The organism is Bacillus sp. FJAT-50079 (assembly GCF_018343515.1).
GTDB lineage: Bacteria > Bacillota > Bacilli > Bacillales > Bacillaceae_C > Lederbergia.
Genome location: NZ_JAGYPD010000004.1, coordinates 346,029 through 403,699, shown reverse-complemented (window position 1 = coordinate 403,699; position 57,671 = coordinate 346,029). Strand labels below are relative to the sequence as shown.

Annotated in this window: 54 protein-coding genes, 1 tRNA gene and 1 riboswitch (2 of these 56 cut by a window edge); of the genes, 6 read left to right on the top strand and 49 right to left on the bottom strand. The window is 39.2% G+C overall.

The window, feature by feature from the left end; translation table 11 throughout:
* The 6 genes in view from hemL to hemA are tightly spaced (at most 24 nt apart) and all read right to left on the bottom strand, a layout consistent with a single transcriptional unit that may run on beyond the window.
* Positions 1–693 carry the 5' portion of a glutamate-1-semialdehyde 2,1-aminomutase gene (gene hemL / locus KHA95_RS12820; RefSeq protein WP_213137897.1) on the bottom strand. 597 nt of this gene lie to the left of the window's left edge, so only the first 693 of its 1,290 coding nucleotides appear in the window; it begins with the start codon at positions 691–693; the stop codon falls past the left edge of the window.
* A gap of 19 nt (positions 694–712) precedes the next feature.
* The gene (gene hemB, locus KHA95_RS12815; protein ID WP_481748445.1) at positions 713–1,690 is read right to left on the bottom strand and encodes a porphobilinogen synthase; all 978 of its coding nucleotides are present in this window, start codon (positions 1,688–1,690) and stop codon (positions 713–715) included.
* Between the two features lie 8 nt (positions 1,691–1,698).
* Positions 1,699–2,496, bottom strand: coding sequence for a uroporphyrinogen-III synthase (locus KHA95_RS12810; protein ID WP_213137895.1), 798 nt, complete (start codon positions 2,494–2,496; stop codon positions 1,699–1,701).
* A complete protein-coding gene (hemC, locus tag KHA95_RS12805; protein ID WP_213137894.1) occupies positions 2,489–3,424 on the bottom strand; it encodes a hydroxymethylbilane synthase in 936 nt (311 codons plus the stop codon). Before hemC ends, KHA95_RS12810 begins: the two co-directional genes overlap by 8 nt.
* A gap of 24 nt (positions 3,425–3,448) precedes the next feature.
* The gene (locus KHA95_RS12800) at positions 3,449–4,279 is read right to left on the bottom strand and encodes a cytochrome c biogenesis protein (protein ID WP_213137893.1); all 831 of its coding nucleotides are present in this window, start codon (positions 4,277–4,279) and stop codon (positions 3,449–3,451) included.
* Between the two features lie 12 nt (positions 4,280–4,291).
* Entirely contained in the window at positions 4,292–5,632 is a 1,341-nt protein-coding gene (gene hemA, locus KHA95_RS12795) for a glutamyl-tRNA reductase (RefSeq protein ID WP_213137892.1), read from the bottom strand.
* A gap of 163 nt (positions 5,633–5,795) precedes the next feature.
* Here hemA and KHA95_RS12790 point away from each other — a divergent pair, with 163 nt between their 5' ends.
* Positions 5,796–6,284 carry a LiaI-LiaF-like domain-containing protein gene (locus tag KHA95_RS12790; protein WP_213137891.1) on the top strand — a complete coding sequence of 163 codons (489 nt, stop codon included), beginning with the start codon at positions 5,796–5,798 and terminating at the stop codon, positions 6,282–6,284.
* A 35-nt stretch (positions 6,285–6,319) separates the two neighbouring features.
* On the opposite strand, the gene yihA is transcribed toward KHA95_RS12790, so the two are convergent.
* The 14 genes from yihA to KHA95_RS12720 all read right to left on the bottom strand — a co-directional run bounded on the left by yihA (position 6,320) and on the right by KHA95_RS12720 (position 21,728).
* Positions 6,320–6,907, bottom strand: a complete 588-nt coding sequence (gene yihA, locus KHA95_RS12785) for a ribosome biogenesis GTP-binding protein YihA/YsxC (RefSeq protein ID WP_213137890.1) — start codon at positions 6,905–6,907, stop codon at positions 6,320–6,322.
* Positions 6,894–9,227 carry an endopeptidase La gene (gene lon / locus KHA95_RS12780; protein ID WP_213137889.1) on the bottom strand — a complete coding sequence of 778 codons (2,334 nt, stop codon included), beginning with the start codon at positions 9,225–9,227 and terminating at the stop codon, positions 6,894–6,896. The genes yihA and lon overlap by 14 nt, the downstream gene beginning before the upstream one ends.
* 135 nt (positions 9,228–9,362) lie before the next feature.
* A complete protein-coding gene (gene lonB / locus KHA95_RS12775; protein WP_213137888.1) occupies positions 9,363–11,030 on the bottom strand; it encodes an ATP-dependent protease LonB in 1,668 nt (555 codons plus the stop codon).
* Positions 11,031–11,131: 101 nt separating this feature from the next.
* Positions 11,132–11,938 (bottom strand): hypothetical protein, encoded by an 807-nt coding sequence (locus tag KHA95_RS12770; RefSeq protein WP_213137887.1) that lies wholly within the window; start codon positions 11,936–11,938, stop codon positions 11,132–11,134.
* A 440-nt stretch (positions 11,939–12,378) separates the two neighbouring features.
* Positions 12,379–13,644 carry an ATP-dependent protease ATP-binding subunit ClpX gene (gene clpX / locus KHA95_RS12765; RefSeq protein WP_213137886.1) on the bottom strand — a complete coding sequence of 422 codons (1,266 nt, stop codon included), beginning with the start codon at positions 13,642–13,644 and terminating at the stop codon, positions 12,379–12,381.
* A gap of 212 nt (positions 13,645–13,856) precedes the next feature.
* The gene (tig, locus tag KHA95_RS12760; protein WP_213137885.1) at positions 13,857–15,146 is read right to left on the bottom strand and encodes a trigger factor; all 1,290 of its coding nucleotides are present in this window, start codon (positions 15,144–15,146) and stop codon (positions 13,857–13,859) included.
* Positions 15,147–15,296: 150 nt separating this feature from the next.
* Positions 15,297–16,307 carry a tetratricopeptide repeat protein gene (locus KHA95_RS12755; protein ID WP_213137884.1) on the bottom strand — a complete coding sequence of 337 codons (1,011 nt, stop codon included), beginning with the start codon at positions 16,305–16,307 and terminating at the stop codon, positions 15,297–15,299.
* 167 nt (positions 16,308–16,474) lie between these two features.
* Positions 16,475–16,551: transfer RNA gene (locus tag KHA95_RS12750), tRNA-Arg, on the bottom strand.
* Between the two features lie 569 nt (positions 16,552–17,120).
* The gene (locus KHA95_RS12745) at positions 17,121–17,624 is read right to left on the bottom strand and encodes a metallophosphoesterase (protein WP_213137883.1); all 504 of its coding nucleotides are present in this window, start codon (positions 17,622–17,624) and stop codon (positions 17,121–17,123) included.
* A 6-nt stretch (positions 17,625–17,630) separates the two neighbouring features.
* The gene (locus tag KHA95_RS12740) at positions 17,631–18,236 is read right to left on the bottom strand and encodes an XTP/dITP diphosphatase (protein WP_213137882.1); all 606 of its coding nucleotides are present in this window, start codon (positions 18,234–18,236) and stop codon (positions 17,631–17,633) included.
* Positions 18,233–18,982: a ribonuclease PH gene (rph, locus tag KHA95_RS12735; RefSeq protein ID WP_213137881.1), complete on the bottom strand. Its 750-nt coding sequence runs from the start codon at positions 18,980–18,982 to the stop codon at positions 18,233–18,235. Before rph ends, KHA95_RS12740 begins: the two co-directional genes overlap by 4 nt.
* 83 nt (positions 18,983–19,065) lie before the next feature.
* Positions 19,066–20,133 carry a GerMN domain-containing protein gene (locus KHA95_RS12730; RefSeq protein ID WP_213137880.1) on the bottom strand — a complete coding sequence of 356 codons (1,068 nt, stop codon included), beginning with the start codon at positions 20,131–20,133 and terminating at the stop codon, positions 19,066–19,068.
* A gap of 307 nt (positions 20,134–20,440) precedes the next feature.
* Positions 20,441–21,262 carry a glutamate racemase gene (gene racE, locus KHA95_RS12725; RefSeq protein ID WP_213137879.1) on the bottom strand — a complete coding sequence of 274 codons (822 nt, stop codon included), beginning with the start codon at positions 21,260–21,262 and terminating at the stop codon, positions 20,441–20,443.
* 10 nt (positions 21,263–21,272) lie between these two features.
* A complete protein-coding gene (locus KHA95_RS12720; RefSeq protein ID WP_249316857.1) occupies positions 21,273–21,728 on the bottom strand; it encodes a MarR family winged helix-turn-helix transcriptional regulator in 456 nt (151 codons plus the stop codon).
* A gap of 170 nt (positions 21,729–21,898) precedes the next feature.
* Here KHA95_RS12720 and KHA95_RS12715 point away from each other — a divergent pair, with 170 nt between their 5' ends.
* Positions 21,899–22,372: a DUF6147 family protein gene (locus tag KHA95_RS12715; protein ID WP_213137878.1), complete on the top strand. Its 474-nt coding sequence runs from the start codon at positions 21,899–21,901 to the stop codon at positions 22,370–22,372.
* Positions 22,373–22,552: 180 nt separating this feature from the next.
* Here the strand turns inward: KHA95_RS12715 and KHA95_RS12710 are convergent, their stop codons facing one another.
* From KHA95_RS12710 to KHA95_RS12695, 4 genes are all read right to left on the bottom strand, one after another.
* Complete coding sequence (locus KHA95_RS12710) at positions 22,553–23,311, bottom strand: DUF4367 domain-containing protein (protein ID WP_213137877.1); 759 nt, start codon at positions 23,309–23,311, stop codon at positions 22,553–22,555.
* The gene (locus tag KHA95_RS12705) at positions 23,295–23,879 is read right to left on the bottom strand and encodes an RNA polymerase sigma factor (RefSeq protein WP_249316855.1); all 585 of its coding nucleotides are present in this window, start codon (positions 23,877–23,879) and stop codon (positions 23,295–23,297) included. The genes KHA95_RS12710 and KHA95_RS12705 overlap by 17 nt, the downstream gene beginning before the upstream one ends.
* A 200-nt stretch (positions 23,880–24,079) precedes the next feature.
* Positions 24,080–24,745: an HAD hydrolase-like protein gene (locus tag KHA95_RS12700; RefSeq protein ID WP_213137876.1), complete on the bottom strand. Its 666-nt coding sequence runs from the start codon at positions 24,743–24,745 to the stop codon at positions 24,080–24,082.
* A 68-nt stretch (positions 24,746–24,813) separates the two neighbouring features.
* Positions 24,814–25,407: a class D sortase gene (locus tag KHA95_RS12695; RefSeq protein ID WP_213137875.1), complete on the bottom strand. Its 594-nt coding sequence runs from the start codon at positions 25,405–25,407 to the stop codon at positions 24,814–24,816.
* Positions 25,408–25,548: 141 nt separating this feature from the next.
* Here KHA95_RS12695 and sda point away from each other — a divergent pair, with 141 nt between their 5' ends.
* Entirely contained in the window at positions 25,549–25,686 is a 138-nt protein-coding gene (sda, locus tag KHA95_RS12690; protein WP_213137874.1) for a sporulation histidine kinase inhibitor Sda, read from the top strand.
* A gap of 22 nt (positions 25,687–25,708) precedes the next feature.
* Here the strand turns inward: sda and KHA95_RS12685 are convergent, their stop codons facing one another.
* A complete protein-coding gene (locus KHA95_RS12685) occupies positions 25,709–25,864 on the bottom strand; it encodes a hypothetical protein (RefSeq protein ID WP_213137873.1) in 156 nt (51 codons plus the stop codon).
* A 157-nt stretch (positions 25,865–26,021) separates the two neighbouring features.
* On the opposite strand from KHA95_RS12685, the gene KHA95_RS12680 reads away from it, so the two are divergent.
* Positions 26,022–27,596, top strand: coding sequence for an FMN-binding glutamate synthase family protein (locus tag KHA95_RS12680; protein ID WP_213137872.1), 1,575 nt, complete (start codon positions 26,022–26,024; stop codon positions 27,594–27,596).
* Between the two features lie 113 nt (positions 27,597–27,709).
* Here the strand turns inward: KHA95_RS12680 and KHA95_RS12675 are convergent, their stop codons facing one another.
* The 11 genes from KHA95_RS12675 to KHA95_RS12625 all read right to left on the bottom strand — a co-directional run bounded on the left by KHA95_RS12675 (position 27,710) and on the right by KHA95_RS12625 (position 41,355).
* Complete coding sequence (locus KHA95_RS12675) at positions 27,710–29,089, bottom strand: LLM class flavin-dependent oxidoreductase (RefSeq protein WP_213137871.1); 1,380 nt, start codon at positions 29,087–29,089, stop codon at positions 27,710–27,712.
* A 17-nt stretch (positions 29,090–29,106) separates the two neighbouring features.
* A complete protein-coding gene (ssuE, locus tag KHA95_RS12670; protein WP_213137870.1) occupies positions 29,107–29,664 on the bottom strand; it encodes an NADPH-dependent FMN reductase in 558 nt (185 codons plus the stop codon).
* A 150-nt stretch (positions 29,665–29,814) separates the two neighbouring features.
* Positions 29,815–29,921, bottom strand: a riboswitch (SAM riboswitch).
* A 579-nt stretch (positions 29,922–30,500) separates the two neighbouring features.
* Positions 30,501–31,454: a nucleoside hydrolase gene (locus KHA95_RS12665; RefSeq protein ID WP_213137869.1), complete on the bottom strand. Its 954-nt coding sequence runs from the start codon at positions 31,452–31,454 to the stop codon at positions 30,501–30,503.
* A gap of 2 nt (positions 31,455–31,456) precedes the next feature.
* Complete coding sequence (locus KHA95_RS12660) at positions 31,457–32,362, bottom strand: carbohydrate kinase family protein (RefSeq protein WP_213137868.1); 906 nt, start codon at positions 32,360–32,362, stop codon at positions 31,457–31,459.
* 18 nt (positions 32,363–32,380) lie between these two features.
* Positions 32,381–34,477 carry an ADP-ribosylglycohydrolase family protein gene (locus KHA95_RS12655; protein WP_213137867.1) on the bottom strand — a complete coding sequence of 699 codons (2,097 nt, stop codon included), beginning with the start codon at positions 34,475–34,477 and terminating at the stop codon, positions 32,381–32,383.
* Between the two features lie 21 nt (positions 34,478–34,498).
* Positions 34,499–36,619 carry an ADP-ribosylglycohydrolase family protein gene (locus KHA95_RS12650; protein ID WP_213137866.1) on the bottom strand — a complete coding sequence of 707 codons (2,121 nt, stop codon included), beginning with the start codon at positions 36,617–36,619 and terminating at the stop codon, positions 34,499–34,501.
* 15 nt (positions 36,620–36,634) lie between these two features.
* On the bottom strand, positions 36,635–37,477 hold the full coding sequence (locus KHA95_RS12645; protein WP_213137865.1) for a carbohydrate ABC transporter permease: 843 nt from the start codon (positions 37,475–37,477) through the stop codon (positions 36,635–36,637).
* Between the two features lie 12 nt (positions 37,478–37,489).
* The gene (locus KHA95_RS12640) at positions 37,490–38,353 is read right to left on the bottom strand and encodes a carbohydrate ABC transporter permease (protein ID WP_213137864.1); all 864 of its coding nucleotides are present in this window, start codon (positions 38,351–38,353) and stop codon (positions 37,490–37,492) included.
* 78 nt (positions 38,354–38,431) lie between these two features.
* Entirely contained in the window at positions 38,432–39,775 is a 1,344-nt protein-coding gene (locus KHA95_RS12635) for an ABC transporter substrate-binding protein (protein WP_213137863.1), read from the bottom strand.
* Positions 39,776–39,793: 18 nt separating this feature from the next.
* Complete coding sequence (locus tag KHA95_RS12630; protein ID WP_213137862.1) at positions 39,794–40,204, bottom strand: secondary thiamine-phosphate synthase enzyme YjbQ; 411 nt, start codon at positions 40,202–40,204, stop codon at positions 39,794–39,796.
* Positions 40,205–40,218: 14 nt separating this feature from the next.
* Positions 40,219–41,355: an SIS domain-containing protein gene (locus KHA95_RS12625; RefSeq protein WP_349305480.1), complete on the bottom strand. Its 1,137-nt coding sequence runs from the start codon at positions 41,353–41,355 to the stop codon at positions 40,219–40,221.
* Between the two features lie 197 nt (positions 41,356–41,552).
* Between KHA95_RS12625 and KHA95_RS12620 the strand changes: the two genes are divergently transcribed.
* Both KHA95_RS12620 and rbsK read left to right on the top strand, forming a co-directional pair.
* Positions 41,553–42,317, top strand: coding sequence for a GntR family transcriptional regulator (locus tag KHA95_RS12620; protein WP_213137860.1), 765 nt, complete (start codon positions 41,553–41,555; stop codon positions 42,315–42,317).
* Between the two features lie 18 nt (positions 42,318–42,335).
* Positions 42,336–43,220 carry a ribokinase gene (gene rbsK, locus KHA95_RS12615; protein ID WP_213137859.1) on the top strand — a complete coding sequence of 295 codons (885 nt, stop codon included), beginning with the start codon at positions 42,336–42,338 and terminating at the stop codon, positions 43,218–43,220.
* A gap of 141 nt (positions 43,221–43,361) precedes the next feature.
* Here the strand turns inward: rbsK and KHA95_RS12610 are convergent, their stop codons facing one another.
* The 13 genes from KHA95_RS12610 to KHA95_RS12550 all read right to left on the bottom strand — a co-directional run.
* Positions 43,362–44,645, bottom strand: coding sequence for a DUF5068 domain-containing protein (locus KHA95_RS12610; protein ID WP_213137858.1), 1,284 nt, complete (start codon positions 44,643–44,645; stop codon positions 43,362–43,364).
* Positions 44,646–45,258: 613 nt separating this feature from the next.
* Positions 45,259–46,719, bottom strand: coding sequence for a CoA-acylating methylmalonate-semialdehyde dehydrogenase (locus KHA95_RS12605; protein WP_213137857.1), 1,461 nt, complete (start codon positions 46,717–46,719; stop codon positions 45,259–45,261).
* A 65-nt stretch (positions 46,720–46,784) separates the two neighbouring features.
* Positions 46,785–47,780, bottom strand: coding sequence for a 5-dehydro-2-deoxygluconokinase (iolC, locus tag KHA95_RS12600; RefSeq protein ID WP_213137856.1), 996 nt, complete (start codon positions 47,778–47,780; stop codon positions 46,785–46,787).
* A 51-nt stretch (positions 47,781–47,831) separates the two neighbouring features.
* Entirely contained in the window at positions 47,832–48,635 is an 804-nt protein-coding gene (gene iolB, locus KHA95_RS12595) for a 5-deoxy-glucuronate isomerase (protein ID WP_213137855.1), read from the bottom strand.
* A gap of 285 nt (positions 48,636–48,920) precedes the next feature.
* The gene (locus tag KHA95_RS12590; RefSeq protein WP_213137854.1) at positions 48,921–49,934 is read right to left on the bottom strand and encodes a Gfo/Idh/MocA family protein; all 1,014 of its coding nucleotides are present in this window, start codon (positions 49,932–49,934) and stop codon (positions 48,921–48,923) included.
* Positions 49,935–49,965: 31 nt separating this feature from the next.
* Complete coding sequence (locus KHA95_RS12585) at positions 49,966–50,937, bottom strand: sugar phosphate isomerase/epimerase family protein (RefSeq protein WP_213137853.1); 972 nt, start codon at positions 50,935–50,937, stop codon at positions 49,966–49,968.
* 31 nt (positions 50,938–50,968) lie between these two features.
* A complete protein-coding gene (locus KHA95_RS12580; RefSeq protein ID WP_213138085.1) occupies positions 50,969–52,012 on the bottom strand; it encodes a Gfo/Idh/MocA family oxidoreductase in 1,044 nt (347 codons plus the stop codon).
* Positions 52,013–52,140: 128 nt separating this feature from the next.
* A complete protein-coding gene (locus KHA95_RS12575) occupies positions 52,141–53,070 on the bottom strand; it encodes an AraC family transcriptional regulator (protein ID WP_213137852.1) in 930 nt (309 codons plus the stop codon).
* A gap of 14 nt (positions 53,071–53,084) precedes the next feature.
* Complete coding sequence (locus KHA95_RS12570) at positions 53,085–54,347, bottom strand: MFS transporter (protein WP_213137851.1); 1,263 nt, start codon at positions 54,345–54,347, stop codon at positions 53,085–53,087.
* A gap of 330 nt (positions 54,348–54,677) precedes the next feature.
* A complete protein-coding gene (locus KHA95_RS12565) occupies positions 54,678–55,760 on the bottom strand; it encodes a tartrate dehydrogenase (protein ID WP_349305475.1) in 1,083 nt (360 codons plus the stop codon).
* A gap of 169 nt (positions 55,761–55,929) precedes the next feature.
* Positions 55,930–56,073, bottom strand: coding sequence for a GapA-binding peptide SR1P (locus KHA95_RS12560; protein ID WP_213137849.1), 144 nt, complete (start codon positions 56,071–56,073; stop codon positions 55,930–55,932).
* A gap of 24 nt (positions 56,074–56,097) precedes the next feature.
* Entirely contained in the window at positions 56,098–57,525 is a 1,428-nt protein-coding gene (locus KHA95_RS12555) for an aldehyde dehydrogenase family protein (protein ID WP_213137848.1), read from the bottom strand.
* A 74-nt stretch (positions 57,526–57,599) separates the two neighbouring features.
* Positions 57,600–57,671, bottom strand: partial view of a transketolase family protein gene (locus KHA95_RS12550; protein ID WP_213137847.1) — the 3' end only. 885 nt of this gene lie beyond the right edge of the window; only the last 72 of its 957 coding nucleotides appear in the window; its start codon lies beyond the right edge, outside the window; its stop codon occupies positions 57,600–57,602.

Sequence of the window (57,671 nt, the reverse complement as noted above, 5' to 3'; positions counted from 1 at the left end):
ACTTGTTATTTCACGCAAACCTTCCAAGAATCCTGGTTGTGGTGGAACGACCCCCATATTGCCTGCAACTGGCTCAACAATGACACCGGCAATATCTTCACCGAACTCTTTAAACGCATAGCGCACGCTTTCTAAATCATTGTACGGCACTGTAATTGTATTTTTAGCGACTCCTTCTGGAACACCAGGGCTATCGGGTAAACCAAGTGTTGCTACGCCTGAGCCAGCTTTAATTAATAGGGAATCGCCATGTCCGTGATAGCATCCTTCAAATTTCAAAATTTTATTTCGACCAGTGTAGCCGCGAGCAAGTCGCAATGCACTCATCGTTGCTTCTGTTCCAGATGACACCATTCGAACGATGTCGATAGATGGAACCCGTTCGACAACGAGCTTCGCTAGTTTATTTTCAATTTCTGTTGGTGCGCCAAAGCTAGTTCCTTGTTCGGCTACTTTTTTAATCCCCTCAACAACTTGATCATTCGCATGGCCTAAAATAAGTGGTCCCCATGATAAAACATAGTCGATATACTCATTGCCATCAATATCAAAAATTCGAGCACCTTTTCCTTTTTCCATAAAAATCGGATCCATGTCAACCGACTTAAATGCACGAACTGGACTGTTTACGCCTCCAGGGAGCAATGTAACAGCTTCTTTAAAAGCTGCTTTTGATTTTTCATACGAACGCATAATAACACTCCTCCATCCCTTAGTTCGATTCTTTCAGCCATCTTGCGGCATCTTTAGCAAAATACGTAATAATTAAATCAGCACCTGCTCTTTTAATGCTCGTAAGTTTTTCCAGTGCGATTGCCTTTTCATCGATCCAGCCATTTAAAGCAGCGGCTTTAATCAACGAATACTCTCCACTCACATTGTAAGCTACAATCGGAGCATTGTAGTGATTTTTCACATCACGAATAATATCAAGATACGAGAGGGCTGGCTTTACGATTAGAAAATCCGCGCCTTCTTCCATATCTGACTCCGCTTCCCTGAGCGCCTCCATCCGATTCGCCGGATCCATTTGATATGTTTTTCGATCGCCGAATTGCGGTGCACTATTAGCCGCATCACGGAATGGTCCATAAAAAGCGGACGAATATTTGACCGCATACGACATAATTGGAATATGCTCGAACCCTGCTTCATCCAACCCTTTTCTAATCGCCGCAACAAAGCCATCCATCATATTCGATGGGGCAATAATATCTGCTCCAGCTTCCGCTTGACTAATCGCTGTTTTCACAAGCAATTCAAGACTCGGATCATTCAGCACTTCCCCATTTTCAATGATACCGCAATGGCCATGATCGGTATACTCGCATAGGCATGTATCTGCAACAACAAGCAATTCAGGCTGATGCTTTTTAATTTCTCTTGTTGCCTCTTGAACGATGCCGTGATGATCGTACGCTCCAGTGCCACACTCATCCTTTTCATTTGGAACACCGAATAAAATGACCGCTTTAATCCCAAGGGCAACAATTTCCTCGATTTCTTCTTTTAATAAATCAAGTGAAAGTTGAAAAACACCAGGCATGGAAGCCACTTCATTTTTTTGATTTTCCCCTTCGACAATAAATAGTGGGTAAATAAAGTCTTCTGGACGCAAATGCGTTTCACGGACGATCGCTCTCATTCCCGCCGATTGGCGCAAACGGCGATGACGTTTAAATTGACCCATATCCAATATTATTCATTCCTCTCCAATTCAGTAAAATACTGACAAATTTCCGTAAACATCGAATCAATTGTAAATTTATTAGGACAAATATGTACCTCATATCCTTCTTGCTCGACCGTTCGCTTTGTCACCGTTCCAATCGTGGCAATCAGAAGCTTTTTCGCATGTTCCTGTAAGCGATGCTTTTTGACAATTTCCATAAAATGATTGAACGTCGATGGGCTTGTAAATGCGGCGACATGAAGCCGATCATCCTTTAATAAGTCAACAAGCTTGCTCGTTTCTTTCTTTGGATAGTAGGTGTCATAAACAATCCATTCATGAGCGACGATGCCATGAGCACGAAAGCTTTCCGCAATCGTTTTGCTCGCCAAGTTTCCTTTTGGTATCAGTACTTTTTTCGCCTGTACATCTTGCGTAAAATATTCACGTGCAAAATCTTCAGCTGTATACACACTCGGCATAAAGCGCGAATCAAGATTGTAACGATCGAGCGCTTCCTTCGTTTTCTCACCAACAACCGCAAATCGAACCGCACTGTTTTTTAAATGTGCAATGTCAACCACATGACGGATATGAGTAAAGAAATAATCAACCCCATTTTTGCTCGTAAAAATAATCCAATCATATTCAGGGAGTTGATGAATAAAGGCAGCAGCATTTATATCATCATGCGGACGAAAATCAATGAGTGGAACCATGTACGGGATTCCGCCGGCGGTTGCGATGTCCACGCAAAACTTCTCGCCTCGATCACCGCCTCTCGTAATGAGCACATGCTTGCCTTGTAAGGGCAAATTACTCATTGTCCATCTCTTCTTTCACTTGATCAATTAATGCTTTTGCCCCTTGCGCCGATAAAATTTCCGCCGCTTTTTTTCCGACTGCTTCTGGATTTTTTCCGACGATTTTTTCCTTATACTTTGTTTTTCCGTCCGGTGAGGCAATCAGCGCTGTTAATTCGATTTGATCATTTGCATTGATGCTTGCATAGCCAGCGATGGGCACTTGGCAGCTCCCATCCATTTGATCTAAAAAGACACGCTCTGCTTCAACAGCAAGTGCTGTTTGTTTTGACATTAATTTATTTAGCTCCTGAAGAAGCTCATAATCATCTTCCCGGCATTCAATTGCAAGCGCGCCTTGTCCGATCGCAGGAATGTACGTAAGCGGATCGAGATATTCAGTGATAATATCCTTTTCCCAACCGATTCGTTTAATTCCAGCGGCTGCTAAGATGATCGCATCATAGTCTTCATTTTCAAGCTTGCTTAATCGCGTATTAATATTGCCACGAATCCATTTAATTTCAAGATCAGGACGCTCTGCTAATAGTTGAGCACTTCTTCTTAAACTGCTCGTTCCGATGATTGCCCCAGTAGGTAAATCCTCTAATTTTCTATTTCCTTTAGAAATAAGTACGTCCCTGACATCTTCACGCTCAGGAATGCAACCGATGGTCAAACCTTCAGGAAGTTGAGCAGGCATATCTTTCATGCTATGAACCGCCATATCAATTTCTCCATCAAGCATTGCTTGTTCAATTTCTTTCACAAACAAGCCTTTACCACCAACTTTTGATAGCATGACGTCAAGGATGCGATCTCCTTTTGTTACGATTTCTTTCACTTCAAACTCAAATGGAACGCCAAGTTTCTCAAGTTGTTCTTTTACCCAATATGTTTGTGTCAAAGCCAATTCACTTCTACGTGAACCGATCACGATTTTTCTCAATTTATATGCCTCCCGAACATGGTTTTAATGCCATCCATGGAATGAAGATAGTCGACTAACTAAAAAGAAATTAATCAAAATAATTAAAAAGGCTGCTGTATTCCATGTAGCAAGTCTTCTGCCAAACAATTCTTTTTTTCGATGCAAGTATAAGATCAAACTGTATACAATAAATAAAAGAAACGAACTAATAATTTTTGGATCATACCATGGCAAAATCGAAAGTTTAATAATCGCCCATTGAAGCCCAAGAATTAAACTTAATAACAGCATTGGTAGCCCAATAATATTTAATACATAGGACATCTTCTCCAGTTTCGCCAAATCACTCAAACGCCAAAGCTTTTTCTTCCATTTTTTCTCCTTTAATAATTTGTATTGCAATAAGTAAAGGATGGAGAATACAAACGATAACGTAAATGCCCCATACGATAAAATAGCCATCGTAATATGAATGAATAAAAGTTCAGATACGAGTTGTTCCGCCAATGTTTCTGATGGTCGTTGGATCGGCGCAAAGGCATGAATCGCCATCACAGTAAATCCGACTACATTTGTAAAAAACACAGTAAAATCAACACGGTAAATTTTATGAATGGCGAGTGAGAACGTAATCAGTACCCACGTATAAAAATAAAGCCCTTCAAAAAGGGTGAGCACTGGAAATCTGCCCGTTTGAATCATGTAAAGAAACAAAAAAATTGTTTGAAGAATCCAAACAATTGAAAGTAACCGGAAGGCAAGTTGATTCGCCTTCCGATTTTGATCAATAAAGTCAATAAAGTAAAGCATGATCGAAACAGCATATATGAGAATGACGAGCTCCGGTAATTTCGCTACAATAAACTCAACCATCGTTCATTTCCTCTATGCTTGAATAGATGGCATTGATGCCCCTATTTTCATTGTTTTTGGACTTGCATCCTTTTCCGGCGAGTCAACCTTCTCTTCCAATTCGAAAATCTGCTTAAAGAGGGCTATTTTCTCTGCTGCTTGCGGCTCACCAGCAAGTTCCTTCACTTGTAAAATTGGATCTTTTAATAATTGATTAATAATACTTTTCGTATGTTTATTTAACACTTTTTTATCTCGTTCTGATAAATGGGGAAGTTTGTTTTCAATGCTTTTCATTGTTTCCGCTTGAATCGATAATGCTTTTTCACGTAAAGCAGAAATAACTGGAACAACACCGAGCATATTCACCCAATCATTGAATTCCGCTAATTCTATTTCGATCATCTGCATGATTTTTTCCGCAGCAATTTGGCGCTCTTCAAGATTTGCCTGAACAATGTCTTCCAAGTCGTCAATATCATATAGGAAGGCACTTTCTAATTCTGAAATGGCCGGATCCAAATCTCTCGGGACAGCGATATCTACTAAGAAAAGCGGACGACCTTTGCGCATTTTCTCCATCATGGCCAGCATATCCTTTTCGACAACATAGCCACGTGCTCCCGTAGAGCTGATAACAATATCAGCATCCATAATCGCACATTGTAATTCTTGGAGAGATTTCGCATGTCCTTCGAACCGCTCGGCAAGGGATTGAGCTTTTTCAAATGTACGATTAATGACCGAAACTTTCGTCGCCCCATTCGAATATAAATTTTGAATGGCAAGCTCCCCCATTTTCCCCGCACCAATGACAAGTACATGTTTGTTTTTCAAATCGCCAAAAACTTTTTTCGCCAATTCCACTGCTGCATAACTAACAGAAACCGCATTTGCACCAATATCCGTCTCAGAATGTGCTCGTTTAGCTAATGTTAATGCCTGGCGAACTAATTGATTAAAGACCGTTCCAATCGTTCCATTATCCTGTGCTTGCACAAAGCTTGTCCGTACTTGTCCCAGAATTTGCGTTTCTCCAAGTACCATGGAATTTAGCCCGCACGTCACTTTGAATAAATGCTTGATGGCCGCTTCATGTTCATAGATAAATAAATGGTCAACAAATTCCGCTGGATCAATTTGAAACCATTCTGATAAAAACTCTTTAATATAATATCGGCCTGTATGGAGCTGATCAACAACTGCATACACTTCTGTTCGATTACAAGTAGAAACAATAAAATTTTCAAGAATGCTTTTTTTATTTTTTAATGATGACATGGCTTCCGGCAAAATCGCCTCCGTAAACGCAAGACGTTCTCTTATTTCAACCGGAGCTGTTTTATAATTTAACCCGACAACGATGATGTGCATAAATAATTAGGCACCTCCAAAATGATTCCTCATGTAGCTATTATAACATGCCAGATTAGAAGAATTCTAATAAAGATGTGAACAGATCATGAAAGATATATGTTATCATCAACATATCAAATTCATTATTGGAATTCAAGGAACGAGATAGGCGGGAGAAACAGTGAAAAAACAAACACTTCTATCTGGATGTATTTTTATTGGTTTTGGTATTTATTTTTTATTGCAGCATTATCATGTGATGTTCTTATCTGAATTATACACATGGCCGTCGCTATTACTCATCGTCGGCATTGGTTTTTTATTACAAGCATATGTCGGAAAAGATTATGATGCCATTTTACCTGGAGTGGTAATTACAGGAATTGGTGTCCACTTCCATCTCATTCATCATCTCGACATTTGGCCCGATCATACAGGGATCTTTTTATTAGTACTCGCCTTAGGATTATTGCTATCCTATGTAAAAACAGGCAAGGGACTCATTCAAGGCGGATTATTTCTCATTGCCGCCGTCTTTATCCTCTTTTTTGACAGCTTAACAAACTGGGCAGCGGAAAGAGGACACAATCTCTCATTTATTACAAGCATATGGCCTTATCTCTTTATTGTAATTGGCGCTTATTTTATCTTTTTTCATCGGAAACGATAAAATGAAAAGCAGGTTAGTTTCACCTGCTTTTCATTTTATTTCATCCACTTTTTCAGTGCGTTCCACGCCTTATCTTTTCCTTCTGCTGTTTCGGAAGAGAATACGATGATCTCATCTTCCTTGACGAGGTCAAGATTTTTCTTTAGCACCTTTACGTGCTGATCCCATTTTCCACGCGGAATTTTATCTGCTTTCGTTGCGATGACAATGCACGGAATATCATAATGCTTTAAAAAATCATACATCATAATATCGTCTTTCGTCGGAGGATGACGTAAATCTACAATTTGCAAGACCGCACAAAGTTCCTCACGGGTTGTAAAATACGTCTCAATCATCGCTCCCCACGCTTCTCTTTCTCGCTTCGATACTTTAGCAAATCCATATCCAGGAACATCGACAAAATATAATGCCTCTTCAATTTTGTAAAAGTTCAATGTTTGTGTTTTTCCCGGCTTGGAAGATGTTCGTGCCAAGCTTTTACGGTTAATCATTTTATTTATAAAAGATGATTTCCCAACGTTTGAGCGCCCTGCTAGCGCAAACTCTGCCAGTCCCTCTTCATTTGGATATTGCTCCGGTTTTACTGCACTAATAACAAGTTCAGCATTATGCACCTTCATGTTTTTCACCTACCAATGCTGTTGCCAAGACTTCATCCATATGTGAGACTGGAACGAATGTTAAATCATCCCTTACACTATCAGGAATATCGTCAATGTCTTTTTCATTTTCTTTCGGCATAATAATGATCTTTAACCCGGCACGATGAGCGCTAAGCGACTTTTCCTTTAAGCCGCCAATCGGCAGCACTCGCCCACGTAACGTAATTTCTCCGGTCATACCAACCTCTTTGCGTATCGCTCTGCCCGTTAAAGCGGAAACAAGAGCGGTTGCGATTGTAATCCCGGCAGATGGTCCATCTTTTGGCACTGCGCCTTCTGGAACGTGGATATGCACGTCACATGTTTCATGAAAATCCGAATCTAATTTTAGTTCCTCCGCTTTCGACTGTACAAAACTAAAGGCCGCCTGTGCAGATTCCTTCATTACATCTCCAAGTTTCCCGGTTAGGACAAGCTTCCCTTTTCCAGGGGAGAGTGAGACTTCAATTTGCAATGTGTCGCCGCCAACGGCCGTATAAGCGAGTCCTGTTGCGACGCCAACTTGATCTTCCACTTCAGCTTGCCCGTAGCTATATTTCGGCTTGCCAAGCAATTCCTCTAATAATTTCTCTGTCACGATGACGCGTTTTTTCTCATTGGAAACAATCAATTTGGCTGCTTTACGACAAATGGCAGCAAGCTGACGGTCCAATTCACGAACACCTGCTTCACGTGTATAATAGCGGACTAATTTCTTTAATGCTTCTTCCTTTATTTGCAATTGACTGCGCGTTAAGCCATGCTCAGTAATTTGCCGCGGGAGCATATGATCTTTACCAATATGAATTTTTTCAAGCTCTGTATATCCAGCAATGGTAATGACTTCCATTCGATCTCGTAACGGACCTGGGATCGATGCTAAATCATTCGCAGTTGCGATAAACATCACTTTCGATAAATCGAATGTTTCCTCAATATAATGGTCGCTAAATGTACTATTTTGCGCTGGATCAAGTACTTCAAGCATCGCTGACGAAGGATCGCCCCGAAAATCATTCGACATTTTATCGATCTCATCCAATAAAAATACAGGGTTGATCGTTCCAGCTTTTTTCATTCCTTGGATAATCCGACCAGGCATGGCTCCTACATACGTTCTGCGATGACCGCGAATTTCTGATTCATCTCGAACACCGCCTAAGGAAATACGTACAAAGTTCCGCCCCATCGATTCGGCGATTGAACGAGCTAAGCTTGTTTTCCCAACTCCTGGTGGTCCAACAAGACAAAGGATCGGACTTCTTAGCGATTTCGTTAACTGCTGCACCGCTAAATATTCGAGCACACGCTCCTTCACTTTCTCTAGTCCATAATGATCACGCTCAAGTATTTTTTCGGCCTTATGAATATTTAAATCGTCCTTTGTTGATTTTTTCCAAGGCAAAGAAACGAGCCAATCAATATAAGTGCGAATGACGGAACTTTCCGCCGATGTTGCGGGGATTTTTTCATAACGATCAAGCTCTTTTAAGGCTGTTTTTTTCGCTTGTTTTGGCATGCCTGCTTTTTCAATTTTTTTAGCTAGTTCTGCAACTTCTTCCGTCTTTCCTTCTTTGTCGCCTAGCTCTTTTTGGATCGCCTTCATTTGTTCACGCAAATAATATTCTTTTTGCGTTCTTTCCATTGACTGCTTGACACGTTGACCAATCTTTTTCTCTAATTGAAGGACTTCTCTTTCATTATGAATAATATCAATTACTTTACTAATCCGCTGTTTCACATTTGTTATTTCAAGAATCTCTTGTTTATCTTGAAGACGTAACGGCAAATGGGAAGCGATAATATCTGCCATTCTTCCTGGCTCTTCAATATCGGCAACAGTTGCGAATGTTTCCGCAGATATCTTTTTCGAAAGCTTAATATACTGTTCAAAATACTCAAGCATCGTTCTCATTAACGCTTGGATTTCTATATCGATTTTACTTTCATCTTCAAATAATTGTAAGCTTGCCGCTACATACGTTCCTTGATCGATAAACGTTTGTAATTTCGCTCTTGAGATCCCTTCAACAAGCACACGAATCGTTCCATTCGGAAGCTTGAGCATTTGCTTCACTTTTGTTAATGTCCCCATTTCATACACATCATCTTGTCCGGGTAAATCAACCGAAACATCTTTTTGCGTTGTTAAAAAAATGAAATGATCCGACATCATCGCCTGCTCCAATGCCTGGACTGACTGCTCTCTCCCAACATCAAGATGCAACACCATCGTCGGAAAAACAAGCATTCCTCGCAGCGGTAACAAAGGCACGTTCTGCTCTTTTTCTTCCTTCATTTTTGTACACCTCCAAAATACCCCGTGCAAAATTACTCTTTCACACTTTCCTCATAGGTCCTTGTTTTCAATTTTAGCTTATTGTGCCGTTCGCTGTCGAGAAACAGGCATCGCTCTTATTCGGAAGATACACTTTTACACGGTTTTCTTGCTCGACGAATCGATTCGTGTCGAAAATAACATGTCATGATTGATGTTTGTCGTAAAGGCATGTGCGAAAACCTCTTCTAATTTTTTTACAGGGATAATCTCAATTCCGATCCCTTCCTGTAAGCTTGCTTGCATATTGTCTAATGGAATAATAACGGCCGTTGCTCCGGCATATTTTGCTGCTTTTACTTTTGAAAAAACGCCTCCAATCGGTTTCACATCTCCGTGAATGCCAATTTCTCCTGTCATCGCGACGGTATGCTTAATCGGAACTTTATAAATCGCTGAATAAATACCGACCGCCATCGCAATTCCAGCTGATGGACCATCAATTGGAACACCACCAGGAAAATTAACATGAATATCATATTGGTTTGCCGGAACACCCATTGTTCGTAAAACGGTAATAACATTTTCAACCGACCCTTTTGCCATACTTTTTCTTCTTACCGATTTCCCTTGACCATTGATGCTTTCCTCCTCGATAATGCCAGTAATCGTAATCGAACCGTTGCTTTTACTTGGTAACACGATCACTTCAATTCCAAGCAGCATTCCACTATTTGGACCCGTGACCGCCAGTCCGTTAACAACGCCAATTTCTGATTTTTCCGCAACCTTCATCTCATAGCGCGGAGTAAGTTGACTCGAACGAATCATCCATTCAATATCTTCTTCACGTATATAATCACGATTTTGAGTAATCGCGAGCCCCGCAACAATTTGCATCATATTCACTGCTTCTCGCCCATTTCGTGCATACATCGCCAATGTTGAAATCCCTTTGTCACTCACTTTTAGCTCCACCTTCCCAGCCGCGTTTCTAGCAATTGATTCCACCTCATGCTGGTCTAACTCACGAAAAAACACTTCCATACAGCGTGATCGAATCGCTGGAGGAATTTCATTTGGTGTTCTCGTTGTTGCACCAATCAAACGAAAATCAGCCGGTAAGCCCCGTTTAAAAATATCATGTATATGCGTTGGGATTTGTGTGTTTTCTTCACTATAATAAGCACTTTCCAAAAATACTTTGCGGTCTTCTAATACTTTAAGCATTTTATTCATTTGGATTGGGTGCAATTCCCCAATTTCATCAATAAACAGGACACCTCCATGAGCATTTGATACAGCACCTGGCTTGGGCTGTGGAATTCCTGCTTGCCCCATCGCGCCTGCCCCTTGATATATCGGATCATGCACCGAACCAATGAGCGGATCTGCAATTCCTCGTTCATCAAATCTCGCTGTTGTCGCATCAAGTTCAATAAAAACAGCATCTTGCTTAAAAGGAGAACGTTGATTTCTTTTGGCCACTTCTAGAACGAGTCTCGCTGCCGCTGTTTTCCCGACTCCCGGCGGTCCATAAATAAGGACATGCTGCGGATTTGGGCCACATAAAGCGGCTTTAAGCGCCTTGATCCCATCCACTTGACCAACAATGTCTTCAAAGCTTGCGGGACGTACCCGTTCTGCAAGCGGCTCGGATAACGTAATCCCTCTTAACTTTCTTAACCGTTCCATTTCCTTTTTTGATTCACGATCGATTGTTACTTTTTGTGAGCGTTGATTGCTAAGCAAATTAAAAAAGTATAACCCTATAACAACTCCAAAAAACAACTGTACAAATAAGATAATAATCGTCCAATTCATCCGTATCCCTCCAGCACATTTTTGCAATATATGTGCTAGTATCTCCCCGGATCGTTTGGAATAAACGAAAAGGTTTATTGGCCTCAACTCGTTTTTCTACATTAAGCAGAATGCAAAATGTGTTTTGAGTAAGTGCCTTGGCTTTGGGCAAAACACAAGAAAAGCGGCGGTTGCAGGCAATTAGATGCTAGCTTATAGACAGACTTTCTAAAAAGTAACGATCTCTGTCCTTTAGAGCTGGTCTTATAGACAGATTTTCCAAAAAGCAGCGATCTCTGTCCTTTAGGCGTGGCCTTATCGACAAATTTTCTAAAAAGCAGCGATCTCTGTCCTTTAGAGCTGGTCTTATAGACAAATTTTCTAAAAAGCAGCGATCTCTGTCCTTTAGGCGTGGCCTTATAGACAAATTTTCTAAAAAGCAGCGATCTCTGTCCTTTAGACGCAGCCTTATAGACAAATTTTCTAAAAAACAGCGATCTCTGTCCTTTAGGAGTGGCCTTATAGACAAATTTTCTAAAAAGCAGCGAGCTCTGTCCTTTAGACGCAGCCTTATAGACAAATTTTCTAAAAAACAGCGATCTCTGTCCTTTAGAGCTGGTCTTATAGACAGATTTTCCAAAAAGCAGCGAGCTCTGTCCTTTAGGCGTGGCCTTATCGACAAATTTTCTAAAAAGCAGCGAGCTCTGTCCTTTAGACGCAGCCTTATAGACAAACTTTCTAAAAAACAGCGATCTCTGTCCTTTAAGCGTTGGCCTTATAGACAGTTTTTCTAATAAGCAACGATCTCTGTCCTTTAGACGTGGTCTTTTAGACAGGTTTTCCAATAAGCAGCGATCTCTGTCCTTTAGGCGTGGCCTTATCGATTTTCCAAAAATACTGCTTTGTCTGTCCATTAAATGAAGTACCAAACGAACGAAGTGCTCTCCCCTAATCAAGATAAAGAGGCTTGTATAGCTAGTCGTTTTCCGCTTAAGCTAGTCAAAAATTCACTATATAAGTTGAAATAAAGACGATCCTTATAATTGTTTTTTACAGACGGATACCTAGTTGATTGGAGTGAAAGGCTGCTACTCCTGGGAGATGAGCGAGTCGCCGCAGGACAAGATTTTTAAGGAACGAAGCCTTAAGTCACCACATCGTGTGGCAACGGCTTCGTGACCAACAGCCTGTTGCATCGTCCGCCCCGGAAAACGGCCGTCTGGAACGGAAATCAACGATGTTTACTCTCCGCATTTTATGTTCGTTATTTATTTCAACTGATATAGCATTAATAATTGTAATATTAAAGATATACTTTCCTATATAACGACGAAAACCCCAGAGCAAGATGCTCTGGGGTCATCATTCATTATGCAGATGTTTTTTCGGTCCCTTTAACGATTGTGCCGTCCTCTAAGATGAGTTTTGGCGGCTTTTCGTCTGTAACAGCTTCCTTTGTAATGACACATTTTTTAATATCATCACGTGATGGAAGATCGAACATGATATCAAGCATGATGCTTTCAATAATCGAGCGTAATCCACGTGCTCCCGTTTTTCTTTCAATCGCTTTTTTCGCGATTTCTCTAAGAGCATCGTCTTCAAACTCAAGCTCAACATCGTCCAATTCGATCATCTTTTGATATTGCTTAATCAGCGCATTTTTCGGCTTCGTCAAAATATCAACGAGCGCTTCTTCATCAAGCTGTTCAAGGCTAGCGATGACCGGCAAGCGTCCGATGAATTCCGGAATAAGACCGAAGCGAAGCAAATCTTCTGGAAGGATTTTCATTAATAGACCTTTATCGTCTGTTTCCTCTTGCTGCTGCTCAGATCCAAAGCCAATCACCTTTTGGCCAAGACGACGCTTAATGATTTGCTCAACGCCATCAAAGGCACCACCGCAGATGAACAGAATATTTGTTGTGTCGATTTGAATGAATTCTTGATGAGGATGTTTACGTCCACCTTGTGGAGGTACGCTAGCAACCGTACCTTCAAGAATTTTCAATAATGCTTGTTGTACACCTTCACCTGAGACATCGCGTGTAATCGAAGGGTTCTCTGATTTGCGAGCAACTTTATCGATTTCATCGATATAAATAATTCCTCTTTCCGCCTTTTCTACATCATAATCGGCAGCTTGGATTAATTTCAGTAAAATATTTTCAACGTCTTCACCAACATAGCCTGCTTCAGTTAATGACGTTGCATCAGCGATAGCAAACGGTACATTTAAAATTCTCGCAAGCGTTTGCGCGAGCAATGTTTTCCCGCTACCAGTTGGTCCAATTAGACAAATATTACTTTTCGCCAACTCTACATCGTCGATTTTACTGTTCGAATTGATACGTTTATAGTGGTTATATACTGCAACCGCTAACGATTTTTTCGCTTCATCTTGTCCGATGACGTATTCACGTAAAATTTCACGGATTTCGCGCGGCTTTGGTACGTCCTTAAACTCAACTTCTTCTTCTGTCCCTAGCTCTTCCTCAACAATTTCAGTGCATAGCTCAATACATTCATCACATATATATACACCAGGGCCTGCAACTAACTTGCGTACCTGATCTTGAGTTTTACCACAAAAAGAACATTTCAACTGCCCTTTTTCTTCGTTAAACTTAAACAATGTTTTCACCCCTTTAAATAACTAACTCTTGCATCATCACGATGACAAATAGTTATGTATTGCATTGTAGCATACAATTCCAATAAATAACCATCATTTTGCGTTGTTCAAAAAGCCAAGCTCAATTATGTAATTACTTGTACAAAACAAGGCACGAGTAGTTCTGTGCCTTGTTTTACTTTATGTTTGATATGTTAATTTTATGTTAGTGTTTATTCCTTTGTCTTGCTGTTTTCAACAAGAAACTCAACTGCTTTTTGAACTTTTAAATCTGCCTTTAAGTTATCAAGGCTGCCGCCAAGTAATTTTTGAATCTCTTCAGCAGGCATATTGTACATTTCTGCCATCTTATTTAATTCTTCATTTACTGTTTCTTCATCTGCTTCTAGGTTTTCAGCTGCCGCGATTGCTTCAAGTGTCAGATTCATGCGAACACGTTTCTCCGCATCTTCTTTCATTTGTTCACGAAGCGCTTCTTCCTCTTGTCCAGAGAATTGGAAGTAAAGTTCAAGGTTCATCCCTTGCATTTGCAAACGTTGCTCGAATTCTTGCATCATGCGATCTACTTCATTATTAACCATAATTTCAGGAAGGTCAATTTCTGCGTTCGCTGTTGCTTGATCCACTAAAGAATCGCGAGTTTTTTGCTCTGCTTCACTTTCTTTACTTTTTGTTAAACGTTCTTTAATCGCTGTTTTTAGTTCTTCTAATGTTTCAGCTTCCTCGTCTACATCTTGCGCAAATTCATCATCAAGCTCAGGAAGCTCTTTCGTTTTAATTTCATGAAGCTTTACTTTAAATGTTGCTGGTTTTCCTGCAAGCTCCGCTGCATGATATTCTTCTGGGAATGTTATCTCGATGTCTTTCTCCGCTCCAGCCTCAAGACCAACTAATTGCTCTTCGAATCCAGGGATGAAAGAACCAGAACCAATTTCTAGAGAATAGTTTTCAGATTTTCCACCTTCAAACGCCTCTCCATCAACAAACCCTTCAAAATCAATGACAACTGTGTCGCCGTCTGCAACAGCGCCTTCTTCTTTAATCACAAGCTCAGCTTGACGTTCTTGAAGTGTTTTTAATTCCTCAGCCACATCTTCGTCTGTTACTTCTGTGTTTAGCTTTTCCACTTCAAGCCCTTTATAATCACCAAGTTTTACTTCTGGCTTTACTTGTACAGTTGCTTTGAAGATTAATTCTTTTCCTTTTTCCATTTGCTCGATATCAATTTCAGGACGATCAATTGGCTCAATGCCTGTTTCTTCGATTGCAGATGAATATGCTTCAGGTAAAAGAATATCTAATGCGTCTTGGTATAATGCTTCCACACCAAAACGTTGTTCAAACATACCACGAGGGATTTTTCCTTTACGGAATCCAGGAATGTTTACCTGCTTGGATACTTTTTTGAACGCGGCGTCGAGACCTGTTTTCACTTTTTCAGCGTCAACCTCAACAGTTAGGACACCTGTGTTCCCCTCTAACTTTTCCCACTTTGCTGACATATCATTACCTCCAACAATATATATTAATCTTTAATCTACATTTTTTAGCGGGCAATCCGCCTTGTATGTATTGTATGAACCGTTTTTCCAATCCTTAACGGTGCAGCATAACCATTATATTATAACATAGCTTTGTAAGCTTTCAAAGAACTATATGATTGGCGAAGAAATTTGCTCTAAATAATCGAGAAATGCTGAAGCGTGTTGAATATCGAGAGGATCTACATCATAAATGGTAGCCATCTTCTTATCATCCCATTCCTCTCCATACATTTCATAGCCCATTTTTCGATAAGCTAGTGCCCAAATACTCGGATCCATGTGATTCAGCTCAAATGGGTACATGATAAACGCATGTCGTTCGATAATGACCTTTAATTGCTCTAACAGTACAGGATTATGGTCGTCAAGTTGGTCCGTAAGCTCGGATAAAATCAATGCCAGTGCGGGCATCTCATCAAGTGGCGGCAATGCAGCTGGAATAAAATCGTTTCTTAATTCGAGTTTACATACTTTAACTTTCTTTTCAATTTTATTTTCACGAAGCACATTTAATACAATCGTTTGTAAAAATGGATGTGTTTGGTCATCTGCTAACATGTGAATTAACGAATCTAAATACGGATGAATATTTTTATCGGCAAGACTACCAAGGAATATTGTTTGTTCTTCCAAATTACCTGCGTTCGCAAATGGGATGTGAACAGTAGCCTGTCGCTCCTCTTCTTCACTTCCGCCTTGCATCACTTTTTCACTTAAGCCGAGCAAAGTATGAAAATGCTCCTCTTTTTCCGCTGGCACTTCCCTCTCTTCAAAGAGTGCTTCAATCGTTGCAACAACATGCTCATGTTCATTTAATTGAATTAATATCATTAAATAAATGTCTAGAATTTCATAATAATCGCCAATTCCTTCATGTAAAAGCTCCTCCGCTAACCCCCTCGACTCTTTTAACTCATTGTTTTCATAGAGTGCCACAACTAAAGCGGTGGAAATGTCGGGATTTTGCGAATCCATTTCTTTCGCTTGGCTTAATAAGTCGATTGCCTTTTCGAAATCGTGCTTTTCCATATGTGCGATTCCTTTTTCATACAGGCGTTCCTTTAACCCTGGAAAAAGGATGATTTTGTTTGCGTCTTGATCATGCTGATCTTTTTTCATCGCAAAACCGCCCATCTTTATTATAATCGAAATTAGTGTATCAAACGACAGGATAAAAGACAAAAAAATCCAACTAACATTTGTGGAAAAAAGAAAAATACCCTGAATGTGCTGTAATAGCATTTCAGGGTATAAAACAAATGATTTATCTTAAGGTTAAAGTTAAATGGCGTCCCAGGAGCGATTCGAACGCCCGACCCACAGCTTAGAAGGCTGTTGCTCTATCCAGCTGAGCTACTGGGACTTAATAGCTAATAACAGTTTTTATTATAGTCACGCATTTTCATCTTGTCAATAACGTTTCATTTTTTTCATGATGATCATTTCGGGCATGCCAAATAAATATGTGATTCCGTGCTTTTTCGAAGAAATAGATGCGGTGAGTTGAGGGAGATTTCTGTTGCTGCGAGGATCAACAGGATGAAATTCCTGCAATAAGTTCAATGTCCTGCTTTGTTAATGAAGACCATGATTTATTTTGGATAAACACAAACGTTTGAATTTTTCCCAATGATCATTTAAGCCTAAAGAAGCTGGGACAGAAGTTTTTGATCAAATCAAAATACGAACGCCAAACAACTGCAAATAACTCGCTCCGGAAATATTATCGACTTTCCGCGAGCGGCTGTTGAGACTCGGGTCAACAGGATACTGGCTACGGAGCCGTTGCCATCCGATGTGGCGAATTTAGGCTTCGTTCCTTAAACACGCACTGCTAGTTCTCAACGATGCCTTTCTTCCCACATGAATCTACGCCATGGTATGGATTTGTTCGCCTTCGGAATTGATCAATTTATTACGTCCCAGCCTTTTTCATCTTTCAAATGTTTTATAAATTACTTGTTCATGATGATCATTTAAATAACGGACGTGCCAAACATCGTTATTCAACTCGACAAGTGCATACGTTTTATCATTTCCCCCACGCGGAAGTGAAATACTACCTGGATTGAGAAAAAGAATGTCATCCAACAGTTCTACCCCAAGCAAATGTGAATGGCCAAAGCAGGCGATGCTTGCCCCCACTTCTTTTGCCCGATAGGCAATGTTTAATAATGTTGATTTAATTTGTAGGAGATGCCCGTGAGCCACATACACCGTAGTACCCTTTACATCCAACGATAGCTCATCCGAAAACCGTGCGTCTAAGTCACAATTTCCTCCTACAACAGAAAATTGTGCAAGTGCCGGATCATCCGCAGGCAATTCCGAATCCCCACAATGAATCATTGCATCAACTTCATTGATGTATTTATCATGAAGTTTTTTCAATACCGTGCGATCGCCATGATTGTCGCTAACGATAAGCAGTTTCACTGTTCATCACCTCTTGCTAAAATATTTATCTACGAGCGGTTGAAGGTTTTTCAGAGCGAACGCTCGATGACTAAGTTGATTTTTTTCTTCACTCGTTAACTCTGCCATCGATTTTTTAGCAGATAAAGAGTAAAAAACCGGATCATATCCAAAGCCGTTTGCTCCTTTACGCTCTGGCAATATCATTCCTTCGCATATTCCATTGACTGTTTCAGTTTCAATATTAGGTCCAGCGATTGCAAGCGCACAATAAAAACGAGCCGTCCGCTTTTCTTCCGGGACCTCTTTCATTTCCGTTAGTACTTTGTCAATATTCGCTTCATCATTTTTTTCTTCGCCAGCATATCTGGCAGAATAAATGCCCGGCATTCCATCAAGCTCATCAATGATCAGTCCTGAATCATCTGCAATGACGATTTCATTCGTCAGCTTGGAAATTCCTTCCGCTTTTAATATGGCATTTTCTTCAAATGTCATGCCTGTTTCAGCAATATCTGGCAGGCTTGGCAAATCAAGCAACGTCTTTACTTCCACACCATATGGGGCGAATAGAGCAGCAAATTCATCCGCCTTTCCTTTGTTTTTCGTTGCGATGAATACAGCTCTCTTCACTTTCTTTCCCCCTCAATCAAGGTTGTAATCTCACCTAGCGTTGATTTTTGCGTTGAAATTAATTCAGCAATCCCTGCTTCTGCAACAGCAAGCAATTCTTGAAGTTCCGTTCCATTAAATGTTGCTTCTTCTCCAGTCCCTTGCAACTCGACAAATTGTCCCGCACCTGTCATCACGATATTCATATCAACTAATGCGCTGCTATCTTCAATATAATCAAGATCAAGTACAACGCCCACTTCCTCCAGCATTCCGACACTTGCCGCAGCGAGGAAATCGTTCACAGGGAAACGCGCCAATTTTTTCTCATGATAAAGCTTTGCTAATGCAATCGTCATAGCGACAAAGGCCCCTGTTATCGATGCTGTTCTCGTCCCGCCGTCCGCTTGGATCACATCACAATCAATCCAAACCGTTCTTTCCCCAATTACTTCAAGATCAACAACTGCCCGAAGCGCTCTTCCGATCAATCGCTGGATTTCCATTGTCCGCCCCGATACTTTTCCTTTGGAAGATTCCCTTATATTTCGTGTACCCGTCGCCCGTGGAAGCATCGCATATTCGGCTGTAATCCACCCTTTTCCTTCTCCGCGCATAAATGGAGGGACACGTTCCTCAATACTTGCAGTACAAATGACCTTCGTATCTCCAACAGTAATTAATACAGATCCCTCAGGATGTTTTAAATAATTCGGTTCAATATGTATTCGTCTTAATTTATTTGCTTCTCTTCCATCATGACGCATTGAATGCCCTCCTCAAAATGAAGAAGAGGTGGCGTTATGCCAGCCTCTTCAGTTTCCTTTATATTATAACAAATCTTTCTTTTTTAAAAACTACCAACATTTATTTTTTCAGGACGCGTCACTGGAGCGGTTAATGCTTCCCCATCCTCATTGACAAGCTCTGATTTCCCGTTCACTAAAACAGAGACACTTTCCACTCCGGCTTGTTCCGTTAAGGAAAGGACGAGCGATTGTAGCACTTCATTAGAAATGACGTTTTCCTCATTTCCAGCCATGACGGCTTCGTTAAAGTTCAGTGTAACCACACCTTCATCGTCCATTGTAGGATCTTCCAAAAGCTTTAAATCACTCATTAAACTTAATCCACTGATCAAGCCAGTTTGCAGACCAGGTCCTTCAATCAGCTCATTGACCGTTGCTGTTAAATCATCCTTCATTTTATTAGAAACACGTTCAGTGACAGGAACATAATAATATTCTCCGACTCCTTGTGATAAATAATAGACTGTTAAAGGCCGTGTATTTGTTAGATCAACTGTATCAGAATATCCGGTATTAATACCAACCTCCCGTGTTAATCCATTTTCGTTTATCGGTGTACCATTGACAGGCATTTCCTCTAATTTATAACCATTTACCCGAAGCTCGACTGATTTCACTGAATCAAATTGGGTTAACGTCCATGTCACAGCTTCAAGTATTTTCTTCTCATCTTCCGCTGCGTACTCTCCAAACTCCTCGGAAAAATTCACAATTGCTTTTCCGTCTTTAATATCTACATCCACTTCTGTCCCTGCTGGTAAAACAGTTCTAAATCCATTTGGCAATATATCCATTACTTTTCCATCGGCAACTAAATATTCCAACGCTTGTTTTGCAGGACCTTCTGTCATTGGCAATGCTAAAGTTTGCGAAACAACATATCCATTTTGGTCAATGAAGTAAAGATCCGTCATGACTGTTTTTGCGGCTTCTTCTCCCGACGTTTCTGTATCAGGAGAAGCATCGAGCTGTTCACCTTCTTTTAATTGTGTGACTACCTTCGGCGGATCAAGCTTTTCTTTCTCCTTTCCGAAGAGACCGCAACCAGCTGAAATAATACATGTGGCGGCGATGACTACCGTAGCGGTCGCATACGTACGTTTTGCCATGTTTGTACCCCTCCTAAGACAGTTTGTACATGTATACGAGCCCTCAGTAGAAAATAGACCGCTTGAATAAAAAAAACAGCCGAAAGGGCTGTTTTTTGAAATCTTCATATTAATAATCCTTTATACCTCGGCGTAATTGCGTCCATATTTTTTCGAGCTTACTTGAAAGAACTGTGGTATCAGCCAGAGTACTTACCTTGATTCAGTATATCTTTTTGTACCGAAGGCGAAGTGTCATGTATACGGAGTTTGAATTCTCTTTTATTTACAAAGCACTCCACTACTTAAGAGCTTCTACTGATTCAAGTTAAACATTTGCTGGCTTTTCGATCGTATTCAACCTAGCAAACTCAATGCGTAATGTTTCTTCCTGCAACCAATCCGTTGCAATTCGTGAAAAAATTGCTCGTGAACCCGATGTATAAAAAATATGTTCCGGAGGTTTTTTGGATGTTTTCAATATTTTTTCAAAATCTAAAATTGTACTTACTTCTTGGGCTGTTTCTTCTCCTGAGCTTATGACCTTCACCTGTGAACCCATCACCTGTTCAATGATCGGACCAAGTAAAGGATAATGCGTGCAGCCGAGTACAAGTGTATCGATCCCACTGTTTTGCAAAGGCTTCAATGTTTCCGCCACGACTTTTTTTGCCACATTGCTTTGATATTCGAAGCTCTCTACAATTGGTACAAATTTCGGGCAAGCTAATTGCACGACTTCCACTTGGCGATTGATCAATTTCAACTCGCGAACATACGCCTTGCTATTAATCGTCCCAATTGTACCAAGAATGCCAATTCGTTTATTTTCTGTTGCTTTTAAAGCAGCGCGTGAACCTGGAGAAATCACACCAATGACCGGAATATTTAAATAAAAACGCATTTCTTCCAATACGACGGCTGTTGCCGTATTGCAAGCAATGACGAGCATTTTTATGTTTTTTTTAAGTAAAAAGTCGGCCATTTGCCACGTAAACTTTCTTACCTCATGTTCAGATCTTGGCCCGTATGGACAACGAGCAGTATCCCCAACATAATAAATAGTCTCATTCGGCATTTGCCGCATAATTTCTTTGGCAACCGTTAAACCGCCGACTCCAGAGTCAATAACACCTATTGCTTGTTCCAAATGAACCGCCTCATCCTTTTCGCATATCGTGATGAAGTCTAGATAAATGTTCTTTTAAATTCATTACTTCATCGGCGGAAAAATCAACAAGTATATCATGTAAATATTTCTGCCGTTTTTGAATGACTTCATCAATAATTTTTTTACCAATTTCCAATAAATGAATTCTTACCACACGGCGATCTTTCGGATCACGGACACGCATGACAAGTTCCTTTTTTTCCATTCTATCAATTAAATCTGTAGTTGTGCTGCATGCTAGATACATTTTATTGGATAGTTCCCCGATTGTCATATCCCCTTCTTCAAACAACCACTGCAACGCAATAAATTGTGGAGGTGTAATCGCGTAATCTGTCAAAAGCTCGCGACCTTTCTGCTTAATAATCACCGATATGTAACGGAGATCTTTCTCCAATTGAGCAACGACCTCTGTATCATGCTGCAAAAGCTCCCTCTTCATCATGTTCCCTTACACCCCTCCACATTTTTCATTCATTGTCCCAACTTTACTTACAAAAATCAAGTGCCAAACCTGCTCGAAGTTTGTCGAACTCTTTTTATCGATTATTGGAACCTTTTTATTCGTTTCTACCGTCTATTCCAATAATAACGATAATAGAGAGGTAGGATGCAATGTTTAAAAGAATAGCATTATTATCTATCACTTTCCTTATGATAACAACTAGTTTTTTTACGAATCATAGTTGGGCACTCGAGCCTCCACCGAATGATCTTACCATTGGGACTGGAAGCACAGCAAATGATTATCAAATATTAGCCTCACAATATTTCATGAGTGGTCAATCAACGATTCAGGCCCTTTCAAGTACAAAGGTGCGAGTGAGCGCTGACACAAGAGCATATCGACCTGTTGATCGAATTTCCGTTGATATGTACTTAGAACGTTGGGATTCTGGTAAGGGACAATGGGTGAATGTACTTTTTATTGGTTCTGCTACAAACTATTATTCTTTCTTTGTTTCATCCACGAAAGACGTCAATGTTTTAAAAGATTCCTATTATCGCACAAAGGTCATTCATCATCTCGTTCAAGCAGGTATCAGTGAACAAAAAACAAGCATTTCTTCCTATGTTTACACGAAATAGAGGTGCTTCAGCATGTTGACAGACGCTCAGATCTGTCGTTGCTTTAACTCATGCCGAGGCTGATAGGCGCTTTCGACCAGGCGAAGAATTTCCCTTCAAATATTCACTTAAAAATGAATGTAGACAAAGTCGTATTATGACTTTGTCTACACTGATACATGCTCCATCTTGGAGAACACTTTACATCGATCGGGCAATCTCCATAATTTCATCCTTTGATAGACTGCCTTCGATTGAAAAATAATGAGTTTGTGTCATCCAAATAAGCTGGCGATGATTATTTTTATACGTAATTAGGTTTGCCGCTTGTCCATGTATGACAAGCTCCTCGACACTTACATCATCAGCATCCAATGCTGCACCAAACCCAAATTGGTCCTCCACCGCTAATTCGGTAATAATAAAGCCACGATTGTTACTAATATAATTCACATATATCTCTTTTCCTTTTGCACCTTCTTCTCGCAAAACCGTTGCTTGTTCCAATTGGAATCCGTCAGGAACGTATTTAGGTATTCGGATCGGAAATTCCATCACTTTTTGCGCTTCCTCTATGCTCATTTGTTCTGTTATGAAACCGGAATCCTCTACTATATAAATGGATTCTTCTGGTTCCGTTCCACTTTTTTGAGCCGACTTATTTTCACTACTAGAAACTCCAAATAGTTGGATAACTGATCCTTGAACCGAGTAGTACATATCTGTAAAGCGATTAAAGGCATTTCCGTTTTTAGGCAATTGGATAATAATTACCGCAAATAAAATAGCCACTGCTGCGATAAATAGTTTGCGGTCATTTTTTCGCGGTTTTACCTTTGCTTTTTGCATCTTTTCCCATGCCTCTGTGGCAGAGAGTAGGGGGGAAGGACTTTGTTTCACATGCTCTTCAAATACTTCCCGAATCGATTCATCGAATGGATCCTCACCAAATTTTGGCATTTGATATAATCTCCTCTCTCAAATCCGGTTGTTTTTCTAATGCTTCTCGTAATTTTAATTTCGCACGATGTGTTCTTGACTTCACCGTAGCAATATTCAGGTCCAATGCTTGCGCTATTTCCTCGTATTTCATATCGTATAAATACTTCAATATGAGTACTTGCTTATGATCTGGCTTCAATTCATCGATTTCCTTAAGTAACAGTTCTTTAAGTGCCCGCTCCTCTACAATCGATTCAACCGTCGAGGCCTGCTCTATTATCTGTTCATTTATAATGACGTCTTCCGTTACAATTTCGTTCCATCTTTTTATTTTTCTAACATAATCAATCGCTGTGCGAGAAGCAATCGCTGCTAACCAAGCACCTAATTTTTCGCCGTCTTTCACTGTATCCATATGGGCAAATGCTTTTACAAACGTTTCTTGGACAACATCTTGAGCTAATTCACGATCTTTTAATATGTAGTAAGCAGTATAATAGACCCGTTCATAAAACATTTCGAATATGACCCGCTCCGACTCTTCATCTTTTCTGCGTATTTTTTTCAATAGATGTTTGATCAACATGTATCACCTCTTCTCAAACGCGCAATTCCATGATCTTCCATCTTAAGTATACTTGAAAAATGAGCTTTCGGCGATACAATCTTCAAGTGATATCTTGATCTCTAAAATGTGTAAATTTCCATTCCGATCAACAGATCCTACGGAAATTTAACAAAAAAGACGAGTCTAAAATTCATTTTTCGAATTTTGACTCGTCTTTTTTAAGATACAAATTCCAATTGGCGCACAATTGTTTTTAGCTCCATTAAGTTATCGATGACAAAATCAGCCTGAACAAGTTCCTCTTCTTGTGCAAAATCAAAATGACAGCCAATTGCAATTAATCCATTATCTTTCGCTGCATTTATGTCAGATAGACGGTCACCGACGACTGCTGCATTTTTTATATGATACTTTTCTATAATCGCTTTCACTAAATCTCCCTTATTGAGCGTTTGAATTTGTTGAATACTAAATGTTTCAGTAATCCATTGATCTAATTGATAGTGATTGATAATTGCTTGTAAATAATCCACTAACCCATTACTTGCAATGAAAATCGAATAATTATTTTCTTTTAAGAAACTGAATATCTCCTTCACATTGGGATATAATCCACCTTTTCCGTTGTTTATATTTACAATTAGGCGTTCTAGAAAATAGGCGTCTACTTGTTTCCTTACCTCATTAGAATGATCAGGCAACAGCGCTTCCCACACTTTTGGCAGAGGAACACCCATGATTTTGCGATATGTATCAATTGGTGTGATTGCATCCCATAAATTCAATGAACGTAAATGATTAAACGTATCATCAAGCGACATTTCTAAAATCGTGTCTGTTCGAAATAAAGTACCGTCCATATCAAAAATGATTGATTGTTGCATTACTTTCTCTCCCTTATTCCTCTTGCTGATTGAACTTTGTATGTATTCAGAAAGGAGCAATACTCGAATTAGCTCGCATTGGAATCTTGCTTTGGCTTGGCATAAATAATATAACGATCTGGGGCATCTCCAACATACCGAAACGGGTAACAAGTCGTAACTGTTAACATTTCTTCATCATGATCGGGGCGGATAACGGTTAAATCATCAGCGGAAACAATTTCGGTTTCTTCAATAATATACGTATAATCTCCATATGGCATTTTTACTAATAACTCATCACCAATTTCCAATTCACCCATACGCCGAAAGACTGTGTCACGATGACCGGATAAGACGATTTGCCCCTGCTCGGAAGGAAAAGAGGTACCCGCGTAATGACCTACACCTTTTTTTAACTCGTCCTCGTCTACTCCTTCAACAATTGGCAATGTCGCATCAATCTTAGGCAATGATAATAATCCAATCTCTTCACCTACTTCAGGTTTAAATAAAATCGGACCAGTATTCGCTTCAACGTCTTCTCTTTCCTTATTTGTAACAAGTTGTTCTGCTCGCTGTAATGCTGCTTTCTGCTCACTCTTCGAATCCCATATTTGATAACTACTATAACCGATAAAACCAAGTCCTAAGATGAAAAAGATGATCGAAATATACTTCACAGCTCAGCCCCCTAGGCTCTTTTCATTCATTATCGCATTGTAATGAAAAAATTGCCAAAACAAATTTACTTGATTATATGTTTATGAAACCGTTGCAGGGGATATTAAATATATTACAGGTGAAGGAGGAAATAGAGAACGATGAAACAAATGACAGATGAGCTTTTGCTTTCCGCTTATAGGAAAGCGACAAGGCTTCAAAATATCGATCCCGCCTTTTTACTTTTATTAGAGGAAGAGATTATGAGGCGTGGATTAAAAAAACGATTAAAAACCTAAAACGGCTTTTAATCGTTTTTTATTAGCTTGGGTCGACTTCATCCCACGACATTGTTGTTACGCTTGTATATTCACCTTTTCTAATTTCCTCTTCCGTTGCCGATTCATCCAATTCTTCCTGATCATTCATTCCCGGAGCAACCGTTGCTTCCTCTTTTTTAAAATGCTTTTTTCTCATTTTCTTAGCTCCTTGATTTAATTTCCCTTTTATTTTTCACATTTTTTTCTCATCGTATTCATGAGTAACACTGATGAAAAAAAAAGCACTGATGAAACTTCCCTAAAACACATAGACATGTAAATAAGATTGAATTGTTCGTTAAAGGGGGATTTCAATGTTATTGACGATATTGATCATCCTATTGGTCGTCTTTATTGGGGGACCGCTCTGTTTCTTTCTATGGTTAAGGCAATTAGCTAAAAAGCCGCAACACTCGATTATTCGTACCCACCCATACTTAGGCTGGGTCCGCTATCTGTTTGAAAAACTCGGTCCCGAATTTAGACAATATTGGTTTGATGATGATAATAGCGGGAAGCCTTTTTCTCGCTCGGATTTTCTCGGTGTTGTTTTTTCAGCCAAATATCGAAATGATCTGATTAGCTTCGGTTCAAAGCGAGACTTTGAAAAGCCCGGATATTATTTAGCCAATTCATTTTTCCCTCTATTAAATAATGAATTAAAAAGTGAGCACCAAGAAAAAGTGAAGAGCAGGAAATATCGGATTGAACGGGAAGGGTTATTTACACGGCGTGAACGACTTGTCGAAGATGATGTGGAACGATGGCTTTATCATAATGACGATTTCATTGTCGTTGGCTCTGAGAGAACTTTCCCTTGGAATTTGTCCGGCCCGTTTGGCGCTTCCGCCACATCTTACGGATCTGTCGGCGAACACTATATTCTTTCTACTGGTTCGGGAAGTCATATGGCTGGGGGTTCTTGGATCAATACGGGTGAAGGCGGAATTGCCCCAGAGCATTTGCAAAGCAACGCAAATCTAATCGCGCAAATAGGTCCTGCATTATTTGGCTATCGAGATGAAAACGGGCATTTTTCAATGGAGGCTTTCAAGAAAATAGCGAAGGAAGAAAACGTCAAAGCTTTTGAATTAAAATTTGGGCAAGGCGCAAAAATTCGCGGTGGCTATCTCGAAGGTGCTAAAGTAACGGAAAAGATTGCAAAGATGCGAAAACTTCCTGTTGGAGAAGCGATTCATTCACCGAACCGTTTTCCTTTTTTAACAAATATGCACGAAACATTGCGATTTATTCAAACCCTGCAAGAAGAAGGCGGAAAACCAGTTGGAATGAAAATCGTCGTCGGGCATGGATCCAATTTGGATGATTTCTTCGCAACCATGAATAAACTTAATATTTACCCTGATTTTTTAACCGTTGATGGCAGCGAAGGAGGAACAGGTGCGACATTTAAATCGATGGCGGACTCAATGGGGATCCCACTGTATCCCGCTTTGCTTGCAGTCGTCGATAAAGCTCATCAGTACGGCGTTCGCGATAAAATGGCGATTTTTGCATCAGGAAAATTAATATCTGCAGATAAAATTGCGATTGCATTGGCAATTGGTGCTGATGCGGTTAACTCGGCTAGAGGTTTCATGATTGCCAACGGTTGTATAATGGCGATGCAATGCCATACGGGAAAATGTCCAGCCGGAATTACGACGACCGATCCGAAATATCAAGACGCGCTCGTGCCAGCGGAAAAACAATGGCGTGTTATGAACTATATTATCAATATTCGCCAAGGCCTTTTCGCCCTCGCTGCTGCTTGCGGAATCGACTCACCTAAAAAATTCTCACGAGAACATGTCGTTTACCAAGATGGGCAAGGGAATGTAAAAAGATTATCGGAGTTGTTTCCGATTCCGGAACGGTCAGAACGGTGAGCGAGATTTTTCATTTAAATCTGTTGAACAAAAGCTAATCATCAATAAAACTGTCATTTTACAAAGGGAATGAAGATAAATGACATTTTCTTCATCCCCTTCAAGCGAAAAGCCTAAACCAATTGTTTCGCTTTATGATATTGCTTCCCTGGATGATGAGCAGGAAGCTGATCACCTTTTCCAAATAACTGATCACGCAATGTTGTGCCTTCATATTCAAGCGGAACACGGCCTCTTTCTTGTAAAACAGGTACAACATATTCAGCAAAATCCTTGAACGTACCAGGTGAGATGGCATAGGCGATATTAAAGCCGTCGACACCAGCAACATCTACCCACTCCTCTAGCGTATCAACGATTTGTTCAGGAGTGCCAACGACAGCTGTTCCCATTCCCCCTACACCGATTGATTTCGCGATTTCTCCAACCGTCCATTTTTTATGAGGGTCAATTTTTGTAAAGCTTTCTAGAGTCGAGCGAATCGCATCATTTTCTACATATTCAAGGCTTTCATCCGGGTCATATCCAGACAAATCTACCCCAGTCCAGCCGCCGAATAAAGCAAGTGCCCCTTCATAGCTAATATGTTCCTTATATTCATTATATTTCGCAAGGGCTTCTTCCTCCGTTCTACCGACTACTGGGGTAATCATCGTGAGGATTTTTATTTCTTCTGGATTCCTACCTAACTTTTCCGCATCTTCACGTATTTTCTTCACCGTATGCTTTGCGGCAGTAATCGTTGGAGCACCAATAAACATCAATTCTGCGTTCGTCACTGCAAATCCACGACCTTTGGCAGAGGCACCAGCTTGGAAAAGTACAGGCGTACGCTGTGGCGAAGGCTCACTTAAGTGGGCACCAGGTACTTTAAAATATTTTCCTTCATGCTGAATATCGTGTACCTGGTCTGGATCGGTATAAATTCCCTTTTCCTTATCTACCTTTACCGCATCGTCTTCCCAGCTGCCCTCCCATAGCTTATAGCAAACTTCTAAATATTCGGAAGCGATGTCGTACCGTTCATCATGACTGATTTGTGTCTCTTGGCCAATATTTAACGAAGCACTTTTCAAATAAGATGTTACGATATTCCAGCCTACACGACCTTTTGTTAAATGATCGAGCGTCGACATTCTCCTCGCAAATGTATACGGATGCTCATGACTAACAGATGCAGTCACCCCAAAGCCAAGATGCTTCGTTACCGCAGACATAAGCGGGACAACGAGCAAAGGATCATTCACAGGTGATTGTGCCCCTTGACGGACCGCCGCATCTCTTGATCCGTCATATACATCATACGTACCAAGGACATCCGCAAGAAATATGGCATCGAAACGGCCTTTTTCTAAAATTTGTGCTAACTCTATCCAATATTCACTATCTTTATATTGATGTGAACGATCTTCGGGATGCGTCCATAAACCCGGAGATTGATGACCAGAACAATTCATTTCAAACGCGTTTAAATAAATTCGCTTTTTTCCCATAATGTTTTCCTCCTCAATTAAATCGTGTAATGTGACGGAATCAGGCTGTTTTGCTTATGAATAAATTCAATAAAATCATCAAGTTGATTCTTTATTCTTTGTAATGTATCCACATCCAAAATCGGTATATCCTTTTCTTTATCAATTTCACTATCTACTAAATACACACCTTGTAAATTATGAGCCTTCAATGTTGCCAGCAGTGGCTTTAATGCGTATTCTAACGCCAATAAATGGTATCTGCTTCCACCTGTCATAATCGGAAGAACTGGCTTTCCTTCCAAAATGTCTTGAGGAAGAATATCAATAAATACTTTTAAAACCCCTGAATAAGCTGCTTTATACACCGGGGAACTAACGAGCACTCCCTTTGCTTCTTTAATTTGTGATGCAATCCGTTGAACGGTAGGGCTATTAAAATTCGCCAAAAATAAATCTTCATGCTCAACATCACGAACAGAAATATAGGTGACGCCATATCCTCTTTCTTCTAATAGCTTACCAACATATTTCAACACACGATCAGAGCTAGATACTTCAAACGGACTCCCCGAAATAAGAACAATTTCACTCATTATGATTCCACTCCCACCAAGTTGATTAAACAGATAATTTTAATAAGATTTAAAACAACATAAATCCATTCAGTTTTTAGAAAAAGTAAAAAGCCCTCCTCTCAACAAGATGAGAAAAGGGCAAGTATTTAAGGTTCATACCTTGACATGATCTCATCTTTAGAATACATCGTATTCTTCTGAAATTAGCACCATACAAATGTTTGCTGGTTGCTGAGGCTTCACTGGGTCAGTCCCTCCACCTCTCTGGATAAGAAAAATATGAAGTTGTAGTATGAATTGTATTATAATCAGTCATGAATGAATAGTCAATATATTTCGGTTTTTAAGTTTAGCGATTTTCTGATCGCAAGCGATTTTTATAAAGTTTCTAACTACGGCTTTCCGAATGGACCCTTATTTAATCAAGTATATTTTCACGTATAATTTCGGAAAAAGTTGATGTGGTGAGATAAGCTGTTGATTTTCGTTTCAGGCGCACACTTTCCGTGGGGCGGGCCATGAACTTCCTCGTCGCTACGCTCCTGCGGGATCTCACCTGTCCCGCTAATCCCACTGGAGTCAGCGCCTTTCACTCCAATCAACGCAGTTCAAAATAAGGGACATCTCGTTTAAACTGGTGGATACTCAATGCCCCTTCCTCTAAAACTCCCCTTCAGTCTGACTTGGATTTGATCTTTCGATGTAATCAGTTCCACTTGTTCAATAACCGAATGAAAAACACTTTTTTTACTATTCAGTGACATGAAGGGTGTCTTTCAAAAACCAAAAACAGCCATCATTACATTCTTTTTTGATAATATGATCCATTCAATCAATATTGCTTACTCTTAATATTAACTTAAAATTCTTTCCAAAACTAAATCATTGAATCTTTTATAATCTGCTTCCGCAGCGATATTGATTTCAGGAAGGTTATTCCAAGTATGGTGATGCCTCGTGTCAAGAATGGTCATTCCCAGTGTTAAATTCCCTTTTGTTTCAACGCCAACTTTCCCTTTAATCGTCGTAATAAGCGTCTCATCAATTGCAGCAGCAACAGCCATTGAATCAATTAAAACACAATAAGATTCGAATCCTCGATTCGTTACAAATTCAATCATGTTTAATAGAAATGAAGCTTCTTTTTTATTAGATTTTCTTAATAACTCTAAATCTTCTTCAGAGAAATTTACATCAAAATGTGTTGCCACATCTAACCCAATGGCTGTGAGCTCAATACCAGAACTAAAAACGATTTCCGCAGCTTCCGGGTCTACATAGACATTCCATTCACTTTGCGGATTGTCTCCTGTTGCATTTGCTGATGAATATTTATTTAACCCGAATGCACCAGCAATCGCATAAATGCCTTTAATCATATCTTTAATTTCTGGACATTTGATTAACGCTAATGCGATATTAGATAATGGTCCAAGCGCAAGAATGTATAGTTCATTTGGGTGCTTCTTCACCGTTTCAATAATCAAATCTGCTGCATGGATCTCTTCAAGTTGTTTAGTTGGATTAGATAAAAAAGCTTCTGCCTGTCCATCGCTTCCGTGTGTAAATGGATCTGATGCGAGCGGACGGACGAGTGGTTTCGCCAATCCTTTTGCCACCGGAATATCCATCTTGTCAATTAACTCCAACGTTTTTAATGCATTGACACTCGTTACATCCACGTGGTAATTTCCAGAAACCGTCGTAATCGCCTTGACGTCTAATTCCTCACTTTTACAAGCAAGAACCAATGCTAAAGAATCATCCATCCCCGGATCACAATCAATTAATACTTTTTTAACCGTCATTTTTATTTCCACCTCATATCTTGTAATAATTCATTTGCCCGTTTTCTTATTTCACTATCTAAATGCTGCGGTACTCCTTGCTGTTCCAAACAAACGGATGCTGATATACTGCCGATTACACCTGAGTCATATGGGGAATATCCCTCACATACTCCGTATAAAACACCAGCTGAAGAACTATTTCCTCCTCCGGTTGCATCAACAACCTTTGCGTTTTTCACAGGTGGAACGTGGACACATTCATCTTCATATATCATGTACGCTCCTCTTGCTCCATCGCGTAAAAATATTAAAGGAGTGTTCCACGACTTAAACTCTGTAATCATTTCGTTTATCGATTCTTTGTGAAGAAGAGAGTGCGCCTCCGTTCGATTGATAGAAAATATATCTACTTTTTCAGCTATTCCTTTTACATGAGCGATTTGATCAAAAACTGCTGAATCCGCATTTATTTCCCACATTAAAGTAAAACGATGATTCTGTTTCAATTGACTGACAGCATACCAAAATTCCAGATCTGCCTCTTTAAAAATATAAACACCTTTAACATCAGAATGTAACGTTGCCTGAATATCATCTACCGTTGCTTCCATAAGACGATAATGGTTCGTTCCAAAAGCAGGTGTTTCCTTTCTCTCTCCATCTTCAAAATATTTGACAATCGTAGTTGGAGTTTTTTCATCTTTCACTTGCAATTGGTCCATTACTAACCCATTTTCCTCAAACCACTTTCCGTGAACAGAAGCAAAATCAGCTCCGACTCCCGTCACAAGTGTGACCTCATCTGTCCAAATCTTCACCCCTGCTAGTGCATATGTACCTGCACCACCAAGATTGATAGTCGGGGTTGTCCTGCCATATTGATACGTCTTATCCGTTACAGCTGTTGAAACGATTACATATTTCATCGGTATAACCCCTAACTATTAGCTATTGATGGTAAAACCATCTGCCATCATTGTGCCTTCTTCAATCAAGAAACCTGCTGAACCACTCGTATACAGATTTTTTTCATCTTTAACAGATAAAAGCTCGTTCCCATCTACAAACAATGAAAGATGATTTCCTTTTACAGTAAATTTCGTATCATATAATCTGTCTTCTTCATATAAAAATTTAGCAGATGCTAAAATTACTAAGTCGTTATCTTTCCTTGAAATAATAGAAACCTGGTTTCCACCCTCATATACGGCAGCATAATATCTTCTATGACCATTACTTCTTGCAGTCAATCCAGCTTTTTTATGAAGACTAAATATCAACTTAGATTCAACAGAATAGTCATCCCAATCATTAGAACCAATTGTAGCAATTCCATTTTCTTCATGGTGCGAAATACAAAATGTGTATTTAAAATCGGCAGCAAAATGTTTTGCCGAGCTCGTCCATGTATGCAGCCAAAATGGATCCGTTTTCCAAATGGAAGTCATCATCATCCCTTTTTGATAAAATTCCTTCGGCGCCCCATTCCAATCAATATCTTGAATGATAATATCTCCATCAAAGCGAGCATCAGAAATAAGTTCATAACCAATTCTAAAGATCGGCATTCCTTTCGTATCAGGAATCGTCCATTCATACGTTGATTCGCCAGTTTCTAATTTTCTTTCCTGAGCATAAACGGTTTTAATCGTATCATCAATATCATAATAAAGTGCATATTGTCTAACGATGATTGTTTCTTCATTCGGATTCACAAATGTTGTTTCTATTGTTTGTGTTGAATAAATTGTTGGACTCGCTACGGTTGAAAAGTTTTTTGCTAGTTTGTCAAAATCAATAAATGTTGGAGTTGAAACCTTTCCAGTTGTTCCTTTACCTAAACTGTTCAAAGATACTAGCAGACCATTTTGTTTGGATGTTTCGTTGCTATTAGATAATTGAACGATATCTAAATTACTTTTAAATTGCGGGCACGGCTCAAACCCCTGTGTCGATCCAGAAAAATTGAATGAATATTTTTTATGCTGTTTTTGATAATCCTTGCCTTTCAGGCGATAGCTTGCTTCAATAATTTTATGAGCTTCTTTTACTGCATCAGTTACGACAGAACCACCGTCCGCTGTAACAACATACATTAAATCAGAGACCGGTTTTCTAAAATTAGCCCCTCGATCAATCCCTTTCAAGCCAAGACGTATGCCATTCAATGCACCGACATTACCTGCGTTGCAATCTGTATCCCAGCCGGCAGATGCTGCAATCATAATCGACTTTTGAAAATCATCTCCGCCTAGCAATAAGGAAGCGATGACCATAAGATGATTTGGAATGACATGGCAAGCGCCCGGAAAGACGTCATAACCATATTTTGGATCAAGATAAGCCCTTACCTCTCGCCAATTTGTTTCTCTCGAACATACGTCTCTCACATCATTAATCGCATCGATTAAAAATGCATTTGACAAATATTTCATCCCTCTATCTAAAAGCGTATCGAGGTTTTTTTCTGAAAAGGCCATTGCCTGCATAGCTCCGAGAAAACATGCTGCTTCAACCGCTACACCATCATGGCTGACACTTGCCGATTCCTTGATCAATTTGACTGCTAAATCAGGGTCATCTGGACACGACATTGCAATCGCATCAATGAAAATCTGTGCGCCAATTTGTTCAGCCAATGTCGCACCGTTATATTCAATTGATCCGCTCAACGGTGCGTCCACACCATTTTTCAATCGTAAGTAAGCTGTATGTTCAGTAGACCGTCCTAGACCGCCCCACCAAAGGACTGTTTTATCTTCAATAATATAATTTAGCCATGTATTCCCAAAGTTTTTTGATGTTAAATTCTGATAATCATAATCCTTTAATGCCTTAAAAAATCCGAAAGTACCTGAAATATCGTCATCTGAAACAACTAATGGCACACCACATTCTTCGTGGACATAGTAATAAAGCTCCCCAAATTCTTCCTGAATTTTTTCATAAGCCCAGCCTTCGACTGGTCTCCCAAGATAAACCCCAATAATCTTCCCCAGTACACCAGCATAAATTGCCTCCGAGTAGTCTTTAACAGTCACTTAATCTCCTCCCCTTCTCTATCAAACAATCGCTTCAACTTTAAATCCATTTGCCAATATAGCTCCAGAGTTAACAATGAACCCCGCTCCACCAGATGTATATTCTTGATCTTCAGCAGAAACGATTATCTTCCCCTCAACTTCTACACTTAACAACTGCCCTTTTAAATGAAATGAGACATCATACCTTTGATCCAACTGCAAATCGAAGTCTACTGCTGCTAGTTCTACTAAACGATCATCTTTCTTTTTACAAATCTTCACCTTATCTTTTTCGAATAATACAGAGTAATATCTCCTATGCCCCTTAGATCTGGCGACAAGTCCTCCCGATTCTTGATTTGTGAATATTACCTGTGAAGACACACAATAATCATCCCAATCCGTTCCTCCGATTGTCGCGACACCATTTGAAGTGGGATGCGAGATCGAAAACGTCTCGGCAAAATCTGGATTAAAATTTTCGATTGAACTCATAAAAGATTTAATCCAAGTCGTATCTGTTGTCCAAGGTGTTAAATTTGGAGTTAAATCAATCGCTTTTTTCATTTCAAAGTGTTTTGGGGCGCCTTTCCAATCAACATTTTTAATGATTATTCTTCCATCAAGACGTTCTTCACTTGTTAACTCAATGCCGAACCGATAAACGGCGTGCCCATTTGTATCTGGTAATTCCCAGCTTAATTGATTCACACCCTTTTCTAGGATAAATTCCTGACTGTAATATTTAATAAGCTCATCTGCTTTTCCATATACATCAATAAATAACGTAAAGTTTGGCGCTTGCTCATCCCTGCATTCCACTTCCATATTGATCGTTTGCGTTGAATAAAGGCTAGGTGAAGCAAGCACTTCAAAATAACTTGTCCCTTCTTTTCCTCTTGATTCGAGTTCCACAAACGTATCTACGGACACAGTAGAGAAGTTTCCTTTAGCTAAATGGCTATATTCAATTACTAGCCCATTTTCATTTTCGACCTCATTTAAATTGTAAATTTTTGTATCAGCCTGTTCTTCAAGCGTATCCGTATAAAGGATAAACCCTTGTGTTGAGCCCGGATATTCAAAAGCATATCTCGGATATTTAGATTGAATTTCCTCTCCAAGCAAGGCTGTTGCTGCATTTACTATTTTCCTCGTTTCAATAACAGCATCCGTTATACAGCTGCCTCCATCAGCGGAAACTACATACATCCGATCGCTAACAGCTTTTCTAAAATTCGGGCCTTGGTCGATTCCTTCAAGACCTAAACGAATCCCATTTAAACAACCGACATTACCAGCATTACAGTCTGTGTCCCAGCCTGCCGAGGCAGCAATCATAATCGATTTTTGAAAATCATCTCCAGCCATTAAGAGGGACATCATTACAACTAAATGATTCGTGACCATCGGACAGCTACCTGGATATTTATCATAACCATGATGTTGCGCAATCCATTCTCTTACAATTCGCCAATCATCTGTTTTTTCACATTCTCTTATAAGAACATTGATTAATTGTGTCAATAATGGATTATCAATATGACTCAAACCCGTATTAATCAGCTTATGAAGATCCTTTTCTTCAAAGGCTTTTGCCTCCATATATGCAAGCAAACAGGCGGCATCAACGGCGAGCCCATCATGACTGACGCTCGCTGCGTTCCGAGCTAATTTTACCGCTAGTTCAGGTTGATTGGGACACGCTAATGCCCATGCATCAATAAAGATTTGTGCTCCAATTTGCTCAGAAATACTTCTTCCATTTAATTCACTTGAACCACTTATAGGCGCTTGGATTCCATTTTTCAACCTTAAAAAAGCTGTATGTTCTGTTGACCGAGAAAGACCGCCCCACCAAAGAACTGTTTTATTTTCAATGATATAATTTAGCCATGTATCTCCAATTTGGGCAGCAGATAATTCTGCTGAATAATCATTATCTTCCAAGGACCTGAAAAAGACGAACGTGCCTGAAATATCATCATCTGGAACAATCAACGGTACCCCAAGCTTTTTGTTTATAAAATAATTAACATCATAAAACGAATCTTTTATCGCTTCATACGTCCATCCCTCAATCGGCCTGCCTAAATAAACACCAATCATTTTTCCAAGCACACCTGCATACACTTGATCTTTATATTTTGATATAGTCATATTCCACCTCACTATTTATCCTTTAACAGAACCGCTAACCAATCCATCTATAAAATATTTCTGAACTGCCAAGAAGAAGATAATGATTGGACCAATCATGATAACGGATGCGGCCATCATTAAGCCTTGGTTCATATTGTACGTATTATTTAATGATAAAAATCCTAATGTTGCCGTAAAACTATCTTGCCCTTGTAAAAACGTCGATGTGACTAAAAACTCATTCCAGGCTGAAATACCGACAATAATGCTAACTGTTAATAAACCTGGACGGACTAAGGGTATCATTATCTTTGTAATGATTTGCATTGTTGATGCTCCATCAATTTTTGCCGATTCTTCCAATTCAACTGGAATATTGATAAAAAATGTCCTCATTAGAAAAATGGCAAGCGGCATATTAACCGCTGACAATATAAAGCCAACAGCAAACACATTTCCCAATAATCCTAACTTCGCCATAACAAAGTAGAGGGGAAACAAAAATAATTGAATCGGTACGGTCATCGCTACCATAAAATACACGGTAACTAATTGTGTGCCTCTAATCCTTTTTCCCGCCAGTACATAACCGGCAAGGGATGCAGCGATCAATACAATGATAATGGTTGTACCCGTCAATAAAATACTGTTTACAAATCCCCTGCTAAAATTGGCAGCATTCCATGCATCTATATAATTAGCAAACTGCCAAGTCTCGGGCCATGATAAAGGATTCTTCACAATTGCCTTTTGATCTTTAAAACTATTTAGTAACACTAAAGATAAAGGGACCAATGCTAGCAGAGCAAATAAAATTAATACGAAGTGGGACAACAATGCATGCTTCTTCTTTTTTGCCGTCATACTAGTTCCCATTCAAGCACCTCCTCAACTCTTAAGCTCATTTTTACTTAACCAAATATATATAGATGATGCTAATAGCCCCATCAAACTCATAAACAATGCGACCGATGCCGCTTTTCCTACCTGGAATGCGGAAAATGCAAATGTGTAAGCATAAGTACTTAGCATTTCAGTTGAGTGAGCCGGACCACCGCCCGTCAATAAATATACATAGTCAAAAGTCAAAAACGAGAAAATAATGATCATAACAATCATGATACTGAATGTCGGTTTAATAGAAGGAAAGTATACATATCTAAACAGTTGCCAACCATTACACCCTTCCAACTCAGCCGCTTCGATTTGGTCTGTCGGCGTTTGGCGAAGTGCCGCCAAATATACGACTGTTAGAAATCCCCAATAATGCCATATATCTACGGAAGCTACTGCATATAAAGCAGTATCTACTGAAGATAATGGTGAGGAGATTGGCAAACCAAAACTGTTTTTCAAAAATCCAACAACCCCTGATACTGGATTAAATATAATATTCAACCAAAGCATTGCATTTGTTGCTGGAGCAAGTACGTAAGGAAATAGGAATATCAATTGGTACGCACTTCTACTGTTTTTGCGTTTTAATAACAACATAGCAGTTAATAGACCTATCACCACTGGAATCGTAATAAACATGATCGTCCATTGAACATTATTAAAAAGGGATTTCCAAAAAATTTTATCATCAAATATTTCTTGGAAGTTTTGAAGACCAATAAAACTTGGTGATGTGGAAACCCCATTCCAATCTGTGAATGATACAAAAAAGGTTAATAATCCAGGAATTAATATAATTAGTAGACTGATTAGCAACGCCGGTGCTATTAAAACATAATTTATCGCATTTCTCATCTGCATCTCTTCTCCTCTTTCCACCCATAAATGGTAAGGGATTATGAAGGTTTCCAATAAACCCCTTACCCTAGGATGTTAATCTGCAGGTTTTGGAATTGGTGGGATTAAGCCTTTTTCCACATCTTTATCAAATGCATCCTGTGCTTTCTCCATTAACTCTTGGCTTGTTATTTGATCTTGCCAAATAGAATCAATATCAAGAAAGACTTGCTGTGCTGCTGGAGGGAAAAACACACCTGTATAAAATCCAAAATGGCCGTTATTCACTCCCTCAATCATGTCGTAAATACTATTTGCATAAAGCTTTGACAGCGTAGACATTTGCTCCGTTTCAATTTTCAAATCTTTTAATGGCACACCCCAATACCCCGGCCATGTTGCTGTCATTTCATTCATGAATTCATTCGTCATCATCATATTTAATACTTCTGCTGCTGCATCTTTGTGCTTAGAGCTCGCATTAATAGATAAAGTAGCGGTAACCCCTAATGTATAGTCAGGCTGATCTGGTGATCCATCGATCGTTGGAAATGGAATAAAACCTAGGTTCTCTACGATATCTTCCGTAAATGATTGTGATGCAAACTGAAAGACAAGTGATGGCCCAAAAAAGAATGGTGATCTTTCATCTGCAAGCAACTGAATTGCCTCATTAAATGTTAGATTTGTATAATCGTCTCCAGCAAGATATCCTTTTTTATACCATTCTGCTGATTTATCAAGAGCGCTTACAATTTCCGGGTCTGTCCACTTTTTATTTCCAGACAACGCCTCATACACAGTATTTCTGCCCGCAAAATGAGTAAGAAAAATGGATGAATAGTTTTCATTTACTGGTTTCCAGCCTTTATTACCAGTAACAGACGCATACATTCCTTTTTCAATCGCTTCATCCATAATCTTTTCGAGATCCGCAACAGTCTTTGGTATTTCCCAATTATTATCTTCAAGTACTTTTTTGTTGTAAAAAATTCCTTCGGTATTAAGTGAGTTTCCTAAACTGTATAGTTCACCATTTACAGTACCCATTTCATAGACTGAATCGATGATTCTCTCTTTCCAACCATATTTTTCAGCATAGGCATTTAAAGGCTCTATTTTCCCGGCTTCGGCATATGGGATGACAAATGCAGGCCCAGATCCGTAAACGATATCCGGCCCTTGCCCCGCCGACAAAGCTACTGAAACGTCCTTATCAACTGAATTCCTGAACTCTACAACTAACTCGTATTCATCTTGCGATTGATTATATTTATCTACCAGAACCTTTTTCATTGTTTCTTGATGTTCAGGTGGTGCTCCCCAAAACCAAAAAGTAATTTTTTCTTTTTGGTTTTTACTTGATCCTTCGCTTGAAGAACATGCCGCAAGCATCATCATCATTAACAGCCCAACAACCATAATCCATTTCTTTTTCATTCCATTTCCCTCCCTAATTTATCGTTCATCAGATTGAATCTTCACAAAATACTCCCTATTCCTCGGCCCATCAAATTCTAGAAAATAAATTCCTTGCGAATGCCCTACTAACAACTCCCCGTTAGCAATAATTAAATTCATGGTGACACCTATCAATGATGATTTTATATGTCCAGCAGCATCCTGCGGTGTGTCATGTTGATGCTTAAAGTCAATCCTAGTTGGAATTAACCTGCAAATTTCATCCTGTAAATCTTCCAGTCCTCTTGGATCCCAAAATGAGGTGATTGTTAATCCTGCTGTCGTATGAGGTGTATAAATGGTACATGTTCCGCTATCAACACCGCTTTCTTTTACAAACTGGATAATTTCTTCATTAAGTTTTACAACATCTCTATCCTTTGTTCGTAATTTAAAGTTTTTCAGCATAATGATCCTCCCTATTAATCTATGATGATTTCACTCTGTTTCACTGCATTCCCATCTTGCGCAAATGACCAATTATCTTTCGTTCCTCTGCCATCGACTTCACCGATTAGCTCCGCAATGTTCCCGCTTAAAAGGGCGACTGGTACAAATTGAGTCAATGGCATCGTGATCGGATTGCTTGTTTTTGGTGTAGCTACTACTGTGCAGCTTTTTGGAAACTCTGATGGCTGAAGATCTGAAACGACTAATGTTGGTCGACCTAGATCATCAGCAGCGTATTTAATCGCTTCCTTCGCTCTTGAAAAGCCCGGATTTGTTGAATTTGCAAACATTACGGTTCCAATTTTATCGAAGTTTCTCATGAAGAAATTCAAATGAAGCCACTCTTCTGTATTTACATGCATCGCATATTTACCTGTTGCTTCAAATATTTTTGCGTGGCCATACCAAGCTGCTGCATAATCAAAACCGATGCCTGTAAAATCAAACGCTTCCATTTCTACCCATTTAGATGCTAGCGCAGAGATCGAATCATCGATCGAGGGCAACATTTTTTCTAATGTATCAGCCTGTTCCAAAATATCAGCCCGATAACTCATTGCTTCATCCATCGTGTAGTTGCCTCTCACTTCCCCAAATCTGATCGCAAGTAATAAGAGAGATAAAACGGAAACTAAGTAGCTTCTTACTCCAGGAGCTGGTTCAAACGCTGGAACATCGACATCCAATATTCTTTGACTTGCTTTGCCTAAATAAGATTCTCGATTGGAAGTGATGCCGATCGTAAAAGCACCATATTTATTAGCACGCTCTATTGATTCTCCCACTCTAGCTACATTGCCTGAATGACTGACTGCAATGACGAATGGATTATTAGGTGAGAATCCTAATTGTTTTTTATCATAAAGTCTTGCCAGCTCTATTGAAGTAACTACTTCCGTCGGAATTCCCGTCAATAATTCAAAAATATGTTTTGTTGCTAATCCCGCTGCGTATGAATCTCCACACCCCGTCAAAATAATTCTTTGAATGGAAAAAATTTCTGGTGTCGCTAAGAGCTTTCTTGTTTTCGGCTCTAAATCCTCATACTGCTGTTTGATTAGTTCTGGTAAACTAAAAACCTGTCTTCTCATTGCATTATCCAAACTCACCAATGATATTGCCTCCCTTTTTCATTGCTTTCTAACTTGTCTTGATGTTAACACAAGAATACATGTTAGAGCAACATTTTTTTAAAAAATACTATTCCATAAGATTTTTCCATTTAAAAAGTAATTTACTTTTTCAAAGTAACAATGTATTGTATACATATAGATACAAGTTAACTAAATGGATGGGACGATTGCCTATGAATAACAACTCTTCGAAAATTAACATTGATAAAGATTCACCCATTCCTATTTACTATCAGGTTGCATCAAGTATTAGGGATAGAATTACAAATAATGAATGGGAAGTGAATGAAAAGATTCCCTCAGAAGCACAACTTACAAAGGAGTACGAGATTAGCAGGGTCACACTTAGAAAATCATTAGACGTATTGCATTCGGAAGGTATTATCAAAAGGGAACAGGGCAAGGGCGTTTTCGTCGAAAAAAATCCACAGCCAATGTTGCATGATTTTAGTCTGCCTTCTACCCTAGGTAACCGCCTACAAGAGAGTGGCGTTAATGTGACGCCACTTATTATCTCTTCGCATATTTCCGAACCAATCCCTTATATTAACAAGATTTTAGAGATTGGTGAGGAAGAGCCATTAGCATATATTAAAAGAATTTTTATTTTTAATAATAAGCCGATTGGTTTAAACCGCTCTTGGCTAGCAAATTCAAAGGTACCAGGTATTACAGAAAATCGTTTAATCGATAATCGTTTAAGCTTAACTTTAGCTAATGTTTATCACTTAAAAGCAAAAAGTATAGAAAACTCAATCCAGGCCATCATTCCAGATGCTTCTGACATGAAGACGCTAAACATTAATTATCTGTCTCCAGCAACACTTGTGAAAAGCACTTCTTATTTAGCTGATAAAACTCCACTGGAATACTCGACGACGATTTGGCTTGGAGACCGAGTAAAATTTAATTTGAACATTAAAAATGAAGAAGAGTAGGCTGGAAAGGAGCTTGACATGATCACAGTAGTAGGAAGTATCAATATGGACTTAGTTGTAGAAACAACTACATTACCGATGCAAGGAGAAACAAATTTTGGCAAGAGCTTTTCAACCGTTCCTGGGGGAAAAGGGGCCAATCAAGCAGTTGCCGCCGCAAGGCTTGGTGGAAAAGTTCAAATGATCGGCTGTGTCGGCGATGATTTATTTGGGGAAGAGCTTCTCTCTAACTTAAGAAGGGAACAGATCATGATCGACCATATTCAACGCGTTCAAAATACGGCAACAGGCATCGCCAATATATTATTATCTGAAGGTGATAATCGCATCATTGTCGTTCCGGGCGCTAATGACAAACTAACACCTGAAAGAATTGAACAATTAACAGCACAGATTGTCGAAAGTAAAATCGTCATTGTTCAATTGGAAATCCCAACAAATACCGTATTAAAAACACTTGAAATATGTAAAACAAACAACATACCAGTGCTGTTAAATCCAGCACCAGCTACGGGATTTTCACCGAAAATGATCGATTTATCTACCTTTGTCACACCAAATGAAACAGAATGTGAACAAATCTTTGGTGCTGATTATGAACACGCGTTAGAAAAGTATCCAAACCAAGTCATTGTCACGCTTGGCAAAAAAGGGGCACAATTTTTCAACGGTGAAAAACATGTGGTCGTTAAAAGTTTTGAAACAAACGCGATCGATACAACCGGGGCTGGGGATACATTTAACGGCGCATTTGCTTATGCGATATCACAAAACTATCCTTTCGAAGATGCGATTGAATTCGCAAACGCAGCGGCGTCGCTTTCAGTGGAGAAGTTTGGAGCGCAAGGCGGAATGCCAAGGCTAGAGGATGTAAAAGAACGCTTGAAGATAATAAGTAATTGAATGTTAAAATAACCCTTAAACAATATACAATTTATAACAAACAAACCGTCCGTCAATTTGGACGGCTTTTTGTATACTAGAAAAATCCCCCGAAAGTTTTTTTCGGAGGATGGCACTTTATTTTCAACTCTTCTAAATATACTAGTTTGGTAAAATAAAATTCGCTTTTTTCCCTTTGGAAATATCTTTTGCTTCTGTATTCTTGATCGGACCAATTTCAATCTCAAACGTTTTATCCTTCCAGATCTTCTCATATTGCTCCTGATCCAAAACAAATGCTTGTAAGAGTTCTCCTGATTCACCAGCTTTAACAATATCATCATTGCGGTAAAGAAGTAGCAAACCTTCATTAAGCAAGTATTGCGTTCCATCATTAACAGTTAATTTAGAACTCATCGATGATAACCCAATATCTTCCGTTCCTTTATTATTCAAATTAAATTTAACGGTAAGTAAAACAACCCCGTTTACAAAAGATGAAAAGCGTGGTGCTTCAACTGAGTTTGGAGTAAACGCTGTAAATTGATATCCATCTAACGTTACAGCTACATCTCCCAGTTCTTCACTTTCATTGATGCCATCCTTTTCTTTTAGCATCTCCTTTTCACCCATATCTTCTCTAGTTGCTCGGTCTTGGAAAAAGGCTTCATTTGCGGCAACTTTCGCAGCCCCATCTTCATTCAGACTTAATGTAAATTTCCCTTCACTCCCGAAGTTAGAATTAACATCTCCCTTTTCAGAGTGAGGTTTTGGAATATCAACCACGACAGTTGACAACTCTAAAACTTCATCTAAATGATCCTTGCCAAATGGATATGCATAATATCCTGTGATCGTCTCCCCTGCCTTAATTAAATAATCATTCGTAGGAGATAACTTTTCAGGCAGTTGATCTTCTCGCGGAAGCAAATCGCGATAATTATTATATGCTTTTGGTGCACCCGTATAGGACATATAAAGTGCTGGCATAAAATAAGCATCTTTATCTAATTCATTCTTTACCGTATACTTAGCAAGAATGACACCACCATCCGTCTGGTCGTTGAAAGGGATATCAAAATCAGTATGAAAATCAGCCAATTCAACTAACACGTAGGCGTCTAACGAAATCGATACACCATCCGATTGATGAACTTGCGGCTCATTGTTTTCATAAAGAACCTTAGCAGTCCCTTCCGTTTCTTCTTCCATATAAGTGATTAATTCTGAAAAGTCATTACTTGATTGATCTGCTGCTTCACTTTTCTTATCGGCTTCCTCATCTACAATCTCTTCAGCCTCAGATTCTTGTTCATCTACATTATTTTCTTCCGATTCGCCAATCGCGTCTTCCTTATTCGTTTCTTTCGCTTCTTTGCCACATCCACTAATGACGATAGCCGCTAACAACATTGCGGTTATTATCATGAAAAGCCTTTTATTCATTTTTCCCCCTCCATTTTGCTCAAACTCTTTCCACAGTATCACAGGCAATAACGGTTGGAAATCGGCATAAAGAAGCATGGAATCATACCATTTTTTCACAATTATCTAAATCAGTTCTAAATAATCAGTAAGTTATACCTATAAAAAAAGATGATTATTTAATCTTTCTTCTTTATATCTCAGGATATATTTCGCTTTTCACACAATAAAACCGGCTATCCAACGGGAGCCGGTTTTACTTTCTCATTTTAAATATTCCAGTTCAGATCAAATGACCTATGAAAAAATCTTTTGGTACACAATTTATATATTTATTAGTATATTTAATCACACAGGAATGAAGATGTCCTTGTAAAACAAATTTCATCCTATATTAATACAGGAAGACTCTCTCCTTACACCTTAATTAACTCCCGAGTCATATTCCAAAATTCATAAAGAGATAATACCGATGGGGGATGGTTCATGCATAAAAAAATAGCACAAACCTTGGATCTTGGCTTATGCTACTAAACATTCAATTATTTATACTTGCACCTTCAATGATAGTATATTTTCTTCCTTACATTCATCATTTGTCTGTGCAGTGAGTTCGATAAATCTTGCTCCAACTTTAAACCCATCTAGCAGTAAGGACTTTCTTTCTTGTATAGAATTCTACACCATCCGTTCCATTTGCATGCAAATCGCCATAGAAAGAATCTTTATAACCTGAAAATGGGAAGAATGCCATCGGTGCGGGTACCCCAATATTTACACCTAGCATACCTGCATCTATTTTTTCACGGAATATACGTACGTTTCCTCCATCTTTCGTAAAAATGCATGCACCGTTTGCAAATCGTGATTGATTAGAAAGAGATATTGCCTCTTCCAAGTTTTTTACACGTGAAATGGATAGCACTGGAGCAAAAATCTCATCTTGCCAAATTTTCATTTCACTTGTCACTTCATCAAAAATAGTTGGTCCAACAAAATAGCCTTTGCCTTTTGCTTCTTCATCTTCCCTTCCATCACGAATAAGGCGTGCGCCTTCCTTTTCACCTGTTTCGATATATTGTAATGTTCTCTCTTTATGCTGCTCACGGATCACTGGACCCAAAAATACATTTTCGTCTAATCCATTTCCAATCGTAAGCTCATTTGCTTTTTGCAATAATTGTTCGATAAACGCATCTGATACTGAATCTTCGACTGCAACAACCGAAGCAGCCATGCATCGTTCGCCAGCCGATCCGAATGCTGCATTAAGAATTTGCGTAGAGGCATTATCTAAATTCGCATCGTTTAAAACAATTGAGTGGTTTTTGGCTCCCGCGAGCGCTTGAACACGCTTCAAATTTTCCGTCCCTCGTTTGTACACATACTCAGCGACAGGTTGAGAACCTACAAAGGAAATTGCTTTCACATCTTTATGATCCAATAAGCCATTTACGACATCATGTGCCCCATGAACGATATTGAATACACCTTTTGGCAGCCCTGCTTCTTCTAGTAATTCAGCTAAACGATTAGCTAGTAATGGTGTACGCTCAGACGGTTTTAATACAAATGTATTTCCAGTGGCAATCGCCAGCGGGAACATCCAACATGGAACCATCATTGGAAAATTAAACGGTGTAATCCCACCAATAACCCCGATTGGGTAACGATAAACACCTGACTCTAGCCCCGTCGCAATTGAAGGCAATTGTTTCCCCATCGTTAAGGTTGGTGCACCAGTAGCAAACTCCACACATTCGATTCCGCGCAGCACTTCGCCATGGGCTTCTTTGAAGTTTTTCCCATTCTCAATTGTAATTAATTTTGCTAGTTCGTCCCAGTTCTCAACAAGTAGTTGTTGATATTTAAATAGAATACGAGCCCGTCTTGGTATTGCAACTTCCTTCCATGTTTCGAAAGCCTCTGCCGCTACTTGAACTGCTTGATCTACGTCTGCTTGAATCGAGATCGGAACTCGAGCAATCTCTTCACCTGTCGCCGGATTATATACTGCTTCCGTACGATTTGATTGAGCTTCTATCCATTCTCCGCCTATATAGTTTTGTAATGTCTTCACTATTGTTTGAGTCATGTAAATCGCCTCCACTAAATATATTTTACCCATTACAATTGCTTGAATTTACAATGCTTACATATTTATTTTAGAGCGACCGCTTCTTTCAAGAAATTGTCAATTTCACCCACCGTTGGCATCGCATCTGAAGAGCTATGTTTAGAAATAACAATCGCCGCCGAAGCACTCCCATATTCCATTGCTCTCGGTATATCCCAATTATTCAATAACCCGTATATAAACGCAGATGCATACGAGTCACCCGCCCCAAACGTCTTCAACACCTTTGTTTTAAAAGCGATTCCTTGATACGAAGAGCCATCTTTAGCATAGGCAAAAGAACCATTTGCACCGTGTTTAATCACAACAATCTCGGCATGATAACCAAACCATTTCTGTGCAGTTCGTAAATCATCTTTATGATAACTTTCAAATTGTTCCATCATGTCGAACTCTTCTCTCGTCCCAATAATTACATCACTTTTCTCTGCTGCAAGATTATAATAAATAGCCGTTTCCTGTGCAGATGTCCATGTATAAGGTCGATAATCCAGATCAAAAACGACAACGACCCCATGTTTACGAGCATAATCCAATGCTAAAAATACAGCTTCTCTTGACGGACTAGCTGCTAAAGCAGTTCCAGAAACTAATAACACTTTCGTATTTTTAATATAATCTTCTGACACTTCCGTCGTTGCAAGCTTTAAATCAGCAACATTATTACGATACATTAGGATACTGCATTCCTCGGGACTTTTAATTTCTGTAAAGGTCAATCCAGTAACAGCTCCTGTTTGATCAATAGAGATCTCGGATGTATCTATATTGCTATCTTGTAAATACTTCGCAATGAAACGGCCCATTTGATCATTTGAAACTTTGCCGATAAATCCCGTTTTCAATCCTAGTCTCGCTGATCCAATCGCTATATTAATCGGAGAACCACCAACGTATTTTGTAAATGAATAGGTTTCTTCCATTGGACGATTGATTTGATCTGCGTTCAAATCAATACAAAGCCTACCTATTCCAATTAAATCAAAGCTGCGATCTGCTTTAAAATCTAAGTTATACATATCATTAGCTCCTTTTCACGTAATCAAACATTAAGCGCTTAACTTAATGTTTTATTTTGGAAATAACCATTCATGATCTGGATCATTATGAAATTTCCATGTTCTAACTGGTCCAGCCATTACATTTAAATAATATGATTCATAACCTGGAACCGTTGTTACTGGATGATACCCTTCTGGAACGAGTACTACATTGCGATTTTCAACACATAAAGTCTCATTTAAGCTCCGCTTATCATTGTATACTCGTTGTAAAACATAGCCCTGTGTAGGATTTACCTCATGATAATATGTTTCTTCTAAGTATGATTCATGTGGTAAATTTGCTTGATCATGTTTATGCGGTGGATAGCTCGACGTATTGCCATCAGGTGTATAAACTTCTACAACTAGTAAACTATCAGCATCTACTTGTTCAGGTAGAATATTATGTATTTTGCGGCTCATTTTTCCTGAACCACGATCTTCTTGTCCAACATCCCCCGGGGAAATAAGGCGTGCTTCATAATTTCCTTTACCAGGTGCCAAGCAGACAGCTAATTCTAGGTCCGTTAAAGCCGCCACTTTGTAAGCATCATCATTTGGTATATAGACTGAAAATGGCGGTATTTTTTCAAACACACTCATTCTTTGCCCAATATTTTCAAAATGTTCTTTTTCCGTTTTAACATCTGCTCGCCCCGTTAGTAATACGAGGCATACTTCGCTTTCCCCTGTTGATTTACTTAATGTTTCTCCTGCTTTTAAAGAAAATACTTCAAATCCTACATACTCCCACCGCGCAGATTCTGGGGTTACACTGATAATTTTCCCATCATGATCCCTCGCTTGAGGCTTTACAAGTAATTGTGACATAATATCCCTCCTATTATCTTGGTTAAGCGCTTAACTTATTAATTACTAGTCTATACTATTAATAGCTTTCTTGCAATACCGTTTTGGTTCCGCTTACAAAAAAATACCGTTTTATTCTCTTTGATTTAATTCGCTATACAAGCGTTAAATAAATTACAGCACCAATCAGAAACGCACACTTCAACGATTTCATATAAAACGGAGAGTCAAAAGCTTGATTCATTAGCTTTTAACTCTCCGTTTCCCCTATTATTTATGATTCATCTTTAAGGCAAAATTGTGCTATCAAGGATTCATTGCCCATTCCGGCGATAGATCAACAAACGTTGCTTTTTCAATTGATCTGAAACAAGCTTCTATTATTTTTAAATTTTGAATTGTATTTAACGCGAAACGTTCTTCCAACTTTCCTTCTAAAACAGCTTTTGAAAAATGCTCGACTTGAAGAACATATTGATGACCAATCATTTTTTCTTGTCTATTTTCTCCATCATTGGTACTCACTTCTATTATTGCCTCTCCATTAAATAATTGAGGAACAAAAGCTCTTGGCACTCGAATTCTTCCTTTTGTCCCAATTAGCTCATAATCATCTATCCTTGTCCGATCCATCGCTGCATCAAATAAGGCAGTGATCCCATTATTAAACTTCATCATCCCAGCAACAGATATATCTACTTGTCCATCTATTGAACTTGTCGCAAACACTTTATTTGGCTCGGCATTTACAATATTTCGAATCGAGTGTATACAATAACACCCAACATCGTATAAACTCCCCCCGCCTAATTCAGGGCGCATCCTAATATTTTCTTCCTTAGAATGAAGATAAAATGAAAGGCTTACTCTCATTGTTTTTAAATCCCCAATTTCTCCGGAAGCAAGAATTTCCTTTACCCTTTCATGTTGGGGATGAAATTGATACATAAAAGCTTCCATAAAAAGAACGTGATTTTCTTTGCAATTATCAATCATTTCCTCCGCTTCTTTCGCGGTTAAGGCAGCGGGTTTTTCACAAAGTACATGCTTACCCTTTTCAGCTGCTTTCTTTACCCATTCTGCATGAAGTGCATTTGGTAATGGAATATAAACAGCATCAATCATTGGATCCGCTAATAAATCTTCATATTTTTCATAAACGGTACGTATGCCAAATTTAGTTGCGATGCTTTTTACTCTTTGATTAGAACTTGCGATAGCAACGACCTCTGCATTTTTTGCTTCTTTAAAAGCCGGCAATAATTCATCTTGTGCAATTTGTGCAGTACTCAAGATTCCCCAACGTACAAATGTAGTCATCGCTGACACTCCTTCTACATTGTTTTCTTAGTTAAAGTTGACTTCGTGACAACGCTCTCACAGAAAAATCTTTCGGTATTGTTTCTCTTAGAAGACTGGTAGATTTCGCTATAGCTGTCATCTGATCCATAGACGCATCTTCATTTTCAAGACTGACAGCACCATCATATCCAGTCATCCGAACAACCGAAAAGAATTCTTTCCACCACTTTGCGTCATGGCCATATCCTAAAGCAACAAAATTCCAAGCGCGATCGGCGAAGCGATCGGTCGTTTTCGTATCAAGAACGCCATCGATTTCATGAATTCCTCTTTCGATCCGAACATCTTTCGCATGAACATGATAAATCGCATCTCCTAAGTGTCTAGCAGCTACAATTGGGTCTCCTCCCATCCAAAATAAATGGCTTGGATCTAAATTCATCCCAATCATCTCACCTACTTGTTCCCTTAACTTAAACATTGTCGTTGGATTATACACTAATTGAGAGCCATGATTTTCTAGTGCAATTTTCTCAATCCCATGTTCCTTCGCAAGCTGAACAGTCTTTTGCCAATACGGAAAAGCAACCTCATTCCATTGCCAATTAAGAATTTCAATTGTTTCTGGCGGCCAACTTGTCGTTATCCAATTAGGTGTTTGATCATCTGGGCCACCACCAGGCAAACCTGACATCATAACGATTTTCTTTACACCTAATCGTTCCGCTAGCATAAACGTCTTTTCCACGGTCGACTGATGTTGCACTCCTTCTTCATTTGGGGCTAGTTGATTTCCTGAACAATTAAGTGCCTCTATTTCTAAGCCTCTACTTTGAATGGCATTAAGAAAGGCTTGGCGTTTCAAACGACTTCCTAGTAATTCCTCTAATTGTAAATGGGGAGCATTAGACCAATTTCCACAGCCAAATTCCAATGTTTCGTAGCCTAATCTTGCCGATGTATCAAGCATCTCCTCAAACGACAATGTCCCCAATGAATCGGTTACTAAACAAAGACGCATGTTTAAAATCCCTTCCTCTCTTTTTATCTACCTAGACACTATAAGGCGCATGTGCTGAATGAATTTCGATCTTTTTTCCAGTTTTGTATGATTCCGTTGCAGCTACTGCAATTTCTAATGCTTGCTTTCCATCAACCTCATTACATGAGGTTCGACGGTTACGAATAATTGATTGAATAAAATCATTTATCTCTAATGTAAATGCCTCTGAAAGCGATGGTGGAAAAATCGGCCCCGGCTCATGTTTACCTGTTGGACTCAATAATGTGATCTCTTTTTCCCGAATGGTAGGGATTTGAATCGCCCCTTCCGTTCCAATCACTTCACAGCCAATATCAAAGCCATATGGAGAATTACGACTTGATTCTATATCCCCCGTTGCTCCATTAGAAAACTCTAAATAGGTGATTGCTTGGTCAACGTCATCATACTCTTCCATAAAAGAGTTCATAATAATTTTTCCAGTTGCCAATACAGAAGTGACTTCAGAACCAATCAAGTACCTAGCAATATCATAATCATGGATTGCGAGATCTAGAAAGATACCACCGCTATTTTTTAAAAAAGCAATCGGAGGGGAAATCGGATATTTACCTGGCGGGTTATCCCTTGTAAATCCTTTAAAATAAATGGGTTTACCTATTTCCCCTGCTTCAATTCTCTTTTTAGCTTCTACAAAAGTTGGATGATATCTTCTCATGAAACCGACTTGGCAAAGAACATTATTTTCATTAATCAAATGGATGACATCTGTTGTTTCTTCTAATGTTTGCGTAATCGGCTTTTCTATAAAAATATGTTTCTTATTTTTGGCAGCAAGTTTTACCATCTCAGCATGCGTTGGTGTCGGAGTGGCGATGATTACCGCGTCAACATCTGGATCTTTAAAAGCCGTATTCGGATCATTTGCCCATCGTTGTACACCTAATTCTCTAGCAACTTGTTCCGCTCGACCTTCAAAAGGGTCGACTACATATAATAATTCTGCATCCTTTATATGGTTAACAAGATTTCCTGCATGGATGGAACCTAATCGACCTAAGCCGATCATAGCACATCGAATTTTATTTGCCATCATCATTATCTCTCCTTTATTGCATAGGATTCCGCTCTATATAGACAATGTAACAGCTTTTCATGATTAGAAACATTGTACTTTGTAAGACGTTTTTGCATAATTGTTGGATTTAAAAGGTTTTTTTATCAATTATGTGGTGATGATTGCCGGCGAATGGTGCTCATCGGTTGTTGATAATGACTTTTTTTATTTTTTCTAAATTGCAAAGGGGTGATCTCCATCATCAAACGAAAGCTACGACTAAAATGGGCCGTTGATGAAAATGATAAGAGTTGACTAATATATTCAATTGAATAATCTGTTTCTAGTAAAAGCTGCTTTGCTTCACATATGCGAATGCGGATAAGGTAATCTGATGGTGATATTCCATATGCTCTTTTAAAACATTGAGTTAAGTAGGAACGATGAAAGTTTAATTCTTTCGCTAATTCCTCAATTTTAACGTTATTATGTAAATTATTTTCCAACCAATTAGCTGCTTTGTGAGCGATCCTTATTTGTGAAGCTGGAATATCACTTTCTTGAAGGCGTTCTTTAGATAGACAATATTGCGCTAAAATACTAATTAATTCGATCACACTTGAATGCAAACGAAGCGCATTGACGGCGCAATGCATATCTTCTAAGTAATCTTCTTGCACTAAGTGAGACTGCTTTTTTTGTGATTGCATATTAAACTCTTCGATGAACTTTACTACCCAATCAGAAATGGTCCGCTGATCACGAACCTTTTCTTCAGTTGAAATAACTGGATTTTTCATTAATTGAAAAGCGGCATGTACTTCTTTCATTTCGATTTCAAAGTGGAAAACTAAATACTCTGTCGTCATAGGAGTGAAGCTGTGATGATAGAGACCGGGTTTAACGATGATCGCGTCTCCTTGTTTTAATCTATACACTTCATTATTTATCGACTGCTCCATTTCACCCGAAATACAGTAAATAAATTCAAAATATGAATGTTTATGATTAGGATAAGTCCAACCTTTTTCAATTTGATCGAGTTGAATGTCCATAATTCGCAATGCGCTATATAAGGATGAAAGCTGATACATTTCATACACACTCCTTACTTTTTTACTGCTATCCTCTGTAATGAATGGTTAACCTGATCAACATGCTGTTTATCTTTTATTTGAATCTTTCCTGCTCCCTTATATAAAAATATCACTACAAATGCACTACTGAATGAAAGAATAGCAGTTAAATAAAACACTTGATCTAAACCAAATGATTGAGCCACCGTTCCAGCCACAAGCGGACCAAGAAAAATGCCGATTGCATAAAATGATTGAAAAAAACCCATTGCAGACATTTTTAAATGTGTCGGGCTAATTCGGACGACTTCGCTCAACAATATTGGGAAAATAAAACCAAGTGCCAATCCAATACCAATATGATACAGACTAAGCGAAACAAGTGAGCTTGCAAACGGAATCAACATAATGAAGAAAGCCGTTACGATAAAGCAAACGGCCAAGCCCGATTTATGATAGCGACGCTCCGGCTCGTAAAATACAAGACTTAAAGAGGCTAAAGCATGTGGAATAAAAAAAGCTAAATTTAACCAAATTAATGATTTTTCCTGCACATTCAGAGCTTTTGCAGCGATTGGGCTGAACCCAAAGATTGTAATAAATAAGATTGCATGGGCGATAAGTGATAGAAAGGTCAACATCTTAAGCTGGGGTAGGCGAATTGTCTCATTCAGATGCGTTATGATACGAGTCGATACAACGGATTTTTCCGCTGTTACGTCTTTAATGTTCCACGCACAATAAGCTCCCAGTATTGAAGCAACAGCTCCAATCCAAAAAGGAAAATGCCAGCCAAATAAATGAACGAGATATCCACAAATAGCCATCGCACATAATTGAGTTGCGACTGTAATAAATTGCAAAGTACCCATTGCTTTAGCAGATTGACTTGCGTGAAAGTAATGGGCATATAATATCGTTGCCATTACCCACATTGCCGCTGTCACCCCTGCTAGTAGGCGAGCGACTAATACCATGTAGAACGAATCGAAAAAAATGAATATGATGCTACTAATAAAAACAGTTATAAAACCGCTGAACAGCAATTTTTTTCGACTTTTATGTAAAAAATCAGACAAAATACCAAGTGGGAAACGTAGCATTATTTGTGTAATCCCATAGCTCCCTAATATAATTCCGATCGCTGAATAAGAAAAACCAAGTGACTGTAAGTAAACCCCAAATACCGGAGCGTATATATAGATTGCAAACCAAAAACAAAATACAGCAGCTAAAAAGTTTAAATGGTCTTTCTTTGATACAATCTTCCCACTCCCTCTTTCATTTACATTCATCCATTTCACTCCCTCTCCTTTTTATAATCATTCTACTTCAGAACAAAAGCGTAAGCGCCCGTTTAGCGACGTACAAACTGCGTCAACAGGACGTGGCGATCTTAGTCGACGATCCTTAAAGGAAACACATCGAAGAATGAGCCGATGTTGACTTATCGTAGGATGAAGAATGAAGTTTGCTAGTCGCTGGGCGACTGGAGCTAGACGTAGATTGCTCCAGTAGAAATTGTCCACAAGCAAGTATTTTATAATTTCCTAGATAGTGAAAAAACAGCGCCTTGTATACGCCGCGCTGTTTCTAATTCATTTCCACGCTCCCTCTTATTTATGTTAGCTGGCTGTTACCATGATCTCAGTCAATATTTCAGCAACGCGGTCCCCAACTTGAGAAGTCGTCGCAGTCCCTCCAAGATCTGGAGTCAACACTGATTTCTCCTCCATGAGCATTTCAATTGCGAGAAGCAGTTGCTTTCCAATATCTTCAAAGCCAAAATGGTCAAACATTTGACTCGCTGACCAAATCGATGCCAGTGGGTTGGCGATGCCATGTCCAGAAATATCTGGTGCCGAACCATGAATGGGCTCAAACATCGATGGATATAATCTTTCAGGATTTATATTTGCTCCTGCCGCAAGCCCCATTCCACCTGCCAAAGCAGCACCGAGATCCGTTAAAATATCACCAAATAAGTTTGACGTAACAACGACCTCAAATCGTGACGGTTCTTTAATCATCAACATGGCAGCGGCATCAACAAGATACGAAGAAGTTTTCACATTCGGATATTCTTTGCTCACTTCCTCAAAAACTTGATCCCAAAATACCATTGAATAGTTTAAAGCATTCGCCTTGCTAATGCTTGTCAACGACTTCCCGGCCGCTGCGGCCGTTTCAAACGCATAACGGATAATCCGTTCCGTCCCTTTTCTGGAAAACACACCCGTTTGCAATACGACTTCTTCCTGTTTACCTTTAAATAACCAATCTCCCGCTCCTGCATATTCACCTTCACTATTCTCACGAATAAATAACATATCAATGGTTTCTTTACTGCCTCCGACTAACGGACACGGTGCTCCATTTAACAACGTAATCGGGCGAATATTTACATATTGATCAAACGCTTTTCGAATCCGTAATAGCAAATCCCATAGCGAAATATGATCCGGGACCCCTGGATAGCCCACCGCACCTAAATAAATCGCATCAAACGCTTTCAATTGTTCAATCCCATCTTCGTCCATCATTTTTCCATGTTGCAAATAATATTCACACCCCCACGGAAAATACGTGAACTCAAAGGTCATCCGCCCATCCAATTCAGCGGCTTTTTTCATGATTTTAACCCCTTCATCGATCACTTCTGGACCAATCCCATCGCCTGGAATGACGGCTATTTTCAACTTTTTCACTACGATCAGCTCTTTCATCTAAATTTAATTAATTTTTTCACGATTTATCCCACTTAATTTTACAGTAACTTAGACTATTCAGACAAGTTGCTTCATATAAGAAAAGCCGGAGAATGGATGATATTCTCCGGTAATTTTTATATTAGCTATTTCATTAATTGAAGGTTTATTATGCTTTTTTATTGCAGCATTTTTCTTCCTTGCAACGGGAGTAATAAATGGTCACTTTTTCTGATTGTACCGTTTCAATAAGTTCTCCACATTTGTCACATACAATAGAACCTAATGCGATTAAATCAACAGAAGCTGTCATAATTACCCCATCCTTTTGATTATTTTATTCTTCTACATTCACAACGACTGTGACGGTTTCAACAAGCTCTTGAATTGCATATGCCGGACCTTCTTTTCCATTTCCACTATCTTTGACACCACCATATGGCATTTGGTCGGTTCGGTAGCAGCATGTATCATTAATGACAACGCCCCCTACATCAAGTAAATATGGAATTTTGTAGGATAAGTTAAGGTCTGATGTATAGATACCAGCTTGTAAACCATATTTAGAATCATTTACAAGTTCGATAGCCTCTTCAATTGATTCATATGGTGTAACTGTAACAACCGGTGCAAACACTTCTTCATCAACGACTTTCATTCCCTTTTGTGCTTGTGTAATTACTGTCGGATAGAATATGCTTCCTTCACGCTTACCGCCTGTTATAATGTTTGCTCCAGCTTCTTTCGCTTCTTTCACCCATTGCTCAATACGTACCGCTTCTTTTTCATTGATCATCGGGCCCACATTCGTTTCAGGATCTAACGGATTTCCTACTTTTAATAAAGATACTTTATGCAAAAACTTCTCCATGAATGTCTCTAAAATCGATGCCTGGACAAAGATCCGTTGAACCGAAATGCAAATTTGACCAGCATGGGCAAATGACATTTTTGCTAATTTTGCAGCTGCTTTTTCAATATCTGCATCATTGTGAACAATCGTTGCTGAATTGGAGCCAAGCTCTAATGTTGCTTTTCTTAAACCTATCGTTTTTTGGATATGCTTTCCAACAGCAGGTGAGCCTGTGAATGTATAATGGGCGATTCGCTCATCGTGAAGAAGCTGTTCTCCGACAGTCGCTCCTCCTCCCGCTACAACTTGTACGAAGCCTTTAGGCACTCCTGCTTTTTCAAGCAATTCACATAGTTTAATTGCAATCGTCGCTGTATCAGAAGCCGGTTTAATGATTACCGGATTTCCTGCTGCAAGTGCTGGTGCCACTTTGTGAACGACTAGGTTTAACGGGAAGTTAAAAGGTGTAATCGCTGCTACAACTCCAACAGGTTTTTTCACTGTATATAGAAAACGGCCTTGGGCATTATAATTAGGAATAATTTCACCGACAAGTTTTTTTGATTCATCAGCTGCGATTTGAAATGTAGCTGCTGAGCGCTTCACTTCGACTCTCGCATCTGTAATCGGCTTGCCTCCTTCTTTTGCAATCGATTCTGCAAATGCATCTGCATCTTGAAGCAGCAACTCCGCTGTCCGCATAAGTATGTTGTAACGTTGTTCAGGGGCGAACACCGTATTTTTATGAGCATAAACAGCCGCTTCAATCGCTTGATCCACTAATTCTTTATCCGCAATGCTTACTTCCGAATATAATTGCCCCGTATACTTATTATAGATTTTATAGGTCTCGTCTGTTTCCACCCATTTCCCATTGATAAAAAGCTTATCTTTTACAATACTGTCCAGCATATTCTCTTCTCCTATCCTTTCTTGTTTAGATGCTTTCCTTTCGCGAACTCCAAGACAGCTCCACGGTTAGGTAATTAGCGCTTTTTCTTCAAGGCTTCTTTCACTCTTTTAACAATATGTTTCGTAGATAGTTCATATTTATCTAG

Excerpts from the sequence above, each read along its gene's own strand:
- KHA95_RS12755 (WP_213137884.1), bottom strand. The coding sequence starts at position 16,307 with ATGAAAAAAGATCAGCATGATCAAGACGCAAACAAAATCATCCTTTTT.
- KHA95_RS12575 (WP_213137852.1), bottom strand. The coding sequence starts at position 53,070 with ATGTATCAGCTTTCATCCTTATATAGCGCATTGCGAATTATGGACATT.
- KHA95_RS12640 (WP_213137864.1), bottom strand. The coding sequence starts at position 38,353 with ATGAGAAATGCGATAAATTATGTTTTAATAGCACCGGCGTTGCTAATC.
- KHA95_RS12650 (WP_213137866.1), bottom strand. The coding sequence starts at position 36,619 with ATGACTATATCAAAATATAAAGATCAAGTGTATGCAGGTGTGCTTGGA.
- KHA95_RS12675 (WP_213137871.1), bottom strand. The coding sequence starts at position 29,089 with ATGGGAAAAAAGCGAATTTATTTAAACGCGTTTGAAATGAATTGTTCT.
- KHA95_RS12630 (WP_213137862.1), bottom strand. The coding sequence starts at position 40,204 with ATGCTGAAAAACTTTAAATTACGAACAAAGGATAGAGATGTTGTAAAA.
- sda (WP_213137874.1), top strand. The coding sequence starts at position 25,549 with ATGAAACAAATGACAGATGAGCTTTTGCTTTCCGCTTATAGGAAAGCG.
- tig (WP_213137885.1), bottom strand. The coding sequence starts at position 15,146 with ATGTCAGCAAAGTGGGAAAAGTTAGAGGGGAACACAGGTGTCCTAACT.
- KHA95_RS12800 (WP_213137893.1), bottom strand. The coding sequence starts at position 4,279 with ATGGTTGAGTTTATTGTAGCGAAATTACCGGAGCTCGTCATTCTCATA.
- KHA95_RS12715 (WP_213137878.1), top strand. The coding sequence starts at position 21,899 with ATGTTTAAAAGAATAGCATTATTATCTATCACTTTCCTTATGATAACA.
- KHA95_RS12705 (WP_249316855.1), bottom strand. The coding sequence starts at position 23,879 with ATGTTGATCAAACATCTATTGAAAAAAATACGCAGAAAAGATGAAGAG.
- KHA95_RS12810 (WP_213137895.1), bottom strand. The coding sequence starts at position 2,496 with ATGAGTAATTTGCCCTTACAAGGCAAGCATGTGCTCATTACGAGAGGC.
- KHA95_RS12555 (WP_213137848.1), bottom strand. The coding sequence starts at position 57,525 with ATGCTGGACAGTATTGTAAAAGATAAGCTTTTTATCAATGGGAAATGG.
- KHA95_RS12660 (WP_213137868.1), bottom strand. The coding sequence starts at position 32,362 with ATGAAATATGTAATCGTTTCAACAGCTGTAACGGATAAGACGTATCAA.
- rph (WP_213137881.1), bottom strand. The coding sequence starts at position 18,982 with ATGCGTCATGATGGAAGAGAAGCAAATAAATTAAGACGAATACATATT.
- KHA95_RS12635 (WP_213137863.1), bottom strand. The coding sequence starts at position 39,775 with ATGAAAAAGAAATGGATTATGGTTGTTGGGCTGTTAATGATGATGATG.
- KHA95_RS12720 (WP_249316857.1), bottom strand. The coding sequence starts at position 21,728 with ATGATGAAGAGGGAGCTTTTGCAGCATGATACAGAGGTCGTTGCTCAA.
- lon (WP_213137889.1), bottom strand. The coding sequence starts at position 9,227 with ATGAAGGAAGAAAAAGAGCAGAACGTGCCTTTGTTACCGCTGCGAGGA.
- KHA95_RS12580 (WP_213138085.1), bottom strand. The coding sequence starts at position 52,012 with ATGGCAAATAAAATTCGATGTGCTATGATCGGCTTAGGTCGATTAGGT.
- KHA95_RS12570 (WP_213137851.1), bottom strand. The coding sequence starts at position 54,347 with ATGAATGTAAATGAAAGAGGGAGTGGGAAGATTGTATCAAAGAAAGAC.
- ssuE (WP_213137870.1), bottom strand. The coding sequence starts at position 29,664 with ATGAGTGAAATTGTTCTTATTTCGGGGAGTCCGTTTGAAGTATCTAGC.
- iolB (WP_213137855.1), bottom strand. The coding sequence starts at position 48,635 with ATGTCACAATTACTTGTAAAGCCTCAAGCGAGGGATCATGATGGGAAA.
- KHA95_RS12610 (WP_213137858.1), bottom strand. The coding sequence starts at position 44,645 with ATGAATAAAAGGCTTTTCATGATAATAACCGCAATGTTGTTAGCGGCT.
- KHA95_RS12605 (WP_213137857.1), bottom strand. The coding sequence starts at position 46,719 with ATGACTCAAACAATAGTGAAGACATTACAAAACTATATAGGCGGAGAA.
- yihA (WP_213137890.1), bottom strand. The coding sequence starts at position 6,907 with ATGAAGGTGCATAATGCTGAACTTGTTATTAGTGCAGTAAAACCGGAG.
- hemA (WP_213137892.1), bottom strand. The coding sequence starts at position 5,632 with ATGCACATCATCGTTGTCGGGTTAAATTATAAAACAGCTCCGGTTGAA.
- KHA95_RS12710 (WP_213137877.1), bottom strand. The coding sequence starts at position 23,311 with ATGCCAAAATTTGGTGAGGATCCATTCGATGAATCGATTCGGGAAGTA.
- KHA95_RS12685 (WP_213137873.1), bottom strand. The coding sequence starts at position 25,864 with ATGAGAAAAAAGCATTTTAAAAAAGAGGAAGCAACGGTTGCTCCGGGA.
- hemB (WP_481748445.1), bottom strand. The coding sequence starts at position 1,690 with ATGGGTCAATTTAAACGTCATCGCCGTTTGCGCCAATCGGCGGGAATG.
- iolC (WP_213137856.1), bottom strand. The coding sequence starts at position 47,780 with ATGTATAACTTAGATTTTAAAGCAGATCGCAGCTTTGATTTAATTGGA.
- KHA95_RS12665 (WP_213137869.1), bottom strand. The coding sequence starts at position 31,454 with ATGACGGTTAAAAAAGTATTAATTGATTGTGATCCGGGGATGGATGAT.
- KHA95_RS12620 (WP_213137860.1), top strand. The coding sequence starts at position 41,553 with ATGAATAACAACTCTTCGAAAATTAACATTGATAAAGATTCACCCATT.
- KHA95_RS12730 (WP_213137880.1), bottom strand. The coding sequence starts at position 20,133 with ATGGCAAAACGTACGTATGCGACCGCTACGGTAGTCATCGCCGCCACA.
- KHA95_RS12560 (WP_213137849.1), bottom strand. The coding sequence starts at position 56,073 with ATGACAGCTTCTGTTGATTTAATCGCATTAGGTTCTATTGTATGTGAC.
- KHA95_RS12590 (WP_213137854.1), bottom strand. The coding sequence starts at position 49,934 with ATGACTACATTTGTACGTTGGGGAATCTTGAGTACTGCACAAATTGCA.
- KHA95_RS12680 (WP_213137872.1), top strand. The coding sequence starts at position 26,022 with ATGTTATTGACGATATTGATCATCCTATTGGTCGTCTTTATTGGGGGA.
- KHA95_RS12700 (WP_213137876.1), bottom strand. The coding sequence starts at position 24,745 with ATGCAACAATCAATCATTTTTGATATGGACGGTACTTTATTTCGAACA.
- KHA95_RS12645 (WP_213137865.1), bottom strand. The coding sequence starts at position 37,477 with ATGGGAACTAGTATGACGGCAAAAAAGAAGAAGCATGCATTGTTGTCC.
- KHA95_RS12585 (WP_213137853.1), bottom strand. The coding sequence starts at position 50,937 with ATGCGTCTTTGTTTAGTAACCGATTCATTGGGGACATTGTCGTTTGAG.
- lonB (WP_213137888.1), bottom strand. The coding sequence starts at position 11,030 with ATGAATTGGACGATTATTATCTTATTTGTACAGTTGTTTTTTGGAGTT.
- rbsK (WP_213137859.1), top strand. The coding sequence starts at position 42,336 with ATGATCACAGTAGTAGGAAGTATCAATATGGACTTAGTTGTAGAAACA.